The organism is Salegentibacter sediminis (assembly GCF_002078605.1).
GTDB classification, from domain to species: Bacteria; Bacteroidota; Bacteroidia; order Flavobacteriales; family Flavobacteriaceae; genus Salegentibacter; species Salegentibacter sediminis.
On the sequence record NZ_MSJR01000013.1, the window covers coordinates 1 to 49,949 of the forward strand.

Sequence of the window (49,949 nt, forward strand, 5' to 3'; positions counted from 1 at the left end):
AGTACATCAGTACTAATAACTTCCGCTCTACCGCCACCAAAGCGAGAAATCTAACATACGAACCAAGACCGTTGATCAAAAAACAGAGGAAAATAAAACTGAATGAGATAAATAGTGAATTCTAAAATGACCTTTCTGGGAGGTAAGAAGTGTCACAACTAACTGATAAACAATCAGTTCATTTCCATCCTTACACAGAAAAGAGTTATATTTATAGAATAGGTATGAAAGGTTCTTATGGTGTTTAGGTAGAAGTTACAGGGAAGTAACTGAAAACAAGTACTTACCGGTGACTTAATGCTACCAATCGAATTTCTAACTTGAATTAAATTTTATCTCAATACAGTGAAAATCATTATACTTTTATTCACCTTGATGCTTTCTGCTAATCTCTGTTTAAGCCAGATTATAGATGTACATCTGCATTCGTATACCGATGATATATATTATGGAGGAGTTCCACATCCTGCAGGGAATATTCCCTCACCTCCTAATGCTGAAGCACATCTTGAAAGAACTATTAAATTAATGGATTCTTTGCATATTGATTATGCTGTTATAAGTAACAGCATAAAGGCCAATGAAATATGGATGGAAGCAGACGACCGGTTTATTCCCGGTTACGCTGCCAATACAGAAATGATTCCTATAGATGAATTTGATGAATTGATTAAAAACGGAAAGATCAAAGTCTTTGGGGAGATTGGAGCGGTCTATGAAGGAATAACCTTAGCCAACCCCATTTATAAACCGTACTTAGATGTTTGCAACAAATATGGAATACCGGTAATGTACCATACTGGTCCTCCCGATCCGGGTTCCAAAAATAAGGCAAAACGAGTTTTTAAAGGGGACCCGGCATTAATAGAAGACATTATTGCAACATATCCTGACCTTAGGGTTTGCCTTCAACACGCCGGTGCTAGTTTTTGGGAAAATGCCGTGCTGTTAATGGCTTATTATCCAAATGTATATGCTGATTTGGGTGTTCTGTTATGGGTAAGTCCACTAACACAGGAGATGGCTGTGGATTTCCTGAAAAGCTGTAAAAAGTACGGCGTACTGAGCAAGGTGATGTTTGGTTCAGACCAAATGGTATGGCCCGACGCCATTAAGATTTCCATAAATTACTTTAATTCACTCGATTTTTTAACCGAAAAAGAAAAGAGAATGATACTTTACGAAAACGCCAGCAAATTTTTGGGGTTGAATGATGAATAATCTGAACATAAATTCATTGCAAATATAAAAGGTCACTCTACATCTGAAAATTTCTGCGACCTACGTTCTGGATAAGAGGGAATTTATTTGATAAGATTCTTCAGTAAAAGAAGGCAACAATCGTTTGATTGAAATTAGTCCAGCACCCCTCGTTGAGTGGCAAAATCATTAGAGCTCGATAATTAGAACTTTAATGCTGAAAACGCAGCTGACTTAAATACAAAGCGCACTCACTCGAGCGGGTAGCACTGTTTCACAACAGCGCATAACTCAAATATCGGGCAGTTTGGTGAAAATGGTTATTTTAGAAACCTATTTAAGAGCAACAAACCGACAATTCCGAGTCCTATTTCCCGCGACATGTGTCATGCTCGGCCGTTGTACACAAGCATTTAGGTTGGTAGAAACAAGAAGAATAATTAATTTAAAAAGTAAACTATGAGAAATTTAATTTTTACACTGATATTTTTAGCCCCATTATTTCTATTTGCTCAAAGTTCTGATTACAATATTTCTTCATATCATACAGAAGGTACAAAAGCACCAAATACTCATTACATCGGAGAAGCCTGGTTAAATCCAATAATTCACGACGACGCTGAATTAGGTTATAACATAACAAAAGCAACTTTTAAAGCTAATTCAACATTAGATTGGCATAAGCATAGTTCAGTGCAAATTTTAGTTATTGTAGATGGCGAAGCTTATTATCAGAAAAGAGGAAAAAAACCTATAATTTTAAAAGAAGGTGATGTAATTAGGTGTGAGAAAAATACAGAACATTGGCACTCATCTACAAAAAATAGCGATGTAACATATTTGGCATTTTATAGTGGTGAACAACCTACAATTTGGACAGAAGTCCTTACACAAGAATATTATGACAAGGTTCCTGAAATGCTAAAAAAGAACTAATTATCACCAACAAATATTACAAAGTACAGAAGCGCCGAAAGAGGTTAAATATCTCCGCTACAGTTCTTGTAAACAACTATTAGCCGGCGAAGTAAAAAAATTACGGTACAAAAAAGATGTTTACCGGATCTGGTAGACATCTTTTTATAGTGTTGAATAATTATTCAATATTAAGGCGCCGGATAGAGATAATTAGCCTCAAAACTCAATGGGATTCCCAGCCACCAGTAGACTAACAGGAAGATGGTCCAGGCCACCAAGAAAATGACAGAAAATGGTAACATCATGGATATCAGGGTACCAATTCCCATCCCTTTAACATAGCGTTGCCCGAAAACAACCACCAGGGGGAAATAAGGTAAAAGCGGAGTAATTATATTGGAAACTGAATCTCCTACCCGATAAGCTGCCTGGGTAAGGTCTGGTGAAATACCCAATTGCATGAGCATAGGCACAAATATAGGTGCAATGAGGGCCCATTTTGCCGATGCAGAACCCACCATTAAATTCACAAAAGCACTTAATATCACGATCCCAACAATAGTAACCTGTCCCGGCAAGTCTAATGCCTGGAGGAAATTAGCCCCTTTGATAGCTATCAAAAGCCCAATATTAGAACGTGAAAAAGCATCTATAAAAAGGGCGACGAAAAAGGCCATAACGATGTAATAGCCCATACTTTCCATAGATTTCGTCATGCTTTTTATCAGGTCTCCTGAAGATTTATACCTGCCGGATACAAATCCGAAAACAAGCCCCGGAATCAATAAGAGAACAAAGATCAAAGGGACGATTGCTTTCATTAAAGGCGCATGAAATGAAGTGAGGGATTGGACTTCGGGATCGACCATCCCGGGACCTCTAAGGGCTGAATCGTCAGGGTATGCCCACAGAAACAATCCAATAAGTCCAAAGACCATGGCCAAAAGTCCCATCCAGAAAGCTTTACTTTCCCTGGAAGTTACTTTCTCCATCTTAGGCATTTGATCTTCATCCCCATCTATTTTTACTTTGGAAAGCCTTGGCTCCACTATTTTATCGGTTATCCACCATCCAACAAGTACGATCAATAAGGTTGAAGCAGAGGTGAAATACCAGTTATTTAATGGATTCAAATTAATATCTGGATCAAGAATCCTGGCAGCCTCCAGGGTGAAGCTCATAATTAACGGATCTATGGCCGATGGGATAAAGTTTGCAGAAAAGCCTCCGGAGACCCCTGCAAAAGCGGCTGCAATACCAGCCAGGGGATGGCGTCCCGCTGCATAAAAAATGACACCCCCCAGCGGGATTACCAGTACATACCCGGCATCTGCAGCGGTGTGACTCACGATAGCAATTAAAATAAGCATCGGAGTCAGCAGTTTTTTAGGGGTAAAGTTCAGGAGCTTTTTCAGGCCGGCGTCAATCCAACCGGAATGTTCTGCGACCCCTACTCCTAGCATTGCAACCAAAACTATTCCCAGAGGAGCAAAAAGCACGAAAGTATTTACCATATTGGCGAGAAACGCTGCTAATTGGGCGCCGGTGAGAAGGTTCTGGACCTTCAGGCTATCTCCGGTCATTGGATGGGTTTCCCCAAAATCGAAAGGAGAAAGAATTGCCGATAACACCCATATAAAAATGAGCAAATAGAAAAACAGAATTGCGGGGTCGGGTAATTTATTCCCCATTTTTTCAATTAAATCAAGGGCTCTGTTTAAAATGCCTTTTTTAGGGGAATCAACTGCTTCTTCCATAATTAGATCAGGTAGTATGTTAATGAAGTGCTAAAATATAAATTTATTCAAAAAGTATTTGCCAATCTTTTGGCTTGGCTGGTTTAAATATATTTTTTCGCTAATCCTCCAGACAGCATTGAAGTAGCGTACTCGTTTGAAACAAGCTGGTTTAAAACCAGGCTAACTTCAATTAATTTTTAGTAAATTTAAAAAGGTTACTTCAGAAGGAAAGTTGTCCCTTCTAAAGGAAACCCGAGCATTAGTGATATTTCTACCCGAAATCTTACTAAGATATAAATCATAAATTCCTTATATTTTATGATAAAGTCATTTTTATTAAGTGTGCTTTTATTAATCCCACTATTGGGGTTTTCCCAGGTAAATGACAGCCTGGCCAAACCGCTGTTTTCCCTGGATAATAAAAGTTTCCTGAAGGATATAGATTTCACCTTCGATATGCGGGTAGAATTCAGGGCCTATAAGTTTAGGGGTGGAGACCAGTATTACAACGGGATGCAATTTCAGAATGGATTTACAGCGCTTGGAATTGCGGGCAAGTTGCACGAAAATGTGAGTTTCCGTTTCAGGCACCGCTTTAATAAAGGCGGTGATGTACAGAGCCTGGATCTTCTTGGCAACAATATCGAAATTGCTTACCTGGACGTTAAATTAAGTGAATTACTTAATCTCAGGCTTGGTAAAATGAATCCGTTTTATGGTGGTTATGAATACGAGTTCAGTCCGATGTATGTTTTGGAATACAATGAAATTTACGGGAACGCCCTGGCTTTTGTCACCGGGGCCGGAATTACTTACCAGGCATTAGAAGATCATCAATTCGGGTTGCAGGTATTAAACTCACGAACCATGCTTTATGAAGACCTTTATGGGGATGTAATTGCTGAAAACATTCAGGAACCCATCTGGCCGGTATCGGTTGTGGGGAACTGGCGGGGAAGCTTTTTTGATGGTAAATTCCAAACGATTTATAGCCTAAGCTACGGCAACGAAGTAAAAAACAGGGGAACCTATTTTTTCACCTTAGGTCACAAATACGAACAAGGGAAATTTAGCCTTATGCATGATTTTCATTACAGTTATGAACAGGTGGATACCAAAGGGGTGGTGACTAATCTTCGCAATGACGAAGCGGTAGCCGAAGATGTAAGATATTCAGAAAACTGGTTAAGAGCAGAGTATAGCTTTAGCCCCAAAATTAAAGGCTTACTAACTCTTATGACCAGTAGCGCCTATGATAAAATAGAAAACAAAACCGAACACCTGGGCACGAGTTATGGAATGATTCCCACCATTTATTACAGTCCGTTTAAAGACATCGATCTTCGTTTCTTCCTTGCATATATTGGCAGGTTTTACGAATACTCCAGTTATGGCAAAGAGAACCTCGGCCTGGCTAACTATAATAGAAATGAACTCAGGATTGGAGTTATGGCTCCTCTCCTCTTGTTCTGAAATACCTACGTATTAACCAACATAAATTAAAATTGAGAATTGTAAATTAGACTTATAGTTGTAGCGGTTCCATAATAAATTTGAATCGGTTCGGCTGGATTTAAAGTTTACCCTCTTTTTGTATGAATTGGTAGCTATGAAAAACCAACTTCCCAGTCTTCAAACTTCCAGGATTATCCTTAGAGAAATCCTTGAAACCGACTTAGAAAACATTTACAAAGGACTTTCAGATCCCGCGGTAATCAAATATTACGGGATTAGTTTCAACAGTCCGGAAGCAACAAAGGAACAAATGAAATGGTTTGCTGAAGCTTCTCAATGCTGGTGGGCAATTTGTTCGCCCGACAATAAGACATTTTTCGGAGCCGGCGGACTAAATAATATTTCCAAAGCACATAGAAAAGCTGAAATTGGGCTTTGGTTACTTCCCGGTTTCTGGGGCAAGGGAATAATGAGCCAGGCAATGCCATTGATTTGTAATTATGGCTTTAACCAACTTGAACTTCACAGAATAGAAGGCTTTGTAGAAACCGGTAATCTCAACTGCCAAAGGGCAATGGCAAAGCTTGATTTTCAACACGAGGGAACTATGTGGGACTCGGAAATCAAGAACGGAAAGTTCATAAGTATTGACATTTACGCCAAATTGAAAGTTCCTGGTAAAGAAATTAATTTTTAATCCTGTAGCCTGATAAACAAAAGCCCACCGGGAACCGGCAGGCTTTTGATCTTACATTAATTATACTTTTAAGAGATTAATTCCAAAGTCTGCTGGGCGATCTCTAACTCTTCATTAGTTGGGATCACGAGTACTTTCACCTTAGAATCTTCAGCATTGATATACCTCAACTCTTTTGAGCGTTCCTTATTTTTTTCTTCGTTCAATTTAATTCCGAAGAAATCCATATCCCGGCACACCAGGCCACGAATCACATCGCTGTTCTCCCCTATCCCGGCAGTAAACACTATGGCGTCAACTCCATTCATCGCGGCGGCGTAGGCCCCAATGTATTTCTTAATTCTATAGGCATTCATATCCAGAGCGAGCTGACACTGGCGGTTACCCTTTGCAGCCTGCTCTTCGATATCGCGTAAATCACTGTATCCCGTGAGGCCCATCATGCCACTTTTATGATGCAGGATATCACTCACCTCCTGTGCGGAATATCCCAGTTGTTCAATCATATAAAAAATCACCGACTGGTCTATATCCCCGCTACGGGTACCCATTACAAGACCGTTAACCGGTCCGAAACCAAGGGAGTGATCTATACTTTTCCCATCTTGTACCGCGGTAATGCTACACCCGTTTCCAAGGTGCACACTTATAATTTTTGAAGTCTCCTTTTTAAGTTCGGCAATTGCCAACTGGGTAACATACTTATGACTGGTTCCGTGAAATCCGTAAACCTGTATGTGGTGATCTTCGTAAAAAGAATTTGGGATCGCATACTGGGCTGCCCGGGAAGGAATAGTTCTATGAAAAGCCGTATCAAAAACCGCTACCTGTTTTGCCTGTGGAAAAAGTTGCTCGGCTACCTCAATTCCTTTCAGGTTAGGTGGGTTGTGTAAAGGAGCCAGAGAAAAATACTCCCTGATCTTGGCTTTCACTTTTTCGTCGATAATAATTGTTTTAGAGAAGCTATCTCCACCGTGAACTACCCTGTGACCAATTGCTGGAATTTCTGAAGCATCTTTTATCACTCCTTTCTCCGGGTCCATTAAAAGACCTGTAATCGCCTTTAAGGCTACGGCGTGATCTGGAACTTCCAGTTCTTTGGAAATTGTATTGGCCGCGCTTTTATAATGAAGTTTAGCGCCCTCCAAACCGATGCGTTCTACCATTCCTGAGGCCAGCACGGTCTCATCGGGCATTTTTATAAGTTGAAATTTTAAGGAAGAACTCCCTGAATTTATTATTAAAATATTTTCCATCTGTTTATAATTTTAATCCCAATTTTAGACTTAGGCACAGGCTTATAATCATATTCCTGAGTAATCAAGTTTTGGGTCCAGCTGCTTGCTGGTTTCATTAAATTCCTTGTGCCTGAATGGCTGTTAAAATTACCGTATTATAAACGTCATCTACCGTACAACCACGGCTAAGATCGTTTACCGGTTTGTTGAGACCTTGAAGCATTGGGCCAATTGCCAGAGCTCCTGTCTCCCTTTGTACGGCTTTATAGGTGTTATTTCCTGTATTTAAATCGGGGAAGATCAACACGTTGGCCTGCCCTGCAACTTCTGAGTCGGGCAGCTTAGATTTTCCAACGCTAATATCAACCGCGGCATCATACTGGATAGGACCTTCGATCTTAAGATCTGGTCGGCTGGACTTCACGATTTCAGTGGCCTCCCGTACCCGGTCTACATCGGCTCCTTTTCCTGAACTTCCTGAGGAATAAGAAAGCATCGCGATCTTAGGGTCAATTCCAAAAGCGGCTGCACTTTCTGCCGAAGAAATGGTGATCTCGGCAAGCTCTGCGGCCGAGGGATTTGGATTGATGGCACAGTCACCAAAAACAGAAACCCTATCTTCCAAACACATAAAAAATACCGAAGACACTACCGAAACACCCGGTTTAGTCTTGATAAACTGAAGTGCCGGCAATATAGTATGCTGGGTAGTATGTGCAGCTCCCGATACCATTCCGTCAGCATGGCCTTTATGAATCATCATGGTTCCGTAGTAAGAAACGTCACTCATTCTGTCTTTGGCCATATCCATATTCACTCCTTTATGTTTTCTGAGTTCATAAAAGGTTTCAGCATAATCAAGGAAATTGGCCGAGTTAACCGGATCGATGATATTAACTTTATCAAAATCAAGGTTAAGGCCTAGTTTCGCCACCGTTTTTTTAATTATTTCCTCATCGCCCAGCAGGGTGATATCCACAAGATCCATATTAATCAATCGCGCTGCGGCTGTAAGGATTCTTTCATCGGTTCCTTCAGGCAGTACAATATGTTTCTTGCTTTGCTGAGCTCTTTTAACCAGATCATACTGGAACATTCTTGGAGTTCTCCCGTGAGGCTCATAATTAGTGAGTTTCTCTACCAGAGGATCGATAGAAACAAAGCGTTCAAATATACCGATGGTGGTTTGGATCTTCTGAATACTGTCGGCATAGATATTAGATTTTATAGCGCCCACCTTATTGGTCACACTAAAGGTCCCTTCCTCTACCGAAATAATAGGCACAATATCCGAAAGGCCTTCAATAAGTTTTATAATTGAATTTTCAGGGGTAAGTCCACCGGTTAGGATAATTCCCGAAATACGGGGATAGTTACTGGAGATATTTGCCTGTAAGGCGCCGAGGATGATATCTGCCCTGTCCCCCGGGGTTATCACCAGGCTTTCATTCTTCAGGGTATTCAGATAATTACGAAGCTGCATTGCCCCTACCCCAAAATTCCCGGTCTGGTTGTCAAGAAATTCTTTCCCAAACAAGACTTTTCCGTTTAGGGTTTTAACAATCTCCTTCAGGGTTGGATTATTCAGATTATCGATAAGCGGAATAGAGAATACCTGCACCTCTTCGGGCAGGAAGCTGCGCATATTCTTTTTTGCAGGCTCCAGGTTCTCTTCCATTATTTTATTGCTCACCATAGCCATTACCTGCACCTCTTTATCTTTAAAGGCACGGTATGCCATCTGTTGATTCCCAAGAAGTTCCTCCCAGGTTTTATGCTGGCCGCTAACCACGATAATCACAGGGATACCCAGGTTTTTAGCGATCACTACGTTCACATCAAATTCAAAAACGCTGCCTTCGCCAGAAAAATCACTACCTTCTACCAGTACAAAGTCAAAGTTTTCTTCAAGATTTTTGTACTTTCTTATAATGGTATCGATCACTTCTCCGGTCTTCCCCTCATTTCTCTTCTGGATTACCTGGCTTCTTGTAAAAGCGTAAGTATCTTCATAAGGGATTTTCAGGTCAAAATAGCTTATAACGGTGTCTATATGATTATCTTTTTCTCCCACAGGCATATCATCGATAACAGGCCTGAAATAGCCTACTTTAACCATTTTCCCCAGTAGGGTGCGCATGAGCCCCAGGGTGATCATCGATTTTCCACTGTGAGATTCCAGCGTAGCAATGTAAATTCCTTTATTCATGATTTTTAATTTGTGGCACAAAAATAGGGCTTATAAAAACCCCGGGCTGCTGTTAACCCTCAAAAGATCAGAAAAACTGACTAAAATCAAGTTTTACCAAAGTTAAAAGATTGTAAAAATTATGCTGAAAGCTCCAAAAAAAAAGATAGTAATCAAAACTAAAATGGCCAGATATTCTTAACTTAAGAGATACTTTTGAAAGGCTTTTTGGGATGAAGAATTATCAAAAGCTAATGCTGTTGGCAAGCCTCCTGTTTTGGTTGGGAACTGCTGCCATTTCACAAACCAAAAAAGGATTAGTGGGCAAAGAAAATAGTACAATAAAGCTTTTCCTTAGCGGAGATGTGATGACCGGGCGGGGCATCGATCAGGTGCTGCCCACTTCTGTAGATCCGAAGTTGTACGAAGCTTATGTAAAAGATGCACGGGATTACGTCTTGCTGGCAGAACGTGAACACGGAAAGATAAAACAACCGGTTTCCTATGCCTACCCCTGGGGGGAAGCGCTAAAGCTCTGGCAACAGAATGCACCAGACCTGAAACTCATCAATCTGGAGACTAGTATCACCACCAATGATAAAGCCTGGCCAGGTAAGGGTATTCATTACCGGATGCATCCCGAAAATGTAAAAGTTCTCAATTCGGCCGGAATAGACCATATAAGCCTGGCCAACAACCATAGCCTGGACTGGGGCCGGAAGGGTTTAGAGGAAACAATGAAAAGTCTGCAGGCAGCAGGGATATCTTTTTCAGGAGCTGGAAATAACGACAGGGAGGCCGCTAAAGCTTCGGTTCTGGAAACCGAAAAAGGCCGGGTGCTTGTTTTCTCCTATGGAATGCCTAACAGCGGCGTTTTTGAAAGTTGGGCTGCAGGTAGCGATCGTTCGGGACTTAACTATCTACCGGGAATGAGCGATAAGGAATTAAGCCGAATAAAGGACAATATTACACGACAAAAACAAACCGGCGACCTGGTAGTATTTTCCATACACTGGGGAGGGAACTGGGGTTATGATATTTCTTCTCGCCAGAGGGAATTCGCTCATCAACTTATCGACCAGGACATCGTAGATATTATTTTTGGGCATTCGTCGCATCATCCCATGGGATTGGAGGTGTATCAAAACAAATTAATTATCTACGGCGCCGGGGATTTCATCAATGATTACGAAGGAATAAGTGGCCGGGAAGAATTCCGGGGTGATCTAAGCCTGATGTATTTTCCTGAAATCGATATGACCACTGGCCAGCTGGTAAGTCTAAAAATGATACCAATGAAAATCAAAAAATTTAGTTTACATGGCGCTCCTAAAAAGGATATAAAATGGCTTCAGAAAACCCTGAGCCGGGAGGGTAAAAAACTAGGCACTACTATAGATAAGGACGAAGAAAATAATCTTTGGCTTCAATGGTAAAGAAATACTGGGAAAATCCTCCATTTTCCTGATTAAGCTCATAAAATTCCTGAAAGAAATTCCTGATATTGGATGCTGGAATTAATTAATAGACCGTGTAACTACGGTTACAGTAGAAAATCGCAACAAATCCTATATTCAGAAGATGGTGTAACTCTCTAAATCCAGCAATCATGAAAGCCAACATAATCGTAAAAAACCTGAAGAACAATGGGGCCGCCCAGGCAATATTGAAAAAAGTCTCGGCTATTCCAGGCCTCAGTGAAATTAATATCGATGCGGAACACTCAAAAATTTCCTTCAAATATCAATCGGATGAAGCTGTTTTTAAGCTTTTAACCACTCTTAAGAATTTGGGACATCCATATATCGCTACCCGGCGCTCCATGGCGGCCAGGTTTAATAATGAACTATTAACTTAATTAGTAAAAAATGAAATTACTGGGAATGATAGGAGGCACCTCCTGGCACTCTACTATTGAATATTACCGGTTGCTAAATCAGTTAGCCGGCGAAAGGATCGGGGCCGATCAAAATCCCCCGCTCTTATTATACAGTCTCAACATAAAGCTCATGCGCGAGCAAAACCTGAAAGCCATAAACAGCGCTTATCTTGAGATCGCGAAAAAACTGGAAGCTGCCGGGGCGGGTGCAATTATTATTTGTGCCAATACCCCGCATATGGTTTATAGTTATGTTCAGCCTAAAATTAATATCCCTATTCTTCATATTGCAGACGCTGTGGGAATTGAGGCTCAGAAAAAAGGCTATAAACGCCTGGGACTACTGGGAAACAAACCTACCATGACCAAGGGTTTTTTACAAAACCGACTTAAAGACATCTATAAAATTGAAGTGATTATTCCTGAAGATGAATACCTTGACGATTGCCATGGCTTTGTCTCCAAAGAATTAACCCAGGGTCAATTCACCGACGAAGCCAGAGCATTTTTCCTGAATCAATTGGAAAATCTTCAAAAGAAAGGCGCCGATGCCATTATTATGGGATGCACCGAATTGCCCATTCTTATACCGCAGGACAAAACCAATATACCTTTATTGGAAACCACCGATTTACACGCGCAAATGGCCGTAGATTTCATCTTTGAAGATGAAGAATTTTAAATATATTTTTAATTATAAAAAGCACAGAATTCCAGGAATTCTGTGCTTTTTTTGTTTATGATTTATCTCTATAAAAACCGGATTAGGGTTCAAAAATAACTAGCCTTGTCCAAGCCCGAACAGGTCGGGAGAATCAGATTTTGTGCAGCCTTCTCTAAAATGAAAGGGATCCATGGCCCCTGGCCCATCAAATAGGGCACGAACATCCTCATCGGTAATAACACCCGCCCTAATAAGTTCTTCTTCAGAATTAGCGAAACCGGGAAGCAAATTTATTTCCATATAATATTCATCAAGGCCCGCAGCATCGGGAAGTTGTACACATAAAGTGGTGGCCCCTTCTGTGGACATTCCATTTTCAAAATCATCTTCCACCCAGATTGCATTTTCCAATCCGCTGTATAAATTTTCACCTTTAGGATTTTCCGGGTCCCCACTATACTTCCAGATATCAACTGAAAAATGGGCAGAATAATGTCTTCCGTTCTCATCACAATAATTTCCGAAGATGCAAAATTCGATAATTTCCAAACCTTGAATATCGAAGAAGATATAGCCATAGCGATTAACAATTCGGTCATCAAAACAAATCACATCGAGAGGCACATAAGGTTTACCTCCTGAACCTAGATCTATACTTAGCGGTAATGGATTATCTACCAGGTTGGCCAGATTTCCCGGGGTATCTCCCATTCGCGGAGCAAGCCAAATCATATTTTCGTTGGAATCCAGCACTGTAGCGTACTCCAATTGATAGCTCCCCGGTGGTAATTGCAAGGCAGGTGATTCCTGGGTGAAATAAACAGGCTGGCTGTTGCCTCCGTTTGGATCGTTAAAAGGAATTTGGTGAATAGGAATGCGAACCGGAGCATCCATTTCTCCCAGCATTATATTTCCATCCCTGGAAAGTACAATATCCAGAAATGCCGGAATAGCGCTCTCACAGTTTTGCATAAATTCGTCCTGCTCCTTTATATTGTTATTTGCCTCTGTATTTTCACTTTGCTGTGATTGCTGCCCGGAATTTAGAAAAACCACATCGTTTAACACAGGTCCAAACCTAAGACTGATAAGATCTTCGGCCACTGGCAGTTCCTCCATTAGCTCTGCATCGGTGGTACAGGAATTAATAGTAAGAATGGAACAAAATGCAGTTAGGAGATATAATTTTCTCATAATTCCATTGATTTAGTTAGTTATAAACTTTCCAAAACAGGAAGCGACAGGAAGATTAAGGGTAATCCAGAATAGCCTGGAGAATAAATTTAGGAGTTATTTACTTAATTAAAGCTGGGGGTTTTCCCGTGACTTTAGAAAACAGCACTCTTCATTAACCTGAAGATGTAAAAACCACTTACAAGTCGAATTAACAAGATAAATATATTGGAAGGCACTTAAAATGGATTACCAAAGTTAGAGAAGATTGAAGAAAAAGGATCCTGCCCACAGATAACTAAAAAAAAGCCACAGATTCCCTGGAACACTGTGGCTTTTTGGTTTATAAATTATTCCTAATAAAGAACTCTGAAACGTATAGTCCCTTTAAGCCCTTTCAGGTCTTTAATTACAGCTTTGTCATATTCCTTATCGATATCGGTAATCACATAACCAATAGTTTCGTTGGTTTTAAGATACTGCCCAACAATATTGATGTCATGGTCGGCCAGAATTCGGTTGATATCAGCCAGGATACCGGGTACATTGCGGTGAATGTGGATTAACCTATGGGCATCTTTCAGCACCGGTAGTTGCAGGTTCGGGAAGTTTACCGAGTTGGTAGTACTTCCGGTATTGATATATTCAATTATTTTTCCCGGCACGAAATTCCCGATATTCTCCTGTGCTTCCAGGGTGCTCCCGCCAATATGTGGAGTAAGGATCACATTAGGCAAGCCGCGTAATTCCGATTCGAATTCCTCGTTATTTGTTTTTGGTTCTTTTGGAAAAACATCTATCCCTGCGCCCAGTACTTTGCCTGATTCTATATTCTTCTTCAAGGCTTTTATATCTACCACGTGGCCACGACTAAGGTTCAGAAAGATAACCTCATCTTTCATTTGGTTAAATTCCTCTTCCCCAATCATATTGAGGTTTTCCTTACGGCCATCGACGTGAAGTGTTATTATATCTACGGTACTGAGAAGCTCTTCCAGAGAATTGCATTTGGTAACATTTCCAAGGGGAAGTTTTTCTTCAATATCATAATAATATACATCAAAACCAATAGACTCCGCAACCACCGAAAGCTGTGCGCCAATATTTCCATAGCCAATAATACCCAGTTTTTTCCCGCGGGTTTCAAAACTATTATTAGCCGATTTTTCCCATTTGCCTTGATGCATCAATCTGATCTTATCGGGCAGGTTTCGCATAAGCAAAATGATTTCACCTATCGCGAGTTCTACAACCGACCGGGTATTGCTAAAGGGCGCATTAAAAACCGCAATTCCTTTCTTAAGACATTCTTCCAGATCGATCTGATTGGTGCCTATACAAAAGGCTCCCACTCCAATAAGGCGGTTGGCGTTTTCAAGTACTTTTTTGGTTAGGTGTGTCTTAGACCTAATCCCTATCACCGACACATCTTTGATCCTTTCGGCCAATTCATCTTCATCCATCGCTCCAGGATGAACACTTACATTATAGCCCTCCTTCTTCATGATATCTACAGCATCCTGATGCACATTTTCAAGCAATAGGACGTTTATTCTGTTCTTAGGGTAAGAAATAGCTTTGTTCATATTATGTACAAATAAAAATTCATCCAGACTCGGGGTGATATGGTCGGCTTTTTGAAGCACTTTTTCCCGTTCCACATTTTCAGTAAAAGCATAAAATTTATTAGCCAGTCCCGAGGCCTTGATCTCATAGTCGGTATAGCCATCTCCAATAACATACACATCGCCTTGAAGATTGAGGCGTTTTAATTGTTCAACTTTTCCGTTATTGGAAGATAAAACATTCTCCCGGTCAAAACCCACGATCTTCCCATGCTCATCAAATTCAAAGGTGTTGGCAAAAACGTTTTCCGGGCGTACCCCGTAATCTTCCACAATAGGTACGATAAACTCCTTAAAGCCATTAGAAATGATGTAAATGTTCTCGTGATACTCCTCAAAAAACTGACGGTTTCTAATAAAGGAAGAAGAAACACGTTCTTTCAGGTTTTCAATCAAGGGCTGCAGGTGATCTTCATGAGCTTTTAAAAGGCGAAGACGCTCTTCCAGGGATTCTCTGAAGTCTAATTCCCCTTTCATCCCGAGATCGGTTAGGCTTTCAACCTCCCGGAGGTTCTTTTCTTTTTCTTTATCGCTTGCCAGGGAGATCTCACCCAATACATCAAGGGCTTCAACCTGGGTAAAAGTACTGTCAAAATCAATTACAATATGCCGTTCCATTAGAGGTCTTTTTGGACTAAAAATAAAAGCCTAAAACTACAGCTTTTCAGACTTTTGAAAGCCCCGAAAAATCAAAAATTTAAGGCAACTTAAGGCCTGGAAGGAGGTTTTTATAATATTAATAATTCCCTTCCAATAACAGGGCAGGATTTTAAAGAAATGGCAAGAATAAAAGCCTGAAATTGGTTTATTTCCATTTCAGGTTTTAAAAAAAATTCAGTATTAACTACCAAAATCAAAAATGCCTGCCTTCAGCAAGTGAAAACAGGCATTAATATGATTAAGAGCGTAGATTTACTCTACGATAAACTTCCCTTTCATTAAAGAATAGTGACCGGGGAACGAACAGATAAAATCGTAAGTTCCTTTTTCAGGAACCTCAAACTCGACAGTAGCGGTTTCTCCCCCACCAATCATTTTGGTATGAGCGATCACATTATCGGTGTTTTCAGGAATATAATCGTTGTCCTTGGCACTAACGGCAGCACCACCAAATTCAGGGATATCAGTTCCCTGGGTTAAAAGTACCCAGTTGTGTCCCATTGCAGCTTTGTCCATTTGGCCAACATGTTTCAAAGTAAGACGCACTGTTTGTCCGGCTTTAACTCTAATTTCATCCTTGTTGAAACGCATTTGGTCATTTCCTTCGATAGTGATCTCCACAATATCAGAATCAGCAGCATCCTGAGAATCAGCTTCTTTGGTTTGCGTGGTCTCTTCAGTGGAAGTGTTGCCAATGGTAGTTTTTTCCTCGGTTTCTTTTTCTTTCTTTTCACCACAGGCTATCATAGCCATAGCTCCAAAGATCAAAACGAATTTGCTTAAATTTTTCATTAGTAATTTAATTAATAGTTCATATTTAATTTAGGATGGGTTTTTATAAACCCTGCCCAAAGATAATAGGAATTTTTATGGAGAGCATTCGTTTAAGGAAACTTTGAACCGAAATGTTAAAAAAAGGATAAGGCCAAATCCTAAAATCTTCGTATCTTCAAGGCGTTTAAATCAAAAATAATCTTTAATGAAGAAAGTTTTAAAAAACGCCGGAATGCTCGCGTTGGCAACCATTTTGAGTTCCAATGCTCTGGCACAAGATAAGGATATGGATAACATTTTATTAGCCGAATGGGAAGGACCTTACGCTGGGGTTCCTGCTTTTGACAAGATGGAAGTCGATCTTGTAAAACCCGCGATGGAAAAAGCCATGGAGATGCACCTGGCTGAAATCGATAAGATCGCCAATAATCCAGAGGCTGCCACTTTTGAGAACACCATTGTACCAATGGAAAAAGCCGGAAAAGAACTGAGAAGGGTCTTTACCTATTATGGTATTTTTAGCAGTAATATGTCCAGCCCCGAATTCAGAGAGGTTCAAAAAGAACTCTCTCCAAAGATCTCGGAATACAGTTCTAAGATCTCCCAAAACGAGAAACTTTTCAAAAAAATCGAAAAGGTTTATGAGGACTCTAAAGAAAACCCCCTGGCTTCCCAGGAACAGAGAGTTATCGACCTTATTTATGAGGAATTCGCCATGGAAGGGGCTGCCCTCAATGAAGAGGATAAGAAACGTTATGCAGAGATCAACAAAGAGCTCTCTAAGCTCTACACCAAATTCTCAAATAACGTCTTAGCCGAAGAGGAGAATTACGTGGTCTTTCTGGAAAAAGATCAGTTAGGTGGCCTTCCCGAATCCTACATAAAATCTGCTGCCAGCGCCGCTGAAGAACGTGGAGAGCCTGGAAAATACGCGGTAACCAATACCCGCTCTTCTATGGATCCTTTTCTCACCTATTCCGATGAAAGGAAATTACGGGAGAAAGTATGGAATAATTATTATTCCCGTGGAGATAACGATGATGAATTCGACAATAATGAGGTGATCAAAAATATCCTGAAACTTCGTGACGAAAGGGTTGAACTTCTTGGTTATGATAATTTTGCCCAGTGGAGATTACAAAACCGAATGGCCAAGAATCCTGAAAACGCCATGGAGCTCATGGAAGCAGTATGGCCGGCAGCCCTGGCCCGCGTGGAACAAGAGGTTGCCGATATGCAGGCCATAGCCGATAAAGAAAATGCTGGTATCACCATTGAACCCTGGGATTATCGTTATTATGCCGAAAAGGTAAGAAAAGACAAATATGACCTTGACAGCGAAGAGGTGAAACAATACCTGGAATTGGGTAATTTAACCCAGGCGCTTTTCTTCACTGCCGGAGAGATCTTTAATTTTGAATTTACTCCTGTTGAAGAAGGATCGGTACCAGTATTTCATGAAGATGTAAATGTTTGGGAAGTAACCGATAAATCTACCGGAGACCTGATTGGACTTTGGTATCTGGATCCTTTCGCCCGGCAGGGAAAACGTTCTGGTGCCTGGGCCACCACATACCGCAGTTATTCTGAACTAAAAGGTGCAAAACCGGTTTTAGCTTCTAACAATTCTAATTTTATTGAAGCTGCCGAAGGCGAGCCCATTCTTATTTCCTGGGATGATGCCACGACTTTCTTTCACGAATTCGGGCACGCCCTGCACTTCCTGGCTGCCGATGTGAAGTACCCAACCCTTAATGGAGGAGTAAGAGACTACACCGAATTCCAGTCTCAACTACTGGAGCGATGGTTGTCTACCGATGAGGTGATTAACCGCTTCCTTCGCCACCATGAAACCGACGAAGTTATTCCCGATGAACTGGTAACCAAAATCAAAAATGCCTCTACCTTTAATCAGGGATTTGCCACTACCGAATTTCTCGCTTCAGCCTTAATGGATATGAAGTATCACACCACCGACCCCGACAAGATCGAACCCAGGGAGTTTGAAAAGAAAACCCTGGAAGAACTGGGCATGCCAAAAGAAATCGTGATGCGTCACCGTTCGCCGCACTTTGGTCACGTATTTTCAGGTGAGGGTTATGCAACCGGTTATTACGGTTACCTATGGGCCGATGTGCTTACCTCTGATGCTGCGGAAGCCTTTAGCGAAGCGCCGGGTGGATTCTACGATAAGAATGTTGCCCAAAAACTGGTTAAATATCTATTCGCTCCGCGAAATGCGATGGATCCGGCTGAAGCTTACAGAAGTTTTAGAGGAAGGGATGCGAAAATTGATGCTTTAATGCGCGATCGAGGTTTTCCCGTACCTAACGAAAAGTAGATTTTTAAAATATGCCCAAATAAAAAACCTGCCTGGAAATTTTTTTTCAGGCAGGTTTTTTCATTCATATATCTAAAACTATTCAATGACCGTAGCCACTAATTTATTCGGGCCTTGAGAAAAACCATACAGGAATAAATTATCGCGTGTTATTTTTTCCAAAGGCACAGCGGTCATTATTTTACCGTGCCTGTAGATGGCCAGGAAGTAGGTTTGGTCGATTTTCTTTAAATAGGAATGGACAATTTTATTATCGGGGTGATTTAGAAAATCTATCTCAAAATTTTTCCCGCCTCGTTCTAACCTGTATTTAATTTTTTTGATCTCCTCACTGCTCAACTCCGTTTTTGTAGGAACCAGCCTTATATAATCTATTGGACTCTCTATCCTTTCAGAAGAAATACTTAAGCGGTTAGGATGCTTAAATCTGAACTCGGCAAAGGCAAGGGTATCGATTTTTAGTTTATTGTTTTCAGTTTTATAAGAGGTTTTAGTAATAAACTTATCGAAGTTGTAATGAAATAAGGAATCTTCGCTCACCTGCATCAGGTGTATGCCCGGAAAAGCTCCAAAACTCTTATTCCCGGATACAATCCATTTTCCTTCCAATTCCTGGGCAGTAATTGAAGTGCTTAAAAACAACGCGACTAAAACTAAACATCTAACAATAAATTTCATATTTTTTCTTTTTATATTTCATTAAAATTTAAAAAGAAACTCCCTAAAAACCTGAATTTTTCGATAGCATTCAGATTATCAAGATTAATCGTAAAAATATTGGTGTTTGTAGGATAATGGAATAAAAAAAGCCATCAGGTAGTACCTGATGGCTTTTTGTATAGATCAAAAATTCTCTTTAAAACATCTCTCTTCCAGAAAAATGAAAAGCACCTTCAATTGTGGCGTTCTCGTCGCTATCGCTTCCGTGTACAGCATTCTCACCCACAGAAGTAGCATATTTCTTACGTATGGTTCCTTCGGCTGCATCTTCAGGATTAGTAGCTCCAATTAAAGTTCTAAAGTCATCTACAGCATTGTCCTTTTCAAGAATAGCGGCAACAATAGGGCCACGTGTCATGAACTCCACCAATTCCCCAAAAAACGGACGTTCCTTATGGATCGCGTAAAATTCTTCCGCATCGGTTTTGGTCATTTGAGTCATCTTCATCGCTACAATTCTAAAACCTGAAGCGGTAATTTGTTCTAGTATTCCACCAATATTCCCTTTTTCTACTGCATCGGGTTTAATCATGGTGAATGTTTTGTTTCCTGCCATTTTATGCTTTTTAAAATTTGGGCAAAAATAAGTAAATCCCTTCCAAATGCAAGTTGTTTAATGCTTTATATGTGGGTACTCCACTTTTTGGTGCTGAAGAAGGCGGTTCTCTTCCCCCCGCATTTCCATATGTACCTGGTTATTTTTAAAATCAAATTTAAGAAGCCCAAAGCTAAGATCGCTTACCACTTCTCCGGTTCGATATCGGTTTGGTTCCCCACTAAAACCGGTATAACTATGTGTTAGTCCGCTGGAGGTAAAATCAACCATTGGATAATTCAGACCTTCAAGCTTCATTTCTGAAAATTCTGAAATATGGCGGTCCCCACTTAATATAATTATATTTTTTGCTGCAGAATCTTCTATTAGCTGAAGTAGTCTTTTTCTTTCGGCAGGGAAATTACCCCAGGTTTCAAAACCGTGCTCTTGAGAGATCACCTGGATACTGCTTAGAATTAAGTTGAAAGTGGCATTACTGGTTTCTAACTCTTCTTCCAGCCATCGCCATTGTTGTTCGCCTAAAATAGTTCCCTTGTTGTTAACTTTATATCTCCTACCGGGTTTATCGTCTGGCTCAAGCTCATCTCTGAAATACCGGCTATCTAAAACAATCAACTTAATACTTCCCTTTGGGGTTTCAAATAGCTCACTGTGATAAACCCCTTCCCTTTCGCGGCGGGGATCATCTTGCGGAACACCCATAAAATCAAGAAATAGCTGCTGACTTTCCTCTTTAAATTCCCATTCCTTTCCGCCGTCGTTAATTCCATAGTCGTGGTCATCCCAGGTACCTAAAACCGGTATGCTTGAGCTTAGTTGTTTATATCCCGGCATATTTTGTTGCATCCGGTAATACTCCTGCATCAGTTGCATATCGGGGGTATCGGCATAGATATTATCGCCGCCCCACACAAACACATCGGGCTCATTTTTTAAAATTGGTTCCCATAATGGCTGGGGAGCTTCCTGTTTATTACAACTCCCAAAAGCAAGCACAAAATCGTAATTTTCTTCAGGATATTTTTTGGAAGGCCCGGTGGTACTTCCGCAGGAAAAAAGAATAAAAAAAGGTAAAATTCTAAATATTAATTTCATTTTTTGTTGATTTGCTTTCGCATCAAATTTAAAGATTCATTTATTAGTAAAAGTTAATAAATTGTATCTTTAGCCTTTAAACTATGATAGAACAAAGCATTTTAGAGATTACCGCCGAGCTGGCCAGTGCCAGGGATATTGTTATTGTACCCCACAAAGGTCCCGATGGTGATGCCATAGGAGCTTCTCTCGCGATGTGGCATTTCTTAAAGGATAAAGGCCATAATCCCCGGGTAATCGCACCAAATAACTACCCCGATTTTCTTAAATGGTTACCAGGGAGCGAGGAGGTAATCATATATGAAAATGAACAGGAGCGCTGCAACCAGCTTATAGCCGATGCCGACCTGGTTTTCACTCTCGATTTTAACGAACTAAACCGCGCCGGAATTATGGTGCAAGCCCTTATAGATTCTCAGGCGGTTTTCGTAATGATAGACCATCACCAGGAACCCTCAGATTATGCAAACCATACTTACAGTGATGCCACTATGAGTTCTACCTGTGAAATGGTGTACCACTTCCTGGAGAAATTAAGGGCTGCAAACCATATAAGTCCCGAAATCGCGACCTGCCTATATACAGGTATTATGACTGATACCGGTTCTTTTAGATTTAGTGCCACCAGCAGCCTTACCCACCGTGTTGTTGCCGACCTTATAGACAAAGGTGCTGAAAACTGGAAAATTCATAATAAGGTTTTTGATACCAATTCAGAAAAAAGAATGCAGCTTTTGGGTACTGCTTTAGGCAACCTAAAAGTAATGCCTGAGTACAAAACAGCTTACATAAGCCTTTCTCAGGAAGAACTTGACCGCCACGATTTCAGAAAAGGTGATACCGAAGGTTTCGTGAACTACGGGCTGGCACTCCAGGGAATAAAATTTGCAGCTATTTTTATAGAAAATAAACAGGAAGACATCATAAAGATCTCCTTCCGATCTAAAGATGATTTCTCAGTAAATGCTTTTGCAAGGCAAAATTTTGAAGGAGGCGGACATATAAATGCCGCAGGAGGAAAAAGCGAGCTCAGCCTGAAAGAAACTCTGGAACGTTTTGAGGCTCTCCTCCCACAGTATAAAGATGAATTAACCAAATGAGAGTCGGTTTTATTTTATTAGTAATATTAGTGTTCGGCGCTTGTAAGTCGCCCGAGGCGCGCTATCCGGTTAGCCAGAATTCAGGGTCATACATCCGGGAATCGGTAGAGCGCAACCGGGAACTGGTGGCCGCCGAAGAAGAGTATATCAAAGCTTTAATAGAAAAAGATTCTACTACAGAATACTATGCTTCTAATGACGGATTTTGGTATTACTACAACAAAAGATCCACCGATTCTTCAAATACCGAAATGCCTGAATTCGGAGATCTTGTAAAATTTGATTATAGTCTTTCCACTCTTGACGGAGACCCCATTTATGCAGAAGGAGAAAAACCTACCAGGGAATATGCCATCGACCAGGAAAAACTTTTTAGCGGACTCCGGCAGGGTTTAAAGCTTATGAAAGAAGGAGAAACCCTTACCTTTCTTTTTCCTTCTCACAAAGCTTATGGATATTATGGAGACAAAAATAAAATCGGGACGAACGTTCCGGTGATGGCAAAAGTGACTTTACACGATATCAATAAAAATGAATCTAAAAACGACGATTAAATAATGAAAACTACTAAAATCTTTATTCTTTTGGCGATGGCACTTACGCTCTTTGCCTGTAATGACGAATACCCCGATCTTGAAGACGGCCTGTATGCCGAATTCCAAACCAATAAAGGCAGCTTTGTAGCTGAACTTTTTTATGATCAAACCCCAATAACCGTAGCGAGTTTTGTTTCCCTTGCCGAGGGAAAGAACACTATGGTAGACAGCACCTATAAAAACAAAAATTTTTACGATGGAATCCAGTTTCACCGAATCATTGAAGGTTTTGTAATTCAAGGGGGAGATCCTACGGGCACTGGTTCGGGCGGTCCCGGTTACCGCTTCCCCGATGAGGTTAACAACGATCTAAGCCACGATTCCAAAGGTGTATTATCAATGGCAAATGCCGGCCCGGGAACTAACGGAAGTCAGTTCTTTATCACCCTGGCCCCAACGCCTAACCTTGATGGAAGACATACCGTTTTTGGAAAGATTGTTAAAGGTCAGGACGTGGTAGATTCTATCGGAAAAGTGGAAACCGATCCCAGCGATCGACCAGTTGAAGAGGTTATCATGGAAAAAGTAAATATTATTCGTAAGGGTAATGATGCCAAGAATTTTGATGCTCCCAAGGTATTTGAGGAGGAGCTTAGTGAATTAAAGGCCGAGGAAGAAGCAGCTCAGAAACGTTTGGACGATGCCATGGCAGAAAACTCTGAAAAATTTAGCGTTCTAAAAGAAGAGGCTAAAGAACTTGAAAGCGGACTTCAGATCTATTTTGAAGAAAAAGGTGACGGCGAAAAGCCAGCCGATGGCCAAATGGTTCAGGTTAATTATGAAGGCTACTTCCAGGACGGAAGAATCTTTGATACCAACAACGAAGAGCTCGCCCAGGAACTTGGGTTATTCAGTCAACAGAGAAAAGACCAGGGTGGATATGAGTCTATGACCATCCCTTATGGTCCGGAAGCACCTATGATTCCAGGTTTTAAAGAAGGAGTTCAGCAAATGAAGGTTGGAGACAAAGCCATTCTTTATATTCCTTCACACCTTGCTTATGGTGAGAGCGGTGCCGGAGGTGTTATTCCTCCCAATACCGATCTTATCTTCAGGGTAGAACTTGTAGGAATACAGGAATAAACCTTAGTGAAGTATAAAAATTAAAAAGGCTGCCTGATCGGGCAGCCTTTTTTTTGACATATCTTTTATTTCTTCGGAATATTCTTTAAAACTTCCAGTAGAAATTTCCAGTATTTCTTAGCTGAAGAGATACTGGCACGCTCATCGGGAGAGTGAGCTCCGCGAATGGTCGGCCCAAATGAAATCATATCCATTTCGGGATAATGGTTACCTATAATACCGCATTCCAGTCCGGCGTGGCAGGCAGCAATATCGGCTTTGGTATTGTTTTGTTTTTGATAGATTTCGTCTAAAACCTTCAGGATAGCAGAATCGGGGTTTGGTGCCCAGCCGGGATATTCTCCCGAAAGTTTTACTTTAAATCCGGCAAGCTCAAAAGCAGCTTGTAAGCTATGGGCCAGATCATTTTTAGAAGATTCAACAGAAGATCGTGTTAAACAGTTAATTTTTACTTTACCATCAGCGATAGTTACACTGGCAATATTATTTGAGGCCTCCACCAGCCCTTCAATATCGGGGCTCATACGATAGACCCCATTATGTGCCGCATAAAGTGCTCTTATCACATCCAATTGATCTTCCACTTTCATCACCTGCCCCGGTACATCAACTTCGGTAATCTCGATGTCCAGATTTGGTTCCAGGGCCGAGTATTCAGCTTTAATTTCTCTAACCAGCACCAAAGTTTCATTCAAAAAAGTATCAGTATTCGATCGGTCAATAGCTACCACCGCTTTACTTTCACGCGGAATGGCATTTCGCAATCCACCTCCATCAAATTCGGCTAAACGCAATCCAAAATCCTTATTGGAATCGTAAAGCACACGGGTAAGCAGTTTATTGGCATTGGCAAGACCCTTAATAATATCCATTCCTGAATGTCCGCCCTGCAAACCTTTTACAGTAATGCTGTAACCTACGGAATTATCGGGGGTGTCTACGAGTTCATAATCCCGTAGCGCGGTAATATCTACTCCTCCTGCACAACCAATCCCAATTTCGTCATCTTCTTCGGTATCGAGATTAAGTAGGATTTCCCCTTTAAGCATTGAAGGATTAAGATTTTTTGCTCCTGTCATTCCGGTTTCTTCGTCTATAGTAAAGAGCGCTTCAATTTCAGGGTGGGCAATGTCTTTGCTTTCCAGGATAGCCATCATACTCGCGGCTCCCAGCCCGTTATCGGCTCCAAGGGTTGTTCCCCTGGCTCTTACCCAATCGCCGTCTACATACATTTCGATTCCTGAGGTATCAAAATCGAAATCGGTATCATTATTTTTCTGATGAACCATATCCAGGTGTGCCTGCAAGACTATAGGTTTACGGTCTTCCATCCCTGCAGTTGCAGGTTTACGAATAAGCACATTCCCTGCTTCATCAACCTGGGTTTCCAGCTGAAGCTGGTTCCCGAAGTTCTTAACGAATTCTATAACACGTTCTTCTTTTTTTGAAGGCCGAGGCACCGCATTTAGATCGGCAAAATTATTCCATAATTCTTTAGGTTCCAGGTTTCTTATTTCTTCATTCATTGGTTTAATATTTGGTATCTTCACAAAGGTATTGGTAATTAAGCAAGAAGGAAAATGAAAAACTTATTTTCGCGGAATTTAGTCAAAAAGTAGCCCTTCTGGCGATAAATACTATTTTTGAGAAATAAAGAACATCACACAATCAGAAGAAAATAATTTATAATTTAAAGACATTCTGATATTATCAATACCTCAAAACTAAATCTCGATTATCGAGTGAAAAGAAAAAGCCTCTATATACTTGCCGGCCTGCTACCGGTTCAGATCATAGTAATTGGCCTTTTGGCCGAATACCCATTGTTTATTGAAAACAATTATAGTCGCGGAATCTACCCCTGGATCTCCAGATTTATGCGTTTTCCCTTGGGCTACCTCCCTTTCAGCCTGGGTGACTTTCTATACGCCGTATTGGTTTTGATGTTGTTAAGATGGATAATACGTAGGATCAGAACCAGATTCCGAAGTCCGCGAAAGTGGATCATAGACGGTCTTGCAGCACTTTCGGTAATCTACGCTTGTTTTCACCTTATCTGGGGTTTTAATTATTACCGGCTTCCTCTGCACCAGGCTCTGAAATTAGACCCCGATTATACCACCGAAGAACTTATAATTCTTTCAGAAAACCTTATTTCCAGCTCTAATGAGCTTCACGCCCAATTAACTTATGATGATTCTTTAGCAATAGAAATCCCGTATTCCAAAAAAGAGTTATTTGAACACAGCATTGCAGGCTATGATCATCTGAGCAGGAAATATCCCGCGCTCACCTATAAAAATCCAAATTTAAAACGATCGCTTTATAGTATTCCCCTTACCTATATGGGGTTTAACGGATACCTGAATCCTTTAACCGGAGAGGCCCAGGTTAATACCCAGATCGTGAAGTTTAAGATCCCTACCACAGCCAGCCATGAAATTGGTCATCAGCTGGGATTTGCCAAGGAAAATGAGGCTAATTTCATAGCCTGCCTGGCCACGATGAACCATCCCGATATTTATTTCAGGTATTCGGGCCATACCTTCGCCCTACGTTACAGTCTCAACGAATTGTACCGTCGGGACCAGGATAAATTTGAAGAGTTAAAAGAGAAAATCCGGCCGGGGATCCTGGCGAACTACCGTGAAGTAGACAATTTCTGGTTCCGGCATCAAAATCCTTTTGAGCCATTGTTTCAGGCAACTTATAATAGATACCTGATGGCCAATAACCAGACCGAAGGCATGAAGAGCTACAGCTACGTTGTGGCACTTCTTGTGAATTATTTTTCAGAAGAGAAAAATACCGGAGCAACCGGCACAGGCTTTTATTAAAATTTTCTTATTTTACCGGCTTTTCTAACAAAAAGTTTGCATTCTTATTAAACCCTTACATTTTATGAAATTAAAATTTCTACTGTTTTTATTCCTGGCAGGAGCCCAGCTTCAGGCCCAGGAGTATTTCCCTAAAAATGATGGCGTAAAGACCACAAAAACCGGTACTACTGTCTTTAAAAATGCCAGAATTCATGTTAACCCTACTACCATTATTGAGAATGGAATGTTCGCCATAAAAGATGGCAAAATAAGCGCGGTAGGAAAAAATATTTCAGTGCCGGCCAACAGCCAAACTATAGATCTTAATGGAAAGGAAGTCTATCCTTCCTTTATTGATCTTTACAGCGAATTTGGTGTGGAAAAGCCAAAAGCCGCAAGCAATGGCAACGGCCAGCCACAATATGACGCGAGCAGAGAGGGGTACTACTGGAACGACCACATTCGTCCCGATAATGATCCGCTTTCGGTTTTCAACTTTGATAAGGAAAAAGCCGGTAAATTGCATAAAGCCGGATTTGGAGTTGTAAACACTCACCTTGCCGATGGAATTATAAGAGGAAACGGGATGCTAATCGCGTTGAATCCTGACGGAAGCAACGGCGATAGGATCCTGAATCAGCGTTCTGCGCAATATTTATCATTTGACAAAAGCGTAACTTCCCGGCAGTCCTACCCTACTTCCAAAATGGGTGCGATGGCCCTTATCCGCCAGGCCTATTATGATGCCGCGTGGTATGCAAAAGGAAAAGCAGATAACAAAGACCTTGCTTTAGAAGCCTTAAACAGCAATAAAAACCTACTACAGATCTTCACTACAGATAATCTTTTGGATGAACTCAGAGCCGATAAAATTGGTGATGAATTCGGAATCCAGTACACCATCCTGGGAAGCGGATTTGAATATGAGCGTCTTGATGAAATTAAAGAAAGTGAAGCCACCTATATTCTGCCCTTGAAATTCCCTGATGCTTACGATGTGGAAGATCCATTTATGGCCTCGAAGGTAAGTCTGCACGAAATGAAGCGTTGGAACCAGGCACCTGCTAATTTAAAAATACTGGCAAAAAACAAGGTGCCTTTTACCTTAACCACCCAGGGGATAGATGCTGAAAAAGACTTCAGAAAAAATCTTATTAAAGCACTGGAATACGGTCTAAGCAAAGAAGATGCTCTTGCTGCCTTAACCACCGTTCCTGCCCGTCTTCTGGGCGAGGAAAACAATCTTGGAGCAATTAAAGAAGGTGCCTGGGCGAATTTCATCATAACTTCGGGTGACTTTTTTGACAAGGAAACCACGCTTTTTGAAAACTGGGTACAGGGAAAAAGAGCCGTTCTGGAAAATATGAACATCACCAATATTAAAGGTGATTATGAGCTGCCCGTAGATGGCAATTCCTATGAGGTGAAGATCAGCGGGGAACCTGCCAAACCAAAAGCCGAAGTGAAATTGGGCGATACAAAAATAGGTTCAAAACTCAGTTTTGTTGATAACTGGATGAATCTCTTGCTCTCTTCCCCTGATACCACCAAAACAGAATACATCAGATTGGTGGCAAATGTACCTTCAGAAACCGATAAAATTTCGGGAAAGGCCATTCTTGCTAACGGAAAGGAAACTTCTTTTACTGCAAGCAGAAAAGAAGTTGAGGCGACTTCCGAAGAAAAAAAGGAAGCAACCAAAGAAATTCCTGAAGTAAAACCCGTAAGCTTTCCAAACAATGCTTATGGCTTTACAGAGAAACCAAAACAGGAGGATATACTCTTCACTAATGCAACGGTTTGGACCAATGAAGAGGAAGGAATTTTGAAAAACACCGATGTTCTTGTGAAGAACGGAAAAATCTCCAGAATTGGACAAAATCTTAATGCCGGAGGCGCCACCGTGGTCGATGCTACAGGAAAACACCTTACTACCGGAATTATAGATGAGCACTCCCATATTGCCGCTTCGGCAATTAATGAAGCGGGACATAATTCTTCGGCTGAAGTAAGTATGGAAGATGTGGTAGACCCGACCGATATCAATATTTACAGAAATCTTGCAGGAGGTGTCACCACCATTCAGTTGTTACACGGTTCGGCAAACCCTATTGGAGGGCGTTCGGCAATATTGAGACTAAAGTGGGGTGAATCGGCTGAAGATTTGATCTTTGAGGATTCCCCTAAGTTTATCAAATTTGCCCTGGGAGAAAACGTAAAACAATCTAACTGGGGCAGCCGCTCCAGGTTCCCGCAATCGCGAATGGGAGTGGAACAGGTCTTTACCGATTATTTTACCCGTGCCCGCGAATATGAAGAGAACAAGAAAAGCGATAAGGATTACAGAAAAGATCTTGAGATGGAAACCATTGTAGAGATCCTGAATATGGACCGTTATGTTTCAGCGCACTCCTATGTACAGAGCGAGATTAATATGCTGATGAAAGTTGCTGAAAATTTTGATTTCAATATCAATACTTTCACCCACATTCTTGAAGGTTACAAATTAGCCGATAAGATGAAAGAGCACGGAGCCGGGGGCTCTACTTTTTCTGACTGGTGGGCTTATAAATATGAAGTTAATGACGCGATTCCATTCAATGCTCCAATAATGCACAGCCAGGGCGTAACCGTGGCCATCAACAGTGACGATGCCGAAATGAGCCGAAGGTTAAACCAGGAAGCAGCAAAAAGCGTGAAATACGGCGGAGTTTCTGAAGAAGATGCCTGGAAATTCGTAACCCTTAACCCGGCTAAATTGCTTCATATAGATGATAAGGTAGGAAGTATAAAAACCGGCAAGGATGCCGATTTGGTTTTATGGAGCGACCACCCTCTTTCGGTTTATGCCAAGCCTGAAAAAACACTAATCCAGGGTACGGTTTATTTTGATATCGAAAGAGACAAACAAATACGCGAGAGAATTTCAGAAGAAAGGAATGAACTCATCACCCAGATGCTGAAAGCCAAGAATAACGGCGTAAAAACCCAGCCGGTAACCAAAAAGGAGACGCTACACATTCACTGTGACTTCCTTGAAGAAATCCACTAAAAACAAAAGACAATGAGAATTACATATATATTCATAATCGTATTTATCTGTTCTTTGGGAACAGGGCTGGCACAACAAACCCCTGCCCCAGAACAAAGCAAGACCATTAGTATTGTGGGTGCAACCGCTCATATCGGTAACGGAGAGCTAATAGAAAACAGCATCCTTACTTTTGAAGACGGCAAAATCACAGCTATTGGAGCCTCGGGAGATATTGAAGCCTCGGGAGAAATAATTAATGCTGAGGGAAAACATCTCTACCCTGGTTTTATCGCCGCCAATGCTACTTTAGGCCTGGTGGAAATTTCAGCAGTACGCGCCACAGATGATGAGGACGAAATTGGAACAATGCTGCCGCATATTAGAAGTTTAATCGCCTATAATGCGGAGAGCAAGCTGATAGAATCCATGCGCCCTAACGGAGTGCTGATGGGCCAGATCGTACCTCGTGGCGGAAGGATCTCGGGTACATCCTCCATAATGCAGTTTGATGCCTGGAATTGGGAAGATGCCGTTGTAAAAGAAGATGATGGACTACATATTAACTGGCCCGGGAGTTTTTCCCGCGGTCGCTGGTGGGCCGGTGAAGATCCCGGAATAAAACCGAATGAAGAATATCAGCAGCATCTTAGAGAATTGACAGAGTTTTTTAATTCTTCCCGTGCTTACCTGAGTGGAGAAAGAAAGATTAAAAATCTTCCCTATCTCGCTATGGAAAGTGTTTTTAATGGAGACAAAAAAGTCTTCGTACATGTAGATGGCGAAAGAGAGATCCAGGATGTGATCGAGTTTAAGAAAGACCAGAATCTGGATGAGCTTGTTATCGTGGGAGGATATGAAGCCCATAAACTCAGCAGCGAATTAAAGGAAAACAATATCCCGGTTTTGATTACCCGTGTTCACAGCAGACCCGAAAACGAAGATGATGATTACGATCTCCCATATAAATTAGCCAAACTACTTCATAACGAAGGCGTGCTGGTTGGTTTACAAAGCAGTGGAAGCATGGAGAGAATGAACACCAGAAACCTTCCTTTCTATGCAGGAACCACTGTTGCTTACGGGATGGAAAAAGAAGACGCTCTTTCCCTTATAACTTTTAATGTTGCAAAAATCCTTGGAATAGAGGATTTCGCCGGAAGTCTCGAAGAAGGCAAGGACGCCACTTTGTTTATTAGCGAAGGGGATGCCCTTGATATGCGGGGCAACATTTTAGAAAAAGCATTTATCCAGGGGCGGGAGTTAAGCCTGGAGAGTCACCAAACCGAACTCTACGAACGCTATATGGACAAATACGAACGGGAAAGCAAATAATTTTCCCATTTTAAAACAAACAGAAAAGCTCCCGAAAATTCGGGAGCTTTTTCATTTGCCATTATACAAATCTGATTAATTTTACCTTATGTACAAGCAAATAAGCAGTTCCCGGAATAAAGAGGTCAAACACCTTCATCAGCTTCAGGAAAAATCACGCCTGCGTCGCAAAGAAGGCGTATTTTTAGTGGAAGGTATTAGGGAAACAGGACTGGCACTCAAAGGAGGCCTAAGCTTAAAAAAACTCTACTTTTGTGAAGAGCTTTTCCCAAAAGAAAAACTGGAAGAATTAATTTCCGATCTAAGTGAGCAACCAGAAATAACCGAATTGTCTTCTGAAGTGTATGAAAAACTGGCTTACCGCGGAAGTACAGAAGGCGTTCTCGCCCTATTTGAAAGCAAAGAACTTAATCTGGATAACCTGAAATTTAAATCTGAAGCCCCGCTCCTACTTGTTGCCGAGGCTCCTGAAAAACCCGGAAATATAGGCGCCCTGCTTCGAACTGCCGATGCCGCTGGCTTGGACGGGGTGATCATCGCCAATCCAAAGACCGATCTTTTTAATCCTAATATCATCAGGTCTAGTGTAGGCTGTGTTTTTACCATACCAATTGCCACGGGCAGTACAGAGGAAATCATAGATTTTTTAAAAAGGAAAAATATAAAGATCTATTCCGCGGCGCTTCAGGCTTCAAAGGAATACACAACAATAGATTACAGCGGTGCTTCAGCCATTGTGGTGGGAACAGAAGCTAGTGGACTCGGAGATTCCTGGCTGGAAAATTCAGAAGAAAACATCATAATCCCTATGGGTGGTGAAATAGATTCTATGAATGTTTCAGTTGCTGCCGGAATTCTTATTTTTGAGGCAAAGAGACAGCGAGCTCTTAAGCATTAAACCCCAAAATTAAATCACTTGAATCCCGAAACTCTTTATTATATTATCCTCGCAGTAATTGTCCTGGATTTTCTAATCGATAAGGTCCTGAACCACCTGAACGCGAAACATTTTGATGACCCGGTACCCAGGGAACTGGACGATGTATACGATGATGAGGCTTATCAAAAATCACAGCGCTATAAAAAGGAGCGTTATCGTTTTGGAGTGATCAGTTCCTCATTTTCTCTGGCCCTCACCCTGGGATTTATTATTCTGGATGGTTTCCCCTGGGTTGATGGTATTGCTAGAAGCATTAGTGATAATCCAATTTGGATCGCTCTTATTTTCTTCGGAATAATTATGCTGGGGAGTGATCTCCTTACCACCCCGTTTTCGTGGTACAGTACTTTCGTCATTGAGGAAAAATACGGCTTCAATAAAACCACCAAAAAAACTTTCTGGCTTGATAAGCTGAAGGGCTGGTTAATGATGAGCCTCATTGGTGGCGCAATTCTGGCGGTTCTAGTATGGTTCTACGATTTTGCAGGAGACGGTTTCTGGTGGTACGCCTTGGTAGTGATGGCCCTCTCTGCAGTATTTATAAATATGTTCTATGCCAGGCTCATTGTTCCGATCTTCAATAAACAAACTCCCCTGGAAGAAGGTTCTCTTCGGAATAAAATAGAAAGCTACGCTCAAAGTGTAGGTTTTAAACTGGATAATATTTTTGTGATCGACGGCTCAAAAAGGAGTACAAAAGCCAATGCCTATTTTTCGGGCTTTGGTAGCGAAAAACGAATCACATTATTTGACACCCTGATAAATGACCTCGAGGAAGAAGAGATTGTAGCAGTGCTGGCCCACGAAGTTGGGCATTATAAGAAAAAACATATTATCGTTAATTTAACGGTATCGATTCTTACTACCGGGTTCACCCTTTGGCTTTTGTCTTTATTTGTTGGAAGCCCTGTTTTATCTCAGGCTTTAGGGGTTGAAATTCCGTCTTTTCACGTGGGACTCGTCGCTTTTGGAATTCTGTACAGCCCCATTTCAGAACTAACCGGATTGATTATGAACCTGATTTCGAGAAAATTTGAATATCAGGCCGATGATTTTGCACGGGAAACCTATTCGGCACAACCCCTCATTTCCGGTTTAAAAAAGCTGTCAGGCAACAATTTAAGCAACCTCACCCCGCACAAAGCTTATGTTTTCATACATTATTCACATCCGCCCCTCCTGCAACGTTACAGGAATTTAACCCGGGCCTGATTTTTGTTTCATATCAATCTTAATCGTATATTCAGTTTATGACAGAAGCAGCTATAGAAAAGGAAAACAAACAAATTGCAAGGCAGTATAAGGAGCTCCTGCGCATTAGTTACCGTAGCTTAAGCGATGAGGATAAAAAACTGATAAGGAAAGCTTTTGATATTTCGGTAGAGGCGCATAAAGATCAACGCAGAAAATCGGGAGAGGCTTATATTTTCCATCCTATTGCCGTAGCAAAGATCGTGGCATCAGAGATAGGCTTGGATGCCACTTCAATTGCTGCCGCTCTTTTACACGATGTGGTAGAGGACACCAAATATACCCTGGAAGAAATCCAGGAGATGTTTGGGGAGACAGTAGCCAAAATTGTTGATGGACTTACTAAAATCTCCAGTCTAAAAAAAGACAAAGATGTTTCCTTGCAGGCTGAAAACTTTAGAAAAATGCTACTTACCCTTAACGATGATGTAAGGGTGATTATCATTAAGATAGCAGACCGGCTTCACAATATGCAGACTATGGATGTGATGCGCCCGGACAAACAGGAAAAGATAGCTTCGGAAACCCTTTATATTTATGCACCCCTGGCCCACCGAATTGGACTTTATAATATTAAAACAGAACTGGAGGATCTTGGATTAAAATATACTGAACCAGAGGTGTACAAAGACATCCACACCAAAATTAAAGAAAGCAAGGAGGAGCAGGACGCCTATATTAAGGAGTTCTCCCGGGTGATTGAAGATTCCCTGAATCAGGAAGAATTGGAATATGAAATAAAGGGTAGACCCAAATCAATATATTCTATAAACCGCAAAATGAAGGCACAAAATGTGTCTTTTGACGAGGTATACGACAAATTTGCAATCCGGATTATTTACAATAGCGATCCTGCCAATGAAAAGTTCCTGGCCTGGAAAATATATTCTATAGTCACCGATCACTTTCGACCCAACCCTACCCGTTTACGGGACTGGATATCTTCCCCGAAATCAACAGGTTACGAAGCCCTGCACATCACCGTTATGGGGCCGAAAGGTCGATGGGTAGAAGTACAAATAAGAAGTAGCCGGATGAATGAAATCGCAGAGAAAGGTTATGCGGCACACTATAAATACAAGCAGGGAGACGTTCAGGAAGATCACGGAATTGAAGAATGGCTGAATAAACTACAGGAAGCCCTTGAAAACCCCGATGTTAATGCTGTAGATTTCGTGGAGCAATTCAAACTGAATCTATATTCCAAAGAGATCTTTGTATTTACCCCACAGGGAGATCTCAAATCCCTGCCTAAAAGTTCTACCCCACTGGACTTTGCTTTCAGCATCCATACTGAAATTGGATTAAAAACGCGCGGTGCCAGGGTAAACAATAAACTGGTGCCTTTAAGTCACGAACTAAAAAGCGGGGATCAGGTAGAGATCATTACTTCAGAAAACGCCAAACCCAATATCAACTGGTTGGATTATGCCACCACGGCAAGGGCAAGGGCTAAGATTAAATCTTCCCTTAAAGAAGAAAAGAAAGAGATCGCCGAAGAAGGAAAGGCAATTCTGGCACGAAAATTAAAGGCTCAGAAAATTCCGTTCAATGAGAAATCGGTGAACGAATTAGTAGTGTTTTTTAATCTAAAAACCAGTCTGGATTTATTTTACCGCGTTGGTATTGGTAAGATCGACAACCAGAAGCTTAAAGAATTCGCTAATTCCAGAAGTAATGCCCTGGTGAGCTATATTAAGCGTAAGATCAAGAAACCTGTAATAGCTGAAGATCTCAATAAAGATGAGATCACCACCAGATATGATCAGTTGGTTTTTGGCCGGGACGAAGATGAGACCCTGGAATATAAGTTGGCCAATTGCTGTAACCCGATCCCAGGAGATAAAGTTTTTGGTTTTGTAACTGTTAATGACGGGATAAAAGTTCATAAAAAGGACTGTCCCAATGCCTTACAGCTCCAAAGCAATTATGCTTACAGGATTATCCCGGCTAAATGGATAGACTCCTCCCAACAGGATTTTAAAGCCGTGATCAAACTCACCGGTTTGGATAATGTAGGCCTGGTTAGCGAAGTTACCCAGGAGATTTCCAGCAATCTGAACGTTAATATGAAGAAGATTAATTTTGAAAGTCTGGATGGGGTATTTAACGGCAGGATTACCCTGGTGGTAAAAAACAATTCTATCTTAAATAAGATCATCGACAGGCTTAAAAAAATTAACGGCATAGACAAGGTTAGCCGTGAATAATCCAATATCTTTGTAATCAAATTATGAGCAAAAAAGTTGTAAATAAAAACGATCAGGCTGTTGTAAAAAACGTTTTTACTAAATTCCTGGAGGAAAAGGGCCATCGTAAAACTCCCGAGCGTTTCGCGATTTTGCACGAGATATATAACAACGACGATCATTTTGATATCGAATCCTTGTATATTAAGATGAAAAATAAAAAATACCGTGTTAGTCGTGCCACGCTCTATAACACCATAGAATTGTTACTGGAATGCGGATTGGTAAGAAAGCACCAATTTGGGCAGAACCAGGCACAATATGAAAAGTCTTATTTTGACAGGCAGCACGATCATATTATACTTACCGATACCGGGGAAGTTATAGAATTTTGCGATCCACGTATCCAATCTATAAAACAAACCATAGAAGAGGTTTTTGATATAGAAATTAAAAAACATTCTTTATACTTTTACGGCAACAAAAAAACAACCACTTAACCTAATATTTCATGGCGGTAGATTTACTACTCGGTCTCCAATGGGGAGACGAAGGCAAAGGAAAAATTGTTGATGTTCTTACCTCAGATTACGATATTATAGCCAGGTTCCAGGGAGGGCCAAACGCCGGGCACACCCTGGAGTTCGATGGTCAGAAACATGTTTTACACACTATTCCTTCGGGAATATTCCACGATAAGACCATTAACCTGGTTGGGAACGGAGTAGTGATAGACCCGGTGATTTTTAAAAAAGAACTGGAGAACCTTGACAGGCATAATATCGATTATAAATCGAAACTTTTTATTTCCAGAAAAGCCCATTTAATTCTACCAACCCACCGTTTGCTTGATGCAGCTTCTGAAGCTTCAAAAGGAAAAGCGAAAATTGGTTCTACCCTCAAGGGAATTGGTCCTACATATATGGACAAGACCGGTCGAAACGGAATTCGCGTTGGAGACCTGGAATTGGACAACTGGAAGGATAAGTACCGTGCGCTTGCAGATAAGCATGAAAAAATGATTGAATTCTACAATGTTGATGTTCAGTATGACCTTGCCGAACTTGAACAGGAATTCTGTGATGCCGTAGATACCTTAAAAGAACTTCAGTTTATAGATAGCGAAGCCTTTTTACATCAGGCACAAAAAGAAGGAAAAACCATACTGGCAGAAGGCGCACAAGGTTCATTACTGGATATTGATTTTGGAACCTATCCCTTCGTAACCTCCTCCACCACTACCGCTGCCGGAGCCTGTACAGGTTTAGGGGTAGCACCCAATCAAATTGGGGAAGCTTATGGGATTTTTAAGGCCTATACTACCCGTGTTGGTAGTGGCCCCTTCCCTACCGAACTTTTTGATGAAGATGGTGAAACCATGGCCCGCGTAGGAAATGAATTTGGCGCAACAACCGGACGACCACGAAGATGTGGCTGGTTGGATCTGGTTGCACTTAAATATGCCGTGCAGGTTAACGGGATCACCCAGTTAATCATGATGAAAGGTGATGTTCTAAGTGGATTTGAAAAACTAAAGGTTTGTACCGCTTACAATTATAAAGGAGAAAAGATCCAGCATCTTCCATATAATATTGAAGCTGAAAACGTAACTCCAATTTATTCCGAAATCAAAGGTTGGGCAGCCGATCTTACGGGAATGACCAAGGCCTCTGAACTTCCCAAGGAATTCAACGATTATGTGGAATATCTCGAAAAAGAACTCCAGGTACCTATAAAAGTGGTATCTGTTGGGCCAGACAGGAAGCAAACAATCCTAAGGTAATTGAAAAAAATTTATATAAGAGACCGGTTGTTTTTAACCGGTCTTTTTTTTTTTGCTTTCAACCAGCAGTAAGAACACTTTCAGTGACAGGTTTTATAATTAACGGGAATTACAATCATTTCTTTCTATTTTCGTTATTTTTGATGAAAATTTCTTCAACTTGAAAAACTTTTTCATTTATATCTTTATCGCATTTCTTTCTGCAGGAGTTCTTCGTGCACAGGAAGGACGAAAGATCGATTATACCAGCGACCGAACGCTCAAGAACGAAGAGCGTTATCCCGGAGCGATTATTTTGGGGAAAGTCGAAAATCAGGTGTATTTTATTCACGAAGGAATTGAGATATGGTGCGACCAGGCCATTCATTACGATCAGGATAACTTTTTTAAAGCCTACGGAAATGTAAGAATGCAACAGGGCGATACCGTAAAAATGCAAAGCGATTACGCCGAGTATAACGGAAACACCCAATTTGCCTTTGCCAGCGGAAATGTTAAGATGGAAAGGCCACAAACCACCCTGGAGACAGACAGCCTGTTCTTTGATCGCAGTAAACAGCAGGCTTATTATCGCAGCGGTGGAAAAGTGACAGACACGGCAAGTGTGCTCACCAGTAATATTGGAAGATATTTCCTGGAGGAAGATAAATATTCCTTTGTTTCAGAGGTGGTTTTAACTAACCCTGAATATGTGATCAATTCAGAACAACTCGATTTTTATTCTGAGAGTGGCCACGCTTATCTTTATGGCCCATCAACCATAGAAAGTGAAACCAGCACCGTTTACTGCGAACGCGGATTTTACGATACCCGGGGAGATACAGGGTATTTTGTAAAAAATTCCCGCATAGATTACAATAACCGGAGGGTTGAAGGAGATAGTTTATACTTTAACCGGAATACAAATTTTGCTTCAGCAACCAATAATATTAAAGTCACCGATACCATTAATAAGAGCCTGGTAACCGGCCATTATGCCGAGGTTTTTCGCGACAAAGACTCGGTGTTTATCACAAAACGAGCCGTTGCAGCCTCGGTGCAGGATAACGACTCGCTTTTTATTCATAGCGATACTATTATGATCACGGGAAAACCGGATCACCGGGTTATTAGAGGCTATTATGATGTAAGACTTTTCAAAAGCGATATGAGTGGAAAAAGTGATTCCATCTATACCGACCAGGCGACAGGACTCACCAAGTTGATCAATATTAATGAAGGTCCGGTCACTTCAATCACTACAAGGCGTAGCCCGGTTTTATGGTCGGGGGAAAGCCAGATGACGGGAGATACCATCCACTTACAAAGCAATGTTGAGACAGAACAACTGGATTCGTTGCGGGTTTTCAACAATGCTTTCCTTATTCAGAAAGATTCCATTAAGGGATATAATCAGGTGAAGGGTATGGATTTGGTGGGTCTCTTTGAAGACAACGAACTTTTCCAGGTAGATATCAATAAAAACACCGAAACACTTTATTACAGCAGAAATAGTGAACAGGAGCTTATCGGGATCAATAAAACCCTTTCAAGTTCCATCAGGATCCTGATGAACGAAAGGCAGATAGACGATATTTATTATTATAAGAATGTGGATGGCACCTTAACGCCCGAAGAAGATTTTCCGATTAATGCGAGACAACTTACAGGGTTCAACTGGCGGGGAGAAGAACGACTGTTAAGCAAGGAAGACCTTTTCAAAGGAAAGCCCGCTCCAAAATTAACTCCAATAAGGGGAATCCCATTGCCTGATGAGGCTGAAGAATTCTTTGAAGAACGGGAAGAAGATGACCTGTTGTTGAATGAAAATTCCAGGTTAAGGCCGGAAGATCTTCAAAATAAAAAAGAGGATACTACAGCTACCAGTAAAGATAGTTTAAGGCTTCCTGAAGGATTTCAGCAGAAAAAAAACGATGCTATTCCCAATAAGCGGGATAGCATTCCCCAACCCGATTACAAAAAAGAGAAAGAAGAATTACAGGAACAGTTGAAAGATCAAACTCAACAAGAGGAAGAAGGAGGAGAAGATAATTGAAAGAGGATTTTTTAAAATACCAGGCGCAAACCACGCCACATCCATTGGCGCTTGAGGTCTCTCACTCAAAAGGCTCCTATATTTATACCACCGATGGTTTGAAACATCTGGATTTTGTTGCCGGAGTTTCAGCCTGTAGTCTGGGACATTGCCATCCGCGGGTAGTAGCTGCCATTAGGGAACAGGCCGAAAAATATCTTCATGTAATGGTTTACGGGGAATATGCCCAGCAACCGGCAGTAGAACTCACTAAATTGCTGGCTCAACATTTCCCGGGGTCATTGGAGAAAACCTATCTAACTAATTCAGGAACTGAAGCTATTGAAGGCTCCCTAAAACTAGCCCGTAGATTTACCGGTCGTACTCAGATACTTGCAGCAAAACAGGCTTATCATGGCAATACCATGGGGTCTTTAAGCCTTATGGATTATGAAGAACGACAAAAACCTTTCAGGCCACTTCTTGGAGATATTGGTTTTATCCGTTTTAATTCTGAAGCAGATCTCGCGAAGATTACAGAGAAAACTGCCGCTGTAATTGTAGAAACCATTCAGGGAGGTGCCGGGATTATTCTTCCTATAAGAGATTACCTAAAAAAACTCAAAAAACGTTGCAAAGAAGTTGGGGCATTACTAATCCTGGATGAGATCCAGCCCGGGTTTGGGCGTACCGGCAAACTCTTCGGTTTCGAGAATTTTGATATGGTTCCCGATATCGTAGCCATGGGTAAAGGTATGGGTGGCGGAATGCCTATTGGGGCTTTTTCGGCTTCTTCAGAAATTATGGATAGCCTGAGTGACCATCCTAAAATGGGACACATCACCACCTTTGGAGGCCATCCGGTAATAGCGGCTGCGGCACTGGCCACTTTAAAAGAAATCACCGAAACTGACCTTATGGCAGAAACGCTTCAGAAGGAAAAACTAATCAGAAGTAAGCTTGTTCACCCGCTGATAAAGGAAATTCGCGGATTAGGACTTATGCTTGCCCTTATCCTGCCTTCCGAAGAAATTGCCAACCAGGTCATATTAAGGTGTAAGGATAGGCAACTAATTCTTTTCTGGCTTCTCTTTGAAAAAAAGGCCGTGAGGCTCACCCCTCCCCTCACCATTTCAGAAGAAGAAATTTTGAAAGGTTGTGGCATTATTCTTGACATATTGGAGGAGATTGATAATCAAGATATAACCTGTTAATTAATTTGTTAACAACAATATAAAATTTAGGGGTTTTCATACATATACATTTATAAATTTAGAACTGTAGAAATCCCGTAATTCCCTGTCTATGCAATTAAGCCATAACGACGAAAACAATTTCTCACTCACCCGCTTTGAATCTATGCTAAAAACAAACGATGTTTTGTTTTTTGATTCTAACGAATTTGAGAACATAATAAACTACTACCTGGAAAACGGTAAAATTGCCCTGGCCAAGAAGGCTGTTAAGTTAGGCCTGGCACAACACCCAGGTTCTACAAACCTTAAACTTTTTAAGGTAGAGATTCTGGTATTTGAAGATAAACTGGATCTTGCCGATGGATTACTTAGCGAACTTCAGGACCTGGAATCTTCTAATGAGGAGATCTACATCCAGAAGGCTCAGATCTTCTCTAAGAGAGACGAGCACCTTAAAGCCATACAAATGCTGGAAATGGCACTGGAAAACACCCTGGATGAGGCCGAGGTATATTCCTTAATCGGAATGGAATATCTCTTCCTTGAAGATTTCGAGAACGCTAAGTATAGCTTTATGAAATGTCTGGAAGCCGACGAAGAAGATTATTCTGCTCTTTATAATATTATGTATTGCTTCGATTTCCTTGACCAAAAGGAAGAAGCCATTGATTACCTGAATATGTATCTGGATAAAAATCCGTACTGCGAGGTAGCCTGGCACCAGGTAGGAAAACAATATTTTGATTTGAAAGAATATCAGAAAGCACTCTCGGCTTTTGATTTTGCTATAATAAGCGATGATAATTTTATTGGAGCTTATCTTGAAAAGGGAAAAGTACTCGAGAAACTTGGGCGTTATAATGAAGCCATAGAAAACTACAAAATAACTTTGGAACTGGACGATCCTACTTCCTTTGCTTATTTACGTATTGGAAAAAGCTTTGAAAAGCTCGGCCTAGATGATCTTGCTTTAAAACATTACAAGCAGTGCGTGCACGAAGATCCGTTGCTTGACAAAGGTTGGATTGCCATCACCGATTTCTATATTAGAACGAAGAACTATCAAAAAGCACTTTACTATATCAATAAAGCGATAAGTATCGACGAAGAGAATGTGCTTTACTGGAAGCGTTATGCCAGGATCAATAACAGGTTGAAATTTTTTGAAGAAGCAGAAATTGGCTATAAAAAGAGCCTTGAACTGGGTAATTACGAATTGGAAACCTGGATTAAACGTTGCGATATCCTTACCGACCTGGGCGAATTTGAAATCGCAGTTAATAATTTGAATCAGGCGCTGGAGTTTCATCCCGATTCTGCCGAAGTGGAATTCAGGCTTGCCGGTTTATATTTTAACCTGAACGAAGGGGATAAAGCTTATTATCACCTGAATAACGGTCTTAAAATTGATGCTGAATATTATATCATTATCGAAGAACTTTTTCCACAAATCTTTCAGCGTAAAAGCGTAAAAGAAATTATAAATTCCTTTATAAACCTCTCTTAGTTATTTTGCTAACTTTGGACGGAATTTATAATTTTCAAGAATGCAAAGAAGCTTCTATGATTACCTCACTATAAGCTTAAAAGGAATAGCTATGGGTGCTGCCGACGTGGTTCCCGGCGTCTCAGGAGGAACAATCGCTTTTATTTCAGGGATTTATGAGGAACTAATCTCCACCATTAGTGGGGTAAAACCTTCTTTGATTAAAACCTGGAGAACAGATGGCTTCAAAGCCATGTGGAAAGAGCTCAATGGGCCCTTTATTCTTGCTCTTTTTTCAGGGATACTTATAAGCCTTTTTACCGTAATGCGGCTGGCTAATTACCTTTTAGAAAACCACCCTATACTTATCTGGTCTTTCTTTTTTGGACTGGTAGTCGCCAGTGTATGGTATGTAGGTAGCCAGATTCCCAGGTGGAATTTTAAAGTACTACTCTCTCTGTTGGTAGGAGCAGCTATAGCCTTTTATATTGTTTCTTTACCTCCTCTTGGCGCAAACACCGGAAACCTCTTTATTTTCTTTGCAGGTGCCATTGCCATTTGCGCCATGATCTTACCGGGAATTTCCGGAGCATTTATCCTTGTTTTACTGGGGGCCTACAAGACGATAACCGAAGCTGCACACGATTTCGACTTTAAAACCCTGGGGATTTTTGCTGTGGGTGCTATAGTGGGGCTTCTAAGCTTTTCTAAGTTACTAAAATGGCTTTTTGTTCATTATACCAATGTCACCCTAGCTGTCCTCACAGGATTTATCGCCGGCTCATTGAATAAAATATGGCCCTGGAAAGAAGTTCTGGAAACCGAATTTTACGGCGAGAAAGAGGTCGTTCTAAAAGAGGCCTCGGTTTTACCATGGAATTTTGACGGAGAGCCCAATACTCTTTATGCAATAATTTTAATGCTGGCAGGTTTCCTGCTAATCTTTCTTTTGGAACGCTTTGCCAGTAAAAAACCTGAACAGGAAGATGCAACAAACTAGAACCCTTACCGACAAAGTACTACTGGTACTTAAAGGTTTGGCTATGGGTGCCGCCAACAAAGTCCCCGGTATTTCGGGAGGCGTGGTGGCTTTTGTAGCAGGGTTCTATGAGGAATTTATTTATTCGCTTCAGAAGATAAATCTCAAAGCGTTCAAATTGCTGATAAATGGTAGGTTTGGAAGTTTGTATCAATATGTAAACGGTAAGTTTCTGGGGTTGTTAATCTTAGGAATGCTCATTAGTTATTTCAGTGTCTCAAAGCTTTTGGATCTGCTAATGCTCGAATATGAGCTATACGTCTGGGCCTCTTTCTTCGGGATGATTATTGGGTCTATTTACTATATAAGTATGGATTTTGAGGAATGGAGCCAGCGCAGTCTGGCTTTTGTAGCTATGGGAATTATGGCTGGACTGGCTATTAGTTTTCTGGAACCGGCAAAAGAGAATGACAACCTCTGGTTCGTATTTTTCTGCGGGATGGTAGGCGTATCAGGAATGACCCTCCCGGGCCTCTCCGGGTCTTTCATCCTTATTTTACTGGGAAATTATGTGCTCCTACTGGTAGATTCGGTAAATGCACTTTATGACACCATCACCGATCTCCTCTTACTGGACTTCAGCTTTTTGCAAAATGCCGACAGAATACGCCTTTTAAAAGTGATGATTGTTTTTGCTTTAGGCTCCCTTGCCGGACTGGTAAGTTTATCTCATCTTCTGGGTTTTGTCCTGAAACATTATAAAAAAGACACTTTTGCCACTATTATAGGTTTCATTACCGGATCGCTTGGGGTCGTTTGGCCCTGGAAGGAAAAGATCTATGCGATTGGAGCCGATGGAAATATAAAGATAGACAGCACAGGAAATAAGGTGTTGGATAATTACGACCGGTACTTTCCGTCATTCAGTTCTTTTGAAACCTGGATGGCAATCTTTTTTATTATTCTGGGTGCCGTCCTGGTGCTGGGATTGGCCTGGTATGAAAAGAAAAACTCTAAAATGAAAACCTCAGCATGAAAACTTACGGCCTTGTAGGAAAAGACATAGATTATTCTTTTTCAAGAGCTTATTTCGCTGATAAGTTCAAAAGGGAAAATATCGCTGCAGAATACAAAAATTTTGACCTGGAGGAAATCAATCAGTTCCCGATTATTCTGCAGAAGGAGTCGCAAATTTCAGGCTTAAATGTTACCATTCCCTATAAGCAAGCTATAATTCCCTATCTGGATAAACTTTCTGTCGATGCTGAAAATATAGGAGCCGTAAACACTATAAAAGTGGAAAAGGACTACACTTTGACCGGTCATAACACCGATTTTATAGGATTTCAACAATCGATAAAACCTTTCCTGAAAGCACATCATAAGAAGGCCCTTATCCTGGGAACAGGAGGCGCCTCAAAAGCTATTGCCTATGCCCTGGAAGACCTTGGAATTGATTTCAGATTTGTATCAAGAAAAGCAGACTTTGGAAGACTTGATTATGCTTCGATAAATAAAGAGATTTTACAGGAATTTAGCATTATTGTTAATTGTACCCCACTGGGCACTTTCCCGGCAGTAGAAAAACACCCTCCCCTGGCTTTTAAGCATATTAACTCTTCACATTTGGTTTACGATCTTATCTACAATCCTGAAAGCACCAAACTTATGGATCTCGCCCTACAGCAAGGCGCAACTGTTTCTAATGGCCTTAAAATGCTGGAACTTCAGGCCGAAGCTGCCTGGAATATTTGGACCTCATAGACCCAATTCCATTAGTTTTTAATCTTTACAAATAGAGCTAATTGTTTGTCCAATTTTAGGGGAGTTACTATCTTTCAGCCTAAATAAATTTTGACGAACCTTAACATTGAAAGATATGTCTCAAGAAGAAAATGAAAACAGAAAGGAAGAGCTTTCCAACGAAAGCCTGCAAAAGCCTAAAAATAAAGAGCAGGAAGAAAGCCAGGGAAATGTAAACGAGGAGAATTCATTTTCTAAGCCTGAAGAAGAGGAGAAATCTGAAGAAAAAGAATCACAGCAAAGCCTTTCAGAGCAAAAAGAAAGCGAGCTGGAAGATGCTATGGTTGAAGAAGCTTCTTCAGAAAAATCTTCAAAGGACAGGGAAACGGCCGATAGTTTGGAAGAATCTATGCTTGAAGCTGAGAAAGTTTCAAAGGATGAAGAACCTGAGGCTATTTCAGAAAATAACTCAGATGAAACTAAAACTGCGGAGAACAAAGAAGCTAAAGCTACTGCAGATAAAACAGAAGTAGATTCAGAAGAATCTTTAGATGAGGAGGAGGAAGAAGAAAAAAGCAAAAATAAAACCCCAAAGGACGCCCAGGAAGATGTTGACGAGGCGGTAGCCGAAGAAAGTGAAGACGAGAGTGCCGGGGAGCGTCACAATATTCAGCAGAAAGATTACCACTCTATGAGCAAGGAAGCTCTGGTAGACGAACTGGAACATCTTTTAAAGACCGAAAAGGTACAGGCAATTAAAGAGCACGTAGCAGAAATACGTGCCGAATTCAATGCAAAATTTGATGAGGAACTGGAAGAGAAAAAAGAGGATTTTCTGGCCGATGGGGGCAATATAATTGATTTCCACTACTCCACTCCATTAAAAAAACGATTCAATTCCCTTATTTTTGATTATAAAGAAAAACGAAATAAGTATTACCAGCAGCTTAAGCAGGATCTCAATAAAAACCTCAATACACGTATGGAAATTATTGAGGAATTAAAAGGCTTAATTGATGTTGAAGAGAATATAAATACCACTTACAAACATTTTAAGGAACTCCAGGATCGCTGGAAGGTCGCCGGGCCAATCCCAAGAGATCAATACAATAATGTTTGGAACACCTACCATCACCACGTCGAGAATTTCTATGATTTCCTGCATTTAAACAGGGAATTTAGGGATATGGATTTCAAACATAATCTCGAACAGAAACTCAAGGTGATAGATCGTGCTGAAGAACTATTACAGGAAGCCGATGTAAATCGTGCATTCAGGGAGCTGCAGATGCTTCATAAAATGTGGAAGGAAGAACTTGGTCCTGTTGGTAAAGAGTTTAGGGAAGAGATTTGGGACCGGTTTAGCACAACCACCAAAAAGATCCACGATAAGCGTCAGGAATACTTCAGTAAACTCGATGAAGAATTTGAGGAAAACTGGAAGAAGAAACAGGAAATCATTGAAAAGATCAGGCTAATTGCCGAAGAGAATTACACCACCCACAATAAATGGCAACAAAAGATTAAAGAAATTGAGGCCTTGCGGGAAGAATTCTTTAAAGCCGGCAAGGTACCCCGCAGTAAAAATGAAGAAACCTGGAGCCAGTTTAAGCAGGAAGTAAGGAAATTTAATCGCAGTAAAAACACTTTCTACAAGAATCTTAAAAAGCAGCAATACGATAACCTGGAGAAGAAAAAGGAACTCATCAAAATTGCCGAGGACAATAAGGACAGCGATGATTTCAAGACCGTTACTCCTTTGATGAAAAAGATCCAGGCCGACTGGAAAAAGATTGGTCACGTACCCCGCAAAGACAGCGATAAGGTTTGGAAACAATTCAAAGCAGCCTGTAATCATTATTTTGATAGACTACACGCCAACCGTAACGAAGAAAACAAGGAAGAATTTGAAGCTTACGACAAGAAAAAGGAAATCCTCGATAAACTAAAAGCCCTTGAGCTTAGCGGGGACAAGAAGGAAGATCTTCCGAAGATTAAAGAGCTGATCGGAGCCTGGAGAGAAGTGGGAAAAGTCCCTCATAATAAGAGGTTTATTGAAGGAAAGTTCAATAAGACTTTAGACCAGGTCTTCAATAAACTCGATATGGACAAGACCAAGGTCGAGATGATGAAATATGAAAATAAGCTTCAATCTATCAATGAGGCCGAAGACGACCGACAGTTGCAGAATGAGCATTATTTCCTCACCAAGAAAATAGAGGAAACCAAAGCTGAGATTCGCCAGTTAGAGAATAACCTCCAATTCTTCTCCAATGTAGATGAGGATAATCCATTGGTACAGGAAGTTCACAAGAACATCGCCGATCATAAGGCCCAGCTTGAAGTCTGGAAAGAAAAATTACGCAAGATCAAATCGCTCTATTAAAATTGTTCAGAATGAATTGCACTTTATGCGGTGCTGAAACCAAAACATTCTGGAAAAGTAAAAATCGGGAATTTGTTGTTTGCACTAACTGTGAAGGCATTCAACTTTTACCTGAATTTTATATTAATAAAGAGGCAGAAAAACAGCGGTATCTAACTCACAACAACGATGTTGAAGACCCGCGTTATCAGGAATTTGTAAGTCCGATAACCTCCAGGGTTTTAAATGATTTTTCAGCTAAGAACACCGGTTTGGATTATGGGTGTGGCACAGGCCCCGTGGCTACCAGTGAACTCGAAAAACAAGGCTATTCTGTAGCACTTTTTGATCCATATTTTTATCCGGATAAGAGCGTCTTGAAAAATTTCTACGATTTCATTATATGCTGTGAAGTAATGGAGCATTTTCATGATCCAGCCAGGGAATTCCGGGATCTTTCCTACAAACTAAATCCCGGCGGAAAACTCTATTGCAAAACTTCGCTATATACCGAAGGTTTAGACTTTGACACCTGGTATTACAAAAACGATCCCACGCACGTATTTTTTTATACTGAAAAAAGCCTGATCTGGATCAGAGATAATTTTGGATTCAGCAAGCTTGAGCTAGAATCCAAGCTAATGGTGTTTAGCAAATAATCAGAGAGATTTTGCTTCATTCCAGAAAACATCCATTTCGGCGAGCGTCATATCTTTTAGAGCTTTATTCTGTTCTTTTGCTTTAGCTTCCAGGTACTGAAACCGCTGAATAAATTTCTTGTTGGTACGTTCCAGCGCATTTTCAGGATTGACTTTAAGGAAACGGGCATAATTGATCATCGAAAAGAGCACATCCCCGAATTCGGCTTCTATTTTCTCCTCATTATGAGCATTGACTTCGTGTTGTAATTCCCCCAATTCTTCCTGTAATTTTTCAAAAACCTGTTGTGGCTCTTCCCAGTCAAAGCCAACCCCAGCCACTTTATCCTGAATACGATTTGCTTTAACCAATGCCGGCAGCGAACGCGGCACACCTTCCAAAACACTCTTTTTACCTTCTTTTAATTTCAGATTCTCCCAGTTTCGCTTTACCTCTTCCTCATCGGCAACCTTCACCTCTCCGTAAATATGAGGATGACGGTCAATTAATTTATCACATATACTATGGGCGACATCGGCAATATCAAAAGCCTTTTTCTCACTGCCAATTTTAGCATAAAACACCAGGTGTAACAACACATCTCCCAATTCTTTTTTCACCTCTTCGAGATCATTATCCAGAATCGCATCTCCTAGCTCGTAGGTTTCTTCTATGGTAAGATGTCTCAGAGATTCCATGGTTTGTTTACGATCCCAGGGACATTGTTCCCGGAGTTCATCCATGATGGTTAGGAGGCGATCGAATGCTTTTAGTTGTTCTTCTCTGGTATTCATAGCGGGAATTGAATTTGGGTAAAAATAAGATATTTAAATCCAAATCTAAAGCCTGAGGCGATATGTTCACAACGCTAATTTCTATGCTAATAATCGAATGTCAAAAAGAAGTAGCGCTTAAACTAACAGTCTAACTCAAATTTATTTTAATAATTCAATTAAGGCAAAAACCGGCCGATGATCTGAAGCATATTTTTCGTCAATGACTTTGTGAGCTTTTGTCCTGAATTTTTGTTGAGGATGCTTATACGCTATAAAATCAATAGCTCTGGTGGGTGCTATTACGGGGATAGTGGGCGGACAGGCACTACAAGTTAACTCAAATGCCGATGCTAAGATCGCTATAGTTTCAGAGCCCGGAACATCGTTAAAGTCTCCTGCCAGGATTACCGGCAGCTCCATTTTTTCCACAATTTCAAGAATCCTCTTAAGCTGCAGGATTCTACTCGGGGAGTTTTCTTTATAATCTAAATGAGTACTGGCGAAAACAATTTTATTGCCATCAGGTAGTCTTATTTTTCCTGTAGCCATCACCCGGTCTTCAGTATTTGCTCCCGGTTCATTCGGTAATCGGTGAGTAACAGCCTCCGCTATCGGGTATTTGGAAAGTATCGCATTGCCATATTCTCCTCCGTTGAAATTAAGTGCCTTTGAAAAATAAAAATACATATTTAATTTCTCTGCAATCAAGGCTGCCTGATTCCCTTCTCCCGACCTTTCGGTGCCGGAATCTACCTCCTGTAGCGCTACCAGATCGGCATCCTGATCCTTTATTACCCGAACAATCGCGTCTATATCGATAGCATCAGCTTGTGAAGGAGGATTGGCGTGATGAATATTATAAGACATCACTTTTATTTCCCCTGAAAACTTAATAGTATCTTCTACTATAGCCTGAGCAAACCCGGAAGCAGGCAGCATAAATATGCTTAGCAACTACAGCATATTTTGAACATTTAGAATTCTGTTACTCATTAAGTTCTGATTGTTTTTAGTTTGGCAGCGTTATTTTGTGAGCTTAAATTTATTAAACCTGATTAAAAGATGTTTACAAGTTAATTAATTATAGATTCTTTCAGAAATTCCTACAAAATATAATTCAAATTCCTATCTTGTTAAAAATTTAACAAGCAGGATCAATTTGCAACGGATTCTGCAACAGTCGGCCTTCCCTACAATGCCGTTTTTGATAAGCATAAGCCCATTTCTGCATGCAGTCGGAACAAGAAATTAATCCCGGGAACCTATCTATACTCAAGCCTAAAAAGGCTTTCCATACAACTTTTTTTAGAGTAAAGCCTTCAGCCATAGCAACAGAAATCGCCCGGCCGGGCTATGCGCTTTATGGCTTGACTGAGGAAGATATTGGAATTGCTGTTAGGAGTGTGGGCCGGGAAAATAGTGTTAATCCCGTAGAATATATAGCATAAAGAATACTTAGTAAAGTGTAAAACAAGTTGGGCGGCATTTAGAGAACCACTTCAAAACAACCAAAACCATTAACTTGAATGGACGATAACAAAGAATTTGATTTTGAACTAGATTTATTTTTTGAGCGACAAAAAAATCCAGTCCAAGCATTTGCACAAATTGGAAAAATGTATGATCGTCTTTTGTCTATTGACCAGCAGATATTTTACAATATAATACCAAGTGCTAAAATTGAATACGAACTGGTTGACCT

40 protein-coding genes are annotated in these 49,949 nt (G+C 40.9%); 28 read left to right on the forward strand and 12 right to left on the reverse strand.

The genetic code is table 11. From position 1 onward, the window contains the following. The first annotated feature begins 345 nt into the window (after positions 1–345). Entirely contained in the window at positions 346–1,221 is an 876-nt protein-coding gene (locus tag BUW93_RS14225) for an amidohydrolase family protein (protein WP_157893341.1), read from the forward strand. 438 nt (positions 1,222–1,659) lie between these two features. Further along, the gene (locus BUW93_RS14230; protein WP_081212412.1) at positions 1,660–2,136 is read left to right on the forward strand and encodes a cupin domain-containing protein; all 477 of its coding nucleotides are present in this window, start codon (positions 1,660–1,662) and stop codon (positions 2,134–2,136) included. A gap of 170 nt (positions 2,137–2,306) precedes the next feature. Here BUW93_RS14230 and BUW93_RS14235 read toward each other — a convergent pair whose 3' ends face one another. Next, positions 2,307–3,875 carry an AbgT family transporter gene (locus BUW93_RS14235; protein ID WP_081212413.1) on the reverse strand — a complete coding sequence of 523 codons (1,569 nt, stop codon included), beginning with the start codon at positions 3,873–3,875 and terminating at the stop codon, positions 2,307–2,309. 300 nt (positions 3,876–4,175) lie between these two features. On the opposite strand from BUW93_RS14235, the gene BUW93_RS14240 reads away from it, so the two are divergent. Together BUW93_RS14240 and BUW93_RS14245 are read left to right on the forward strand one after the other, a co-directional pair. Next, entirely contained in the window at positions 4,176–5,330 is a 1,155-nt protein-coding gene (locus tag BUW93_RS14240) for a porin (RefSeq protein WP_081212414.1), read from the forward strand. 136 nt (positions 5,331–5,466) lie between these two features. Beyond that, positions 5,467–6,009, forward strand: coding sequence for a GNAT family N-acetyltransferase (locus BUW93_RS14245; RefSeq protein WP_081212415.1), 543 nt, complete (start codon positions 5,467–5,469; stop codon positions 6,007–6,009). Between the two features lie 68 nt (positions 6,010–6,077). On the opposite strand, the gene BUW93_RS14250 is transcribed toward BUW93_RS14245, so the two are convergent. Further along, complete coding sequence (locus tag BUW93_RS14250) at positions 6,078–7,265, reverse strand: acetate/propionate family kinase (RefSeq protein ID WP_081212416.1); 1,188 nt, start codon at positions 7,263–7,265, stop codon at positions 6,078–6,080. Positions 7,266–7,362: 97 nt separating this feature from the next. After that, a complete protein-coding gene (gene pta / locus BUW93_RS14255) occupies positions 7,363–9,456 on the reverse strand; it encodes a phosphate acetyltransferase (protein ID WP_081212417.1) in 2,094 nt (697 codons plus the stop codon). 212 nt (positions 9,457–9,668) lie between these two features. Here pta and BUW93_RS14260 point away from each other — a divergent pair, with 212 nt between their 5' ends. From BUW93_RS14260 to BUW93_RS14270, 3 genes are all read left to right on the forward strand, one after another. Next, positions 9,669–10,871 carry a CapA family protein gene (locus BUW93_RS14260; RefSeq protein ID WP_081212418.1) on the forward strand — a complete coding sequence of 401 codons (1,203 nt, stop codon included), beginning with the start codon at positions 9,669–9,671 and terminating at the stop codon, positions 10,869–10,871. A 173-nt stretch (positions 10,872–11,044) separates the two neighbouring features. Further along, the gene (locus BUW93_RS14265; protein WP_081212419.1) at positions 11,045–11,293 is read left to right on the forward strand and encodes a hypothetical protein; all 249 of its coding nucleotides are present in this window, start codon (positions 11,045–11,047) and stop codon (positions 11,291–11,293) included. Between the two features lie 10 nt (positions 11,294–11,303). Next, the gene (locus BUW93_RS14270; RefSeq protein ID WP_081212420.1) at positions 11,304–11,996 is read left to right on the forward strand and encodes an aspartate/glutamate racemase family protein; all 693 of its coding nucleotides are present in this window, start codon (positions 11,304–11,306) and stop codon (positions 11,994–11,996) included. Between the two features lie 99 nt (positions 11,997–12,095). On the opposite strand, the gene BUW93_RS14275 is transcribed toward BUW93_RS14270, so the two are convergent. The 3 genes from BUW93_RS14275 to azu all read right to left on the reverse strand — a co-directional run bounded on the left by BUW93_RS14275 (position 12,096) and on the right by azu (position 16,228). Further along, a complete protein-coding gene (locus tag BUW93_RS14275; RefSeq protein WP_081212421.1) occupies positions 12,096–13,172 on the reverse strand; it encodes a hypothetical protein in 1,077 nt (358 codons plus the stop codon). A gap of 335 nt (positions 13,173–13,507) precedes the next feature. Continuing rightward, positions 13,508–15,394: a phosphoglycerate dehydrogenase gene (gene serA, locus BUW93_RS14280; protein WP_081212422.1), complete on the reverse strand. Its 1,887-nt coding sequence runs from the start codon at positions 15,392–15,394 to the stop codon at positions 13,508–13,510. A gap of 294 nt (positions 15,395–15,688) precedes the next feature. Then, on the reverse strand, positions 15,689–16,228 hold the full coding sequence (gene azu, locus BUW93_RS14285; RefSeq protein WP_081212423.1) for an azurin: 540 nt from the start codon (positions 16,226–16,228) through the stop codon (positions 15,689–15,691). Positions 16,229–16,442: 214 nt separating this feature from the next. On the opposite strand from azu, the gene BUW93_RS14290 reads away from it, so the two are divergent. Beyond that, the gene (locus tag BUW93_RS14290) at positions 16,443–18,551 is read left to right on the forward strand and encodes a M3 family metallopeptidase (RefSeq protein WP_232778371.1); all 2,109 of its coding nucleotides are present in this window, start codon (positions 16,443–16,445) and stop codon (positions 18,549–18,551) included. Between the two features lie 78 nt (positions 18,552–18,629). On the opposite strand, the gene BUW93_RS14295 is transcribed toward BUW93_RS14290, so the two are convergent. From BUW93_RS14295 to BUW93_RS14305, 3 genes are all read right to left on the reverse strand, one after another. Continuing rightward, entirely contained in the window at positions 18,630–19,229 is a 600-nt protein-coding gene (locus BUW93_RS14295) for a hypothetical protein (protein ID WP_157893342.1), read from the reverse strand. 178 nt (positions 19,230–19,407) lie between these two features. Next, a complete protein-coding gene (locus tag BUW93_RS14300) occupies positions 19,408–19,827 on the reverse strand; it encodes a nucleoside-diphosphate kinase (RefSeq protein ID WP_081212426.1) in 420 nt (139 codons plus the stop codon). Positions 19,828–19,884: 57 nt separating this feature from the next. Then, a complete protein-coding gene (locus BUW93_RS14305; protein ID WP_081212427.1) occupies positions 19,885–20,922 on the reverse strand; it encodes an alkaline phosphatase D family protein in 1,038 nt (345 codons plus the stop codon). An 83-nt stretch (positions 20,923–21,005) separates the two neighbouring features. Here BUW93_RS14305 and BUW93_RS14310 point away from each other — a divergent pair, with 83 nt between their 5' ends. Genes BUW93_RS14310 through BUW93_RS14320 form a run of 3 tightly spaced genes read left to right on the forward strand, consistent with a single transcriptional unit; the run spans position 21,006 to position 23,701 of the window. Continuing rightward, the gene (locus BUW93_RS14310) at positions 21,006–22,022 is read left to right on the forward strand and encodes a DHH family phosphoesterase (protein WP_081212428.1); all 1,017 of its coding nucleotides are present in this window, start codon (positions 21,006–21,008) and stop codon (positions 22,020–22,022) included. Next, entirely contained in the window at positions 22,019–22,576 is a 558-nt protein-coding gene (gene gldI / locus BUW93_RS14315) for a gliding motility-associated peptidyl-prolyl isomerase GldI (protein ID WP_081212429.1), read from the forward strand. The genes BUW93_RS14310 and gldI overlap by 4 nt, the downstream gene beginning before the upstream one ends. 3 nt (positions 22,577–22,579) lie before the next feature. Further along, positions 22,580–23,701, forward strand: coding sequence for a peptidylprolyl isomerase (locus tag BUW93_RS14320; protein ID WP_081212430.1), 1,122 nt, complete (start codon positions 22,580–22,582; stop codon positions 23,699–23,701). Positions 23,702–23,766: 65 nt separating this feature from the next. Here the strand turns inward: BUW93_RS14320 and BUW93_RS14325 are convergent, their stop codons facing one another. Beyond that, positions 23,767–25,227, reverse strand: coding sequence for an aminoacyl-histidine dipeptidase (locus BUW93_RS14325; protein WP_081212431.1), 1,461 nt, complete (start codon positions 25,225–25,227; stop codon positions 23,767–23,769). A 216-nt stretch (positions 25,228–25,443) separates the two neighbouring features. Between BUW93_RS14325 and BUW93_RS14330 the strand changes: the two genes are divergently transcribed. From BUW93_RS14330 to BUW93_RS14405, 16 genes are all read left to right on the forward strand, one after another. After that, positions 25,444–26,538: a DUF3810 domain-containing protein gene (locus tag BUW93_RS14330; protein WP_081212432.1), complete on the forward strand. Its 1,095-nt coding sequence runs from the start codon at positions 25,444–25,446 to the stop codon at positions 26,536–26,538. 64 nt (positions 26,539–26,602) lie between these two features. Next, on the forward strand, positions 26,603–29,572 hold the full coding sequence (locus BUW93_RS14335) for an amidohydrolase family protein (protein ID WP_081212433.1): 2,970 nt from the start codon (positions 26,603–26,605) through the stop codon (positions 29,570–29,572). 12 nt (positions 29,573–29,584) lie between these two features. Continuing rightward, entirely contained in the window at positions 29,585–30,886 is a 1,302-nt protein-coding gene (locus tag BUW93_RS14340; RefSeq protein ID WP_081212434.1) for an amidohydrolase family protein, read from the forward strand. A gap of 88 nt (positions 30,887–30,974) precedes the next feature. Continuing rightward, on the forward strand, positions 30,975–31,784 hold the full coding sequence (locus BUW93_RS14345; protein WP_081212435.1) for a TrmH family RNA methyltransferase: 810 nt from the start codon (positions 30,975–30,977) through the stop codon (positions 31,782–31,784). Between the two features lie 18 nt (positions 31,785–31,802). Further along, positions 31,803–33,038: a M48 family metallopeptidase gene (locus tag BUW93_RS14350; RefSeq protein ID WP_081212436.1), complete on the forward strand. Its 1,236-nt coding sequence runs from the start codon at positions 31,803–31,805 to the stop codon at positions 33,036–33,038. 38 nt (positions 33,039–33,076) lie between these two features. Beyond that, positions 33,077–35,287 (forward strand): RelA/SpoT family protein, encoded by a 2,211-nt coding sequence (locus tag BUW93_RS14355; protein ID WP_081212437.1) that lies wholly within the window; start codon positions 33,077–33,079, stop codon positions 35,285–35,287. A 23-nt stretch (positions 35,288–35,310) separates the two neighbouring features. Then, a complete protein-coding gene (locus BUW93_RS14360; protein WP_081212438.1) occupies positions 35,311–35,766 on the forward strand; it encodes a Fur family transcriptional regulator in 456 nt (151 codons plus the stop codon). A gap of 11 nt (positions 35,767–35,777) precedes the next feature. Further along, a complete protein-coding gene (locus tag BUW93_RS14365; protein ID WP_081212439.1) occupies positions 35,778–37,049 on the forward strand; it encodes an adenylosuccinate synthase in 1,272 nt (423 codons plus the stop codon). A gap of 160 nt (positions 37,050–37,209) precedes the next feature. Continuing rightward, positions 37,210–39,084, forward strand: a complete 1,875-nt coding sequence (locus tag BUW93_RS14370) for an OstA-like protein (RefSeq protein ID WP_081212440.1) — start codon at positions 37,210–37,212, stop codon at positions 39,082–39,084. Beyond that, on the forward strand, positions 39,081–40,277 hold the full coding sequence (locus BUW93_RS14375) for an aspartate aminotransferase family protein (protein ID WP_081212441.1): 1,197 nt from the start codon (positions 39,081–39,083) through the stop codon (positions 40,275–40,277). The genes BUW93_RS14370 and BUW93_RS14375 overlap by 4 nt, the downstream gene beginning before the upstream one ends. A gap of 91 nt (positions 40,278–40,368) precedes the next feature. After that, positions 40,369–41,766: a tetratricopeptide repeat protein gene (locus BUW93_RS14380; RefSeq protein WP_081212442.1), complete on the forward strand. Its 1,398-nt coding sequence runs from the start codon at positions 40,369–40,371 to the stop codon at positions 41,764–41,766. A gap of 40 nt (positions 41,767–41,806) precedes the next feature. Then, positions 41,807–42,745 (forward strand): DUF368 domain-containing protein, encoded by a 939-nt coding sequence (locus tag BUW93_RS14385; RefSeq protein WP_081212443.1) that lies wholly within the window; start codon positions 41,807–41,809, stop codon positions 42,743–42,745. Then, positions 42,732–43,760, forward strand: a complete 1,029-nt coding sequence (locus BUW93_RS14390; RefSeq protein ID WP_081212444.1) for a DUF368 domain-containing protein — start codon at positions 42,732–42,734, stop codon at positions 43,758–43,760. The genes BUW93_RS14385 and BUW93_RS14390 overlap by 14 nt, the downstream gene beginning before the upstream one ends. After that, positions 43,757–44,488, forward strand: coding sequence for a shikimate dehydrogenase family protein (locus BUW93_RS14395; RefSeq protein WP_081212445.1), 732 nt, complete (start codon positions 43,757–43,759; stop codon positions 44,486–44,488). Before BUW93_RS14390 ends, BUW93_RS14395 begins: the two co-directional genes overlap by 4 nt. A gap of 115 nt (positions 44,489–44,603) precedes the next feature. After that, on the forward strand, positions 44,604–46,853 hold the full coding sequence (locus BUW93_RS14400; protein WP_081212446.1) for a DUF349 domain-containing protein: 2,250 nt from the start codon (positions 44,604–44,606) through the stop codon (positions 46,851–46,853). Positions 46,854–46,864: 11 nt separating this feature from the next. Further along, entirely contained in the window at positions 46,865–47,491 is a 627-nt protein-coding gene (locus tag BUW93_RS14405; RefSeq protein WP_081212447.1) for a class I SAM-dependent methyltransferase, read from the forward strand. Here BUW93_RS14405 and mazG read toward each other — a convergent pair whose 3' ends face one another. Together mazG and BUW93_RS14415 are read right to left on the reverse strand one after the other, a co-directional pair. Further along, positions 47,492–48,265 (reverse strand): nucleoside triphosphate pyrophosphohydrolase, encoded by a 774-nt coding sequence (mazG, locus tag BUW93_RS14410; protein WP_081212448.1) that lies wholly within the window; start codon positions 48,263–48,265, stop codon positions 47,492–47,494. It lies immediately after the preceding gene. 141 nt (positions 48,266–48,406) lie between these two features. After that, positions 48,407–49,201: an endonuclease/exonuclease/phosphatase family protein gene (locus BUW93_RS14415; protein WP_198537020.1), complete on the reverse strand. Its 795-nt coding sequence runs from the start codon at positions 49,199–49,201 to the stop codon at positions 48,407–48,409. Positions 49,202–49,476: 275 nt separating this feature from the next. Here BUW93_RS14415 and BUW93_RS14420 point away from each other — a divergent pair, with 275 nt between their 5' ends. Continuing rightward, a complete protein-coding gene (locus BUW93_RS14420; protein WP_081212450.1) occupies positions 49,477–49,695 on the forward strand; it encodes a hypothetical protein in 219 nt (72 codons plus the stop codon). Positions 49,696–49,949 lie beyond the last annotated feature (254 nt).

Bases quoted from the DNA above. Each gene is read 5' to 3' on its own strand.
- BUW93_RS14230 (WP_081212412.1), top strand. From the start codon at position 1,660: ATGAGAAATTTAATTTTTACACTGATATTTTTAGCCCCATTATTTCTA.
- BUW93_RS14235 (WP_081212413.1), bottom strand. From the start codon at position 3,875: ATGGAAGAAGCAGTTGATTCCCCTAAAAAAGGCATTTTAAACAGAGCC.
- BUW93_RS14240 (WP_081212414.1), top strand. From the start codon at position 4,176: ATGATAAAGTCATTTTTATTAAGTGTGCTTTTATTAATCCCACTATTG.
- BUW93_RS14245 (WP_081212415.1), top strand. From the start codon at position 5,467: ATGAAAAACCAACTTCCCAGTCTTCAAACTTCCAGGATTATCCTTAGA.
- BUW93_RS14250 (WP_081212416.1), bottom strand. From the start codon at position 7,265: ATGGAAAATATTTTAATAATAAATTCAGGGAGTTCTTCCTTAAAATTT.
- pta (WP_081212417.1), bottom strand. From the start codon at position 9,456: ATGAATAAAGGAATTTACATTGCTACGCTGGAATCTCACAGTGGAAAA.
- BUW93_RS14260 (WP_081212418.1), top strand. From the start codon at position 9,669: ATGAAGAATTATCAAAAGCTAATGCTGTTGGCAAGCCTCCTGTTTTGG.
- BUW93_RS14265 (WP_081212419.1), top strand. From the start codon at position 11,045: ATGAAAGCCAACATAATCGTAAAAAACCTGAAGAACAATGGGGCCGCC.
- BUW93_RS14270 (WP_081212420.1), top strand. From the start codon at position 11,304: ATGAAATTACTGGGAATGATAGGAGGCACCTCCTGGCACTCTACTATT.
- BUW93_RS14275 (WP_081212421.1), bottom strand. From the start codon at position 13,172: ATGAGAAAATTATATCTCCTAACTGCATTTTGTTCCATTCTTACTATT.
- serA (WP_081212422.1), bottom strand. From the start codon at position 15,394: ATGGAACGGCATATTGTAATTGATTTTGACAGTACTTTTACCCAGGTT.
- azu (WP_081212423.1), bottom strand. From the start codon at position 16,228: ATGAAAAATTTAAGCAAATTCGTTTTGATCTTTGGAGCTATGGCTATG.
- BUW93_RS14290 (WP_232778371.1), top strand. From the start codon at position 16,443: ATGCTCGCGTTGGCAACCATTTTGAGTTCCAATGCTCTGGCACAAGAT.
- BUW93_RS14295 (WP_157893342.1), bottom strand. From the start codon at position 19,229: ATGAAATTTATTGTTAGATGTTTAGTTTTAGTCGCGTTGTTTTTAAGC.
- BUW93_RS14300 (WP_081212426.1), bottom strand. From the start codon at position 19,827: ATGGCAGGAAACAAAACATTCACCATGATTAAACCCGATGCAGTAGAA.
- BUW93_RS14305 (WP_081212427.1), bottom strand. From the start codon at position 20,922: ATGAAATTAATATTTAGAATTTTACCTTTTTTTATTCTTTTTTCCTGC.
- BUW93_RS14310 (WP_081212428.1), top strand. From the start codon at position 21,006: ATGATAGAACAAAGCATTTTAGAGATTACCGCCGAGCTGGCCAGTGCC.
- gldI (WP_081212429.1), top strand. From the start codon at position 22,019: ATGAGAGTCGGTTTTATTTTATTAGTAATATTAGTGTTCGGCGCTTGT.
- BUW93_RS14320 (WP_081212430.1), top strand. From the start codon at position 22,580: ATGAAAACTACTAAAATCTTTATTCTTTTGGCGATGGCACTTACGCTC.
- BUW93_RS14325 (WP_081212431.1), bottom strand. From the start codon at position 25,227: ATGAATGAAGAAATAAGAAACCTGGAACCTAAAGAATTATGGAATAAT.
- BUW93_RS14335 (WP_081212433.1), top strand. From the start codon at position 26,603: ATGAAATTAAAATTTCTACTGTTTTTATTCCTGGCAGGAGCCCAGCTT.
- BUW93_RS14340 (WP_081212434.1), top strand. From the start codon at position 29,585: ATGAGAATTACATATATATTCATAATCGTATTTATCTGTTCTTTGGGA.
- BUW93_RS14345 (WP_081212435.1), top strand. From the start codon at position 30,975: ATGTACAAGCAAATAAGCAGTTCCCGGAATAAAGAGGTCAAACACCTT.
- BUW93_RS14355 (WP_081212437.1), top strand. From the start codon at position 33,077: ATGACAGAAGCAGCTATAGAAAAGGAAAACAAACAAATTGCAAGGCAG.
- BUW93_RS14360 (WP_081212438.1), top strand. From the start codon at position 35,311: ATGAGCAAAAAAGTTGTAAATAAAAACGATCAGGCTGTTGTAAAAAAC.
- BUW93_RS14365 (WP_081212439.1), top strand. From the start codon at position 35,778: ATGGCGGTAGATTTACTACTCGGTCTCCAATGGGGAGACGAAGGCAAA.
- BUW93_RS14380 (WP_081212442.1), top strand. From the start codon at position 40,369: ATGCAATTAAGCCATAACGACGAAAACAATTTCTCACTCACCCGCTTT.
- BUW93_RS14385 (WP_081212443.1), top strand. From the start codon at position 41,807: ATGCAAAGAAGCTTCTATGATTACCTCACTATAAGCTTAAAAGGAATA.
- BUW93_RS14390 (WP_081212444.1), top strand. From the start codon at position 42,732: ATGCAACAAACTAGAACCCTTACCGACAAAGTACTACTGGTACTTAAA.
- BUW93_RS14395 (WP_081212445.1), top strand. From the start codon at position 43,757: ATGAAAACTTACGGCCTTGTAGGAAAAGACATAGATTATTCTTTTTCA.
- BUW93_RS14400 (WP_081212446.1), top strand. From the start codon at position 44,604: ATGTCTCAAGAAGAAAATGAAAACAGAAAGGAAGAGCTTTCCAACGAA.
- BUW93_RS14405 (WP_081212447.1), top strand. From the start codon at position 46,865: ATGAATTGCACTTTATGCGGTGCTGAAACCAAAACATTCTGGAAAAGT.
- mazG (WP_081212448.1), bottom strand. From the start codon at position 48,265: ATGAATACCAGAGAAGAACAACTAAAAGCATTCGATCGCCTCCTAACC.
- BUW93_RS14420 (WP_081212450.1), top strand. From the start codon at position 49,477: ATGCAGTCGGAACAAGAAATTAATCCCGGGAACCTATCTATACTCAAG.